Origin of the sequence: Pseudomonas sp. NPDC096950, assembly GCF_044762525.1 — a bacterium.
In the GTDB taxonomy this organism is placed as follows: domain Bacteria; phylum Pseudomonadota; class Gammaproteobacteria; order Pseudomonadales; family Pseudomonadaceae; genus Aquipseudomonas.
Genome location: NZ_JBIWEL010000019.1, coordinates 76,905 through 122,385, shown reverse-complemented (window position 1 = coordinate 122,385; position 45,481 = coordinate 76,905). Strand labels below are relative to the sequence as shown.

Below are 45,481 nucleotides of genomic sequence, written 5' to 3'. Positions count from 1 at the left end.
GTGGTTGTATTCGTTGTAGAGGATCTCGACGTGCAGCGGCAGGGTGTTGGTCACCCCGCGAATGTGCCCGGAAACCACCGATACCGCACCGAACTCACCCATCGCCCGCGCGGTACACAGCACCACGCCGTAGATCAGGCCCCATTTGATATTGGGAACGGTGACGTGCCAGAACATCTGCCAGCCATTGGCGCCGAGCAGGCGCGCGGCTTCTTCTTCCTGGGTGCCTTGTTCCTGCATCAGCGGGATCAGCTCGCGCGCCACGAACGGCACGGTGACGAAAATCGTCGCCAGCACGATGCCCGGCAGGGCGAAGACAATCTGGATGTCGTGATCCTGCAACCACGGCCCGAACAGGCCCTGGGCGCCGAACATCAGCACATAGACCAGACCGGCGATCACCGGCGACACCGAGAACGGCAGGTCGATCAGCGTCACGAGCATGCTCTTGCCGCGGAACGAGTATTTACTCACGCACCACGCCGCGCTGACGCCGAACACCACGTTCAGCGGCACCGAAATCAGCACCGCGATCACCGTGAGTTTCAGCGCCGACAAGGCGTCCGGTTCAAAGATCGCGGTGAAGAACGCACCCAAGCCGTTTTTCAAACCTTGGGACACCACGATAAACAGCGGCAGCAATAAAAACAGGGTGAAAACCAGCCAGCACAGGCCGATCAACACGCGCCGCGAAGTAGCACTGCCACGACGGGCTGCGTTGGCCGAAGAGGCGGCCGCAATAGACGATTGGGACATTTTCGCGCCTCCTTATGGGGTTTCGATGCGCCGCTGCAGCAAGTTGATCAGCAGCAACAGGACGAAGGAAACCACCAGCATCAACACGCCAATGGAGGTAGCGCCGGTGTAATCGTACTGGTCGAGCTTGACCATGATCAGCAACGGCAGGATTTCGGTTTTCATCGGCATGTTGCCGGCGATAAAAATCACCGAACCGTACTCACCGACGCCACGGGCAAACGCCAGGGCGAAACCGGTCAGCCAGGCCGGCAACAGCGCGGGCACCAGGATGTAGCGGAACACTTGCAACGGTTTGGCACCGAGGCAAGCGGCGGCTTCTTCGACTTCACGGGGGATGTCGGCCAATACCGGCTGCACCGTGCGCACCACGAACGGCAGCGTGACGAAGGTCAGCGCCAGGGTGATGCCGAGGGGGGTGTAGGCGATCTTGAAACCCATGTCCGCAGCAAATTGCCCGACCAGACCGGTCGGCGTGTACAGCGCGGTCAGCGCGATACCGGCCACGGCGGTGGGCAGGGCGAACGGCAGGTCGATCATCGCGTCGATGATCTTGCGGCCGGGGAAGGTGTAACGCACCAACACCCAGGCCAGCAGCGTGCCGATAATGCCGTTGATGATCGCGGCGTACAGCGCAGTGCCGAAGCTCAACTTCAACGCCGCCAGCACCCGGGGCGCGGTGACGATGGCGTAGAACTGATCCCAGGTGAGCTGGGCGGCATGCACGAACATCGCCGCCAGTGGAATAAGCACAATCAGGCTGAGGTACACCAAGGTGTAGCCCAGCGTCAGCCCGAAGCCGGGTATGACGGGGGAGATACGACGCGACATAAAAGTCCTTGGTTGAAAAAATCAATCAGCTAAACGCATCCATGTGGGAGCGGGCTTGCTCGCGAAGAGGGAGCATCATTCAACAATTACGTCGTTTGACACACCGCCTTCGCGAGCAAGCCCGCTCCCACATGTTCAGTGCCTAAGCTTAAGGCTCGCTGTGTGGCTTATGGCAGATTACTGCGCCTGGTAAATCTGGTCGAACACGCCACCGTCATTGAAGAATTTCGGTTGCGCAGTTTTCCAGCCGCCGAAGTCTTTGTCGATGGTCACCAGGTCCAGGGTCGGGAACTGCTTGGAATACTTCGCCGCTACGTCTTTGTCACGAGGACGGTAGAAGTTTTTCGCAGCGATTTCCTGACCGGCCGGGCTGTACAGGTGCTTGAGGTAGGCTTCGGCGATTTGCTCGTTGCCCTTCTTCTCGGCGTTCTTGTCGACCACGGCCACCGGTGGTTCGGCTAGGATCGACAGCGAAGGCACGACGATTTCGAACTTGTCGGCGCCGCCGTCTTCTTTCAGCGCCAGGAACGCTTCGTTTTCCCAGGCCAGCAACACGTCGCCCTGACCGTTGTTGACGAAGGTGATGGTCGAACCGCGAGCGCCGGTGTCCAGCACTGGCACGTGTTTGAACAGGGTCTGGATATATTCTTTGGCCTTGGCCTCGTCACCGCCATTGGCTTTCAGGCCATAGGCCCAGGCCGCGAGGAAGTTCCAGCGCGCACCGCCGGAGGTTTTCGGGTTCGGGGTGATGACCGACACGTCATTCTTGATCAGGTCGCCCCAATCCTTGATGCCTTTAGGGTTGCCCTTGCGCACCAGGAACACGATGGTCGAGGTGTAAGGGGTGCTCGCATCCGGCAGGCGTTTTTGCCAGTCAGCCGGCAGGGTCTTGCCGAGTTTGGCGATTTCGTCGATGTCACCGGCCAGGGCCAGGGTCACTACGTCGGCACGCAGACCGTCGATTACCGCACGGCCCTGTTTGCCCGAACCACCGTGGGATTGCTGGATCTTCACGTTGTCGCCAGCGTGGTCTTTCTTCCAGAAGTTGATGAATTCGGCGTTGTAGTCCTGGTACAGCTCACGGGTCGGGTCATACGACACGTTGAGCAGCTCGTAATCCTTGGCAACCGCGGAACCCGCAAAAAGGGCGCTGGCCAGCGCGGCCAAAGCGAAATGACGAATCGACGACATGGTGAAAGCTCCTGGAATTCTGTTGGTGTTGGCTTTTCTTATGGGTTTCTGGAATCGCGGTTGCCGGTTAAAAGATCGCCGCCTTCGACAGCTCCTACATCAATCCCCCGTAGGAGCTGCCGAAGGCTGCGATCTTTTGATCTTTTCAGCTCGGCTTGTTGGCCGGGTTCTGCAAGCGGAATTTCTCTTTGCGTTCGATCTGGACCACTTGCGCGTTGTGCACGGTGATTTCCACTGCGCCGAAACGCAGGTCGCGCAATGCGCTCTGGATCTCGCGCAAAATGGTTGCTTCGTCCTGGCCGTCAACGCTACGTAGGGATGCGCTCATGGTGCTGCTCCTTCGACTGAGAGGTTGCCTGGCAGTGGCGGCACTGCTTGCGGCGTGAGGGCAATAGTAGATAGGCGCGGATATTCTTAAAAAGACTATTTAAGAATGTTTATATAACCAGAAAGTATTATTTGATGGGACAAGGGGTTGCGGGGGATTTCAAGACCGATCGTTCCCACGCTCTGCGTGGGAATGCCGCCCGGGACGCTCCGCGTTCCAGGCATGCGGGGTGACGCAGAGCGTCACAGGATGCATTCCCACGCAGAGCGTAGGAACGATCAGAGCTAACCGATCACCGGAGCCCGAGCCCAATCCAGTTGCTCCGCCGGCACCGGCCGGCCAAACCAATAACCCTGCCCCAGATCGCATTCCTGTTCGAGCAGGAACCCTGCCTGCTCCACCTGCTCAATCCCTTCGGCATGCACCTGCATCCCCATGCTTTTGGCCAGCGCGATGATCACCCGCACAATCGCGCCATCGTCCTCGTCCCACGGCAGCCCGGCGACAAAACCCTGGTCGATCTTGAGTTTCTGCACCGGCAGGCGTTTAAGCCGCAGCAGCGACGAATACCCGGTGCCAAAATCGTCAATGGCCAGCCGCACGCCCAATTCACGCAAGCGATGCATCTGTTCCAGCGCCACTTCCGGATCGTCCATCACCGCGCTTTCGGTGACTTCCAGTTCCAGATACGCCGGGTCCAGGCCGGTTTCGCGCAGCACCTGCGCCACCTGCTGATACAACTCACGGCGGGCAAACAAGCGCGAAGACACATTCACCGCCACAAACGACAACACCACGCCCGCCTGCTGCCAGCGGCACATCTGCTGACAAGCCTGCTGCATGACCCAGGCATCAATCTCGGAAATCAGCCCGGTGCGTTCGGCGACGGGGATGAATTCTGCCGGCGAGATCAACCCGCGCTGCGGATGCTCCCAGCGCACCAGCGCCTCGACGCCGATCAGGCGACTGGTTTTGAGGTCATGGACCGGTTGGTAATAAACCCGAAGTTCCTGCATTTCCAGGGCGCGGCGCAGTTCGAAAGCGATCTCGACCCGCTGCTGGGCATGGGCGGTCAGTTCTTCGGTGTACAGCGCGTAACCATCGCGGCCGGCACTCTTGGCCTTGAACAGCGCCGAGTCGGCGTTGCGCAGCAGTTGCTCGGCACTCAGGGCATCGCTGGGGAACAGGCTGATGCCGATGCTGGCGTTGATGAACAACTGATGCCCGTCGATCTCGAATGGCAGCTTGAGGCCATCGATGATCCGCTGCGCCAGTGCCGCGGCCTGCACCAGTTGCGGGCAGTTTTCCGCGAGGACGGCAAACTCGTCGCCGCCCAGCCGCGCCAGGGTGATGCCCGGCACGAACAAGCCTTTGAAACGCTCGGCCACGGCCTTGAGCAGTTGATCACCGACGTTATGCCCGAGGCTGTCGTTGATCATCTTGAAATGATCCAGATCGATCATCAGCAAGGCGCAGCCGCGCTTGTGCAGTTGCGCCGAAGTCAGCGCCTGCTCGACACGATCGGTGAACAGCAGGCGATTGGGCAGGTCGGTCAGCGGATCGTGGTGGGCCAGGTGCGTCAGTTCGTGCTCGGAGTTCTTGATCGCACTGATGTCGGAAAACACTGCCACGTAATGACTGAGCCGCCCCAGATCGTCATGAATGAGCCGGATGGTCTGCCATTGCGGGTAAATCTCGCCGCTTTTACGCCGGTTCCAGATTTCTCCGCTCCACTCGCCGGCGCTGCCGAGCATGGCGAACATCGCCTGATAGAACGCCGGCGGGTGGTGGCCGGACTTGAACATGCTCGGCTGCTGACCGAGGACTTCTTCACTCTGATAACCGGTGATTTCCATAAACGCCCGGTTCACATGGACGATCAGGCCTTTGCTGTCGGTGACCAAAACCCCTTCGTGGGTGCAATCGAACACGGCGGCGGCCTGGCGTAGCCGTTCGCGGTCCTCGCTGCGCTCACGTAATTTCGCACCGATGCCCAGGCAGCGAAACAATCGGGCCCGGGCGAGGAAGATTAATCCGGCGCTGAGCAGCACCCAGACGTAACCGTTGATCAGTTGCCATCGCAACAGTTCGGTGGAGCTATCGAAGAAACTGTTCAATAAATAACCACTGAACTGGAGCCAGACTACTGAAAGCACCAGGTAAAGCAGCGCTGCACGCAAGGCATCGCGGTGTGTGGCTGACATTCGGCCGTCCATGTCCCTACAAAAGGGTTGGAATTATAGGTTAAAGAAACATCCAGCCACTCTTATCTGAAAGGGCGACTGGTTTTATCTGTGGGCTTAGTGATAATGCAACGGCTGTTTTTTTATTTATCGAGGGCCCTATAGCCTATGTGGTACGAAGGTTTTCTCGGCTTGTCGCCCTGGTCACTGGTGGCAGTCACCCTGCTGATGACCCACGTCACGATTGTTGGCGTCACGGTCTATCTGCATCGTTATTCAGCCCATCGCTCCCTGGAGCTCAATGCCGGCCTGAAACATTTCTTCCGCTTCTGGCTGTGGTTGACCACGGCGCAGAACACCCGCGAGTGGACAGCCATCCACCGCAAGCATCACGCCAAATGTGAAACCGTCGATGACCCGCACAGCCCGGTCATCAAGGGCCTGTCCACCGTTTTGCGCAAGGGCGCCGAGTTGTACCGCGAAGAAGCGGAAAACCCGGAAACCCTGCGTATCTACGGCAAGAACTGCCCCGAAGACTGGATCGAACGCAACCTCTACAGCCGTTTCCCGCTGTTAGGCGTGGCGATCATGGGCGTCATCGACCTGCTGCTGTTCGGTACCATCGGCATCACCATCTGGGCCATCCAGATGATGTGGATCCCGGTCTGGGCTGCCGGCGTGGTCAATGGCCTGGGCCATGCCATCGGCTACCGCAACTTCGAATGCCGCGATGCGGCGACCAATCTGGTGCCGTGGGGCATCCTGATCGGCGGCGAAGAACTGCATAACAACCATCACACCTACCCTAACTCGGCAAAACTGTCGGTGAAAAAGTGGGAATTCGACCTCGGTTGGGCCTGGATCCAGGTCTTCAGTTTCTTCCGTCTGGCCAAGGTCCAGCGGGTTGCGCCAATCGCCCATCGGGTCGAAGGCAAGGGCAGCCTGGACATGGACACCGCCATGGCCATCCTCAACAACCGCTTCCAGATCATGGCCCAGTACCGCAAATTGGTCATCGCGCCGCTGGTCAAGCAGGAGCTGGAAAAGGTCGATCACTCGGTCCGTCACCAGTTCCACCGCGCCAAGCGTTTGCTGTCCCGGGAAACCAGCCTGCTGGATGACAAGCACCATATCCGCATCCAGAACATGCTCGAGCACAGCCAGGCGCTGAAGGTAATTTACGAGAAACGCCTGGCCTTGCAGCAGATCTGGGTCAAGACCAGCTCAAATGGTCACGACATGCTTGCCGCCATCAAGGATTGGGTACACGAAGCCGAAGCCAGCGGGATTCAATCCCTGCGCGACTTCGCTGATCAGCTGAAAACCTACTCCCTGCGCCCAGCCGCCGCAGTCTGACTGTGGCGAGGGAGCTCGCTCCCGCTCAACCGCGCAGCAGTCGCAAAACCTGACGACGCGTTCTTTCGCTGAAAAAACGCGTCGTCAGTACCGCCCGGCGGGAGCCCCCTCCCTCGCCACGCCAGCCGGGAACTAAGCTCCAAATCCCCTATCTCAAAGACACTTCGCCATCCAGGCGGGCCGAGACCTGTTATCAATTATTTCCCACCTAAGCGTGACAGCGCCTGCTGTGGCACAAGAAATAATCGATAAAAGGCCCACGTAGTGGCCGCTTTCGAAACCTCGAGCGGCGCACGCCCTTTGAGATTTGTGCCGATGGTCACTAAAAACCTGCAAGACTCATCCCACCCGCAGTGGCCCGAGGCCGCGCAAACCCTGATGGCGCTCATGCATGCCCAAGGTGAAGTCGCACGCCTGAGCGAACGCGAACAACTCTTCAGCTCGTTGCTGGTCAGCGTCAACGCCGTACTTTGGGCCTTCAACTGGGAAACCCGTCAGGTGCTGTACGTCAGCCCCGCCTATGAACGGATTTTCGGCCGTTCCGCCGGGTTGCTGCTGGCCGACTACAACCAGTGGCGCGACAGCATTTACCCCGACGATCTGGACTACGCCGAGCGCAGCCTGGCCGAAGTGCTGGTCAAAGGTGCCGTCGAAGACCGCGAATACCGCATCATCGCCGCCGACGGCCAAGTGCGCTGGCTCAGCGACAAATGCTTCATCAACCGTCAGGCCGAACCGGGGCAACCGGTGATCATCGTCGGCATCGCCGAAGACATCACCGAAAAGAAGCAGATGGAAACCGAGCTGCAACGCCTGGCGACCACCGACGTGCTGACCCAAAGTAGCAACCGCCGACACTTCTTCGAATGCGCCCATCGCGAATTTGAACAGGCGAAGCTGCAGGGCGCGCCTCTGGCCTTCCTGCTGCTGGACATCGATGACTTCAAAGTGGTCAACGACAGCTACGGCCACCCGGCAGGCGACACCGTGCTGCAACACATCGCCGAAAGCGGCCGAGCGGCATTACGCCGGGGTGATCTGTTCGGGCGAATTGGCGGGGAAGAGTTTGCTGCGGTATTCCCGGGCTGCGCGCCGGACATGGCCATGCAAGTGGCCGAGCGCCTGCAAAGAGAGATTCAGCGGTTGAGCTTCAGCCATGATGACCAGACGTTCGGCATCACCGTCAGCCAGGGCCTGACCAGCCTCACCGCCGAGGACGAAAGCCTCGACAGTATGTTTGCCCGTGCGGATGCGGCGATGTACGAAGCCAAGCGTCAGGGCAAGAACCGGATTATCTCGGCCTGACAGACTCAACAAAAACCCCCTGTGGGAGCGGGCTTGCTCGCGAAGGCGTCGTGTCAGTCGATATCAGGGTGCCTGACACGGCGCCTTCGCGAGCAAGCTCCCACAGGGGGAGTGGTGTGAGGTCTACTTTTTGCGCAGTCGCATCAATTCCGGCAACCCGATCTTGAGCAATCGCGCGGTCCGGCTCTTGGCCAGTTCTTCAATGCCCTCATGCTCGGTCAGGCGCGCCAGTTGCGCCGCCATGTTCATCACCAGCGCTTCGCGGGAGTAAACCCCGCCACCGAGCTGGTAGACCGCTGCAATCAGCTCTCGCAACTCCAGCGGCAGGCGCCAGCGAGTTCGCAGCGCCGAACCGTAGCTCGCGCCGAACTCGGCCAGGGCATCGCCGATTTCTTCCCACTCGTCCAGTTCGCCACCGGCCTGCTTCCATTCCTGCAAGCAACGCAGCAATGCCAAGTCACCGAGGCGATGCAGCATTCCCGCGCAATAACAGCGCTCCTGGTCCAGATCCAGTAAGCGCGCCAAAGTCCGGCCATATTCGGCTGTGCGCAACGACAATTCCCAGTAACGCTCGGCATAGTCCGCCAGATGCGAATCACTAAGCCGTGCGCAGCGTTTCAGGGCCAGGCCCAGAATCAGGTTCATGCTTTGCGCGGTGCCCAAGCGATGCAGCGCCTGGGACAGGGTTTGAACCCCGACGCCATGGTGCTGGGCCGCACTGTTGGCGGCGGCGATCAGCACGGCGGTGATTTGCGGATCGTTGCGGATTTCGGCTTCCAGCAGCGTCAGATCAAGGCCATTGGGATTCAGGCTGCGTTTGACCGCCAACTGCACGTCGGTCATCAACGGCGCACCGTCAGTCGACTCCCGTCGACGCTCCAGGTACACCGACAACGTCATGCCCGGTGACAGCGCCGGCACCTCGCAGGACACTTCCTCACCGGCGTTCAGCAGTAACTCCTGCAGACGATGAGTCAGGTTTTCCATGTCCAGAGGTTTGGTCAGGTACGCCGAAGGCGCAAGGGGCAAGGCTTCGCGCACGCTGGCGCTGTCGTTGCGACTGCTCAACAAAATGAACGGCAACGGCGGATTGCGTTTGCGCTGACGAACACTGCGCAAGACGTTCAGGCCATCGATACCGGGCAATTCCCAGTCAACGATCACCAGGTCGTAAGGCACAGTCGCCAGCAGCTCCATCGCTTGCTGGCCATCAGCACACAGGTCCAGCCGTGCGTCGCAGCGCACATTCAACAACACCTGCTTGAGCAGGTCGCGGGACCATGGGTCGGCCTCGGCAATCAGCACTCGCGGAACAGCGGGTAAAACCACAGCGGTCATTCGTACCTCCAACGGCAATGCATGAACCTTAGTCAATGCTGGCCATTCGATACAGCGCGATGTGTTCCGCGGACACGAAAAAACCCGCCGAAGCGGGTTTTTTTGTCGATCAGGTCACACTTGTCGATCAGAGCTCGGAGAAGCACTCTTCGATGATCGCCAGACCTTTGTCCAGTTGCTCGTCCGGCGAAGTCAGCGGTACCAGGACGCGCAGAACGTTGCCGTAAGTGCCGCAGGACAGCAGGATCAGACCCTTGTCGCGCGCCTTGGCCACAACGGCTGCCACGGCTGGAGCGTTCGGCTTGTGGCTGTCGCCATCGACGAACAGCTCGACCGCGATCATTGCGCCCAGGGCACGGACTTCGCCGATCACAGGGTACTTGGCCTGGATGGCTTTGAGGCCAGTGACCAGACGCTCGCCGACAGCCTTGCAGCGATCCAGCAGGTGTTCTTCTTCGAACACTTCCATCACGGCCAGGGCCGCGGCGCAAGCGATCGGGCTACCGGCGTAGGTGCCGCCCAGGCCGCCTGGAGCAATGGCGTCCATGTATTCGGCTTTACCGCACACACCGGCCAACGGGAAACCGCCAGCGATGGATTTGGCGAAGGTGGTCAGGTCGGCAGCAACGCCCATCTGTTCCATGGCGAAGAAAGTGCCGGTACGGCCAGCGCCGGTTTGCACTTCGTCAGCGATCAACAGGATGCCGTGCTGGTCGCACAGAGCGCGCAGGCGCTTCATGAACTCTTTAGGCGCGACGTAGAAACCGCCTTCGCCCTGAACCGGCTCGATGATGATCGCAGCAATGTCACGCGGCTCTGCGTCGTTCTTGAAGATGCGTTCGATGCTGGCGATCGAGTCGTCGATGCTCACACCGTGCAGTTCGTTCGGGTACAGCGCGCGGAAGACGCCGCCTGGCATCAGGCCCATGCCGGCCGAGTAAGGCACGACTTTACCAGTCAGGCCCAGGGTCATCATGGTGCGACCGTGGTAGGCGCCAGTGAACGCGATAACGCCGGCACGGCCAGTGGCGGCACGGGCGATTTTCACGGCGTTCTCTACCGCTTCGGAACCGGTGGTCACCAGCAGGGTTTTCTTGGCGAAATCACCTGGCACCTTGGCGTTGATTTTTTCGCACACTTCTACGTACGGCTCGTAGGCCAGTACCTGGAAGCAAGTGTGGGTCAGCTTGTTCAGCTGTTCGGTCACGGCGGCGATGATTTTCGGGTGCACGTGGCCGGTGTTCAGCACGGCGATACCGCCGGCGAAGTCGATGAACTCGCGACCTTCAACGTCGGTCACGGTGGCGTTCTTCGCGGACTCGGCGAAGATCGGGTGAATCTGGCCAACACCGCGTGGTACAGCGGCTTCGCGGCGTTTCATCAGGGATGCGTTAGTCTTGCTCATAAAGTCCTCATTCACCGCTCATCGGGCGGCGTAGCTCAAGGAAAATGCGGCGGGGAGGCAACTACGGCAGCATGCGATGATCGACTGCCACAGCTTTCCCGGCCACAGAGAAAATTCCGTTTGAAGCGCAGAAAGGGACAGCGCTCTCGTGCCCTTTCTGCTTGAAGCAAAACGCCTGGCCGGGCTTAGATGCCCAGGCAGAGGTATTTGATTTCCAGGTAATCTTCGATGCCGTACTTGGAGCCTTCACGGCCCAGGCCCGACGCCTTGATGCCGCCGAACGGCGCGACTTCGTTGGAGATCAACCCGGTGTTGACGCCGACCATGCCGTATTCCAGGGCTTCAGCCACACGGAACACACGGCCCAAGTCACGGGCATAGAAGTACGAAGCCAAGCCGAACTCGGTGTCGTTGGACATGGCGATCACTTCGGCTTCGTCTTTGAAGCGGAACAGCGGTGCCAGTGGACCGAAGGTTTCTTCCTTGGCCACGGCTGCGTTCTTCGGCACATTGGTCAGGATGGTTGGCTCGAAGAAGTTGCCTTCCATCACCTTGCCACCGACCAGAACGGTTGCGCCTTTGCTGATCGCGTCAGCAATGTGCTCTTGAACCTTGGCCACGGCTTTTTCGTCGATCAGCGGGCCAGTGGTGGTGCCTTCTTCCAGACCGTTGCCGATCTTGAGTTTTGCCACGGCCACTTTCAGCTTCTCGGCGAACGCGTCGTAGACCGAATCCTGAATGTACAGACGGTTGGCGCAGACGCAGGTCTGGCCGTTGTTGCGGTACTTGGAAATGATCGCGCCTTCAACGGCCTTATCCAGGTCCGCGTCGTCGAACACGATGAACGGCGCGTTACCGCCCAGTTCCAGGGAGACTTTCTTGATGTCCTTGGCGCATTCAGCCATCAGCTGACGACCGATTTCGGTCGAGCCAGTGAAGGACAATTTGCGCACGATCGGGTTGCTGGTCAGCTCGCTACCGATGTCGCCGGCGCTGCCGGAAACAACGCTGAACACACCGTTCGGGATGCCGGCACGCTGGGCCAGTTCAGCCAGAGCGAATGCGGAGAATGGAGTTTGCGAAGCAGGCTTGAGCACCATGGTGCAACCGGCGGCCAGTGCTGGACCCGCCTTGCGGGTGATCATCGCGGCCGGGAAGTTCCACGGGGTGATCGCTGCGGTCACACCGATTGGCTGCTTGATCACGATCAGGCGCTTGTCTGGCTGGTGACCCGGAATCACATCACCGTAGACGCGCTTGGCTTCTTCGGCGAACCACTCGATAAAGGAAGCGGCGTAAACGATTTCGCCCTTGGCTTCGGCCAATGGCTTGCCTTGCTCGAGGGTCATCAGGCGAGCGAGGTCGTCCTGGTTTTCGATGATCAGCTCGAACCAGCGACGCAGCTTGTTCGCGCGATCCTTGGCGGTCAGTGCACGCCAGGCCGGCAGCGCTTTGTCAGCGGCTTCAATTGCACGGCGGGTTTCGGCAGCGCCCATCTTCGGCACGGTGCCCAGAATTTCGCCCGTTGCCGGGTTGTTGACCTTGATCGTCTGACCGTTGTCCGCATCGACCCAAGCGCCATCGATAAAGGCTTGCTGGCGGAACAACTGGGTGTCTTTAAGCTGCATGTCGGCTTTCCTTAACAGCACCGCGACCAGCGCGGAGCGAATTATGATTGTAGAAAGGCGCCTCAAAGGCTGCCGTCAGGGAAATCATTCACCGGGCTGAAGCACATAAATAGCGCACGGAATGGACTCGTGCGGTTCAGCACCCAGACAAGAGCGTTTGAAATCTCAAACGAATCCTAGGATCAAAGGGGGTAAAGGACAATAGCCTGTTCGAAAAAAAGAACGAAAACGGCGCATTTGCCTATTTTTTCTGATCAACGTAGCAAACGGGTGTTACAGCTTGGAAAAACACAGCCTATTCAGCAGCATGGACGCCCGCAACGCATATGAGTATCATGGCGCCCGCTTGCACCAGTAGCTCAGCTGGATAGAGTACTGCCCTCCGAAGGCAGTGGTCGTGGGTTCGAATCCCGCCTGGTGCACCATATAGTAGAAACAAGAAGGCCTCAGTCCGCAGGGACTGAGGCTTTTTTGTGGGTGGTATGTTTGCCTGACGATCAATGTTGCTTGATTCGAACAGCCGGGCGATGTATTTCGCGATTAGACATGGCCCACCCGGTAATGCCGCAAGACAAGAATTGTATGAAGAGCCCGCGCGAAAAAAAAGTTACACTAATTAACTAACCTTTTTTCCGGGACTTCGCTTATGCCCAGCCCTTCCCTGGCCTCTCTGCCCGCCGATACGCAAGCGTCACCTGCCGACAGTGACATTCTTGACAGCCTGATCGGCTACGCGCTGCGTCGTGCGCAGCTTCAGGTGTTTCAAAACCTTGTCGAGCAGCTCAACGCTTTCGATTTGCGGCCGGCGCAATTTTCCGCATTGGCGATTATCGAGCAGGCACCTGGGCTCATGCAGACCGATCTGGCCCGCAGTCTGGCCATCGATCCACCTCAGGTGGTGCCGTTGTTGAACAAGCTTGAGAAACAGGGCTTGGCCCTGCGTATTCGTTGCAAGCCAGACAAACGCTCTTATGGAATTTTTTTGAGCAAGGTCGGTGAAGCGACGCTCAAGCAGCTCAAGGAAGTAGCCGCACAAAGTGATTTGACCGCGACCCGTAATCTCAGCGATGCCGAGCGCGCGCAGTTGCTCACGTTGCTGCACAAGGTCTACAGGACACCTGCCGGTGACAGCTAATCAGTGATGGGGCGTGCGTCGTGTTCGGGTGAACGTCGGACTCTCAAGCAATAGCGCCATGCCTTGCCCCCCGCCGACACACACAGAAGCGATGCCGAAGCGCAGGCCACTTTGCTTCAGCTGTCGGCCCAGGGTCATGGCCAGCCGCAACCCGGTTGCTGCCAATGGATGCCCCATCGCAATAGCGCCCCCACAGACATTGAGGCGCCGCGGATCGAGTCCCAACTCACGCTGTACCGCCAGAACTTGGGCGCCTTGGGCCTCATTGATCTCGAACAGATCAATATCGTCCAGGCTCAGGCCCGTGCGCTCCAACAACAGACGAATGGCCTGCACCGGTCCAAGCCCCATCAACTCAGGCTCAACGCCCACCACCGCGCTCGCACGCAACATGGCAAGCAGGGGCATTTCGCGAAAATGGCTGGCTCTGGCCACCAACATGGCCGCCGCGCCATCGACCACCGCGCAGCTATTGCCCGCCGTTTGCACGCCACACGCGGAAAGGGTCGGCAATGCAGCCAATGTCTCCAGAGATGAATGGCGGATGTGGGTATCACGACTGACCTTTGCAACCTTGCGTGGCAATGCAATGGAACGTGTGCAGTACCCATCCTGCTCGAAGCGCTCGGACTGCACCGTCACCAGTTCATCGTCAAACCAGCCTTGCTCCTGGGCCGCCATGGCTCGGGCGAAACTCAGATGAGCCCACTCATCGACATCCTGACGGCTGATCGTGTACTGCTGAGCAAGCGTCTCGGCGGTTTCAATCATGTTGATGCCGATGGCCGGATCGAACAGCGCCTCCCACAAGAAGTCCTTGAACTGTACCGGCTCCCCAAGACTGAATCCGCCCCGGTGGGTATATGCCGCGATCGGGTTGCGCGACATAGACTCACTGGCAACGCACAAGACCATATCGGCGTCATCGCGATCAATCCGCTCAGCGGCCTGATGAAGTATCTCCAGGCCGGTCGCACAGATGCGCTGTACCTGCAGCGCAGGCACCGCAACGGGCACACCGCTGTAAAGACCAATGTGCCGGGGCATGAAGTACGCGTCGAAACTGCTCTGTGCCACGGATCCGGCAATCACTGCATCGACCGCCGCAGGATCCATCGCCGAGCGGGCCAGGACGGTCCGCGCGACTTTGATTCCCAGGTCCGTCGGCGACACCTTGGCCAGCGGCCCGCCAAGATCGCTCCACGGCGTACGCACAGCGCTTAAAAGAGCAACATCGTCGAAAGCTTCAAAGCTACCTTTTCGCCGCCTATGCATGGATGATCGCACTATCGCGTCCCGCATACAGATCATCCAGCCGAGCCGCCCGACGCTCCAGTGCGATGCGCTGATTGATCGAACCTTTGTCAGTAATCTCACCGCTGTCGATGGAGGGCACCTCGGCCAGCAGGTACGCCCAGTCGATACGGCTGGCGCTGCCCGTTGCTTCCTCATTGAGCCGCTTCAAAAGACTGGCCACCCAGTCACGCACCGCCTGCGATGCCACGATGTCTTCGGGCAGGGCATGACTGTCCAGCCCCGCCAGCATCCGGCACTCAGCCATGCGTGGGAAAATCAGGATGCCCAGTCGCTCGCGATCAGGTGCAGCGATCAATACGTCTTGAACGTAAGGCGCGCCGGCCAGGATAATCCGTGCACGCAACGGGCCGACGCTAATGAAAACGCCAGACGACAATTTGAAGTCTTCGGCGATCCGCCCGTCGAACATCAACCCCAGGCGCGGATTATTCGGGTCTGCAAACCTCACCGCATCCCCCGATCGATAAAAACCTTCATCATCGAACGCCGAGCCGGTTTCTGCCGGCAGGCGCCAGTAACCCGGCATCACGTGGGGCCCGCGGAAACGGACTTCGAGTTTGCCGTCGACCGGTGCAAGCTTCACTTCACAGCCAGGTGCCGGCAAGCCGATGTAACCGGCCACCGACAGCGGCCCCGTGGTGAATGTGCAGGAGGGTGCCGTTTCGGTCATCCCCAACCCCGCCATCATCCGGATACGCTCACCGCAATGGTCCTGGGCAACCTTGTCCAGACGGTTCCAGACCGCTTGGGACAATCCGGCGCCAGCGAAAAAGAACAATTTCACCCGGGCAAAGAAATGCTCACGCAACTCGGCATCTTGCTCCAGCGCCGTCACCAGGTCTTCCCACCCCTTGGGCACAGTCAGGTAAGCGGTAGGAGAGACGTCCTTGAGATTGCGCAGGGTTTCGTCAAACAGCTGAGGTGTCGGCTTGCCGTCGTCGATGTACAACGTGCCACCGTTGTACAAAACGATGCCCACGTTATGGCTGCCACCAAACGTGTGGTTCCACGGTAACCAGTCCACCAGAACCGGCGGCTCTTGCGCAAAGACCGGGAAGGTTTGCAGCAGCATCTGTTGGTTGGCAGAGAGCATCCCCTGAGTCGTGATGACACCCTTGGGATTTTTAGTCGAGCCGGAGGTAAACAGAAACTTGGCGATAGTCGCCGGGCCGATCGCCGCGAACGCCGCATCCGCTTGATTGCTGTGAGGCGCGAGCAACAGGTTGCTGAACAGATCGCAGTCGTGCCCCGCCAGTGTTCCGGTGGTAAATATCAAAGGCGTGCCCTTCGGCACGACAGCCTCGATGGCGCGACTGTACTGGCTGGCATCACTGGCAAATACCAGGCCGGGTTCAAGGGCCTGGACAATGTGCCGCAGCTTGGCGAAGTCTCGAGAAACCGTGGAGTAAGCGGGCGACACCGGGCAAAACGGAATGCCCGCGTACAGCGCCGCACACGCCAGTTGAATGTGCTCCAGGTCATTACCGGACAGGATGACCAGCGGGTGCTCGGCGGACAAACCAAACCGGAGCAGGTTTTGCGCCAGTGCGCGACTACGCTCGAGCATTTGTTGGTAGCTGATGTGCTGCCACTGACCGTCGGCCCCACGCCGCGCAACAAACGTCTGATCAGGCCGGTTGAGCGCCCAGTGAAGCAGCCGGTCCAGTACACGCGGCGGGTAATCCCCCAGGGGCTCTTCCGACTGCAAATACGTAAAGCCGCCCTGCTCGCGGGTCTGCACTCCTGCTTGACCCAGACTGACGTGACGATACCCCGAACTACCCGGACGCTGGCTGCTCGATGAAGAGACTTCGGACATGGAGCATTCCTCGATTCTTTTGATTGTAGGGAATGACAAAACCAAGGCTCTACCGTCGGCAGCCGGGCCCATGCAGCTCGGGGTGAGCCCTGGGACGACAAGCCGCCGAGGTAGCGGTGGCGGACTTACCGCTTGTAGGCCTGAAGGCCTGGCTTGATGCTCTTGTCATCGAGGAATTGCTTCAGGCCCTGTTCGCGGCCGTGTTCCGGATCACGCAGCTGCGCCTGATCAAGCTTGGCGTACAGGTAGTCTTCATTTTGCTCCCATGTCAGTTCGCGGCAACGCTTGAAACCGATCTTGGCGGCACGCAGCACTACCGGGTTCTTGTCGAGAAGATCCTGTGCCAACTCGATCACTTCGTCTCGCAGGCGCGCCAGTGGCACGCTTTTGTTGACCAGGCCCATTTGCGCAGCCTTGGGCCCCTCGAAGGTCTTGCCGGTCATGATGTAGTAGAGCGACTCGCGGTGGCCGACGGTGTCGGCCATGGCCTTGCTCACCAGGTTGCCAGGGGGAATGCCCCAGTTGATCTCGGACAAACCAAAAGTTGCTTCATCTGCACAGATAGCCAGGTCACAAGCCACCAACGGGCTGAATCCACCGCCGAAGCACCAGCCATTGACCATCGCGATGGTCGGCTTGCTGTACATGCGCAACAGTTTCCACTGCCACTCCGAGGCATCACGGCGGATGCGCTCTTGAAGGATTTCCGGACCGGCGTCCACTTCGCGGAAATATTCCTTGAGGTCCATGCCTGCGGTCCAGGCCGTGCCGGCCCCTGTCAGCACCAGAACCTTGGCGTCGGAATCCTGCTCGACGGTTTCCAGGACGTCGCGCATTTCCCTGTTCAATGTCGGGCTCATCGCGTTGCGCTTGGCGGGACGGTTCAGGGTGACCCAGGCAATGCCGTCTGCCACGTCTACCTTCACTGTCTGCCAACGGTTTTCGTACTTGCTCATTACCGGACCCTTACTCATGTTTGTTTGATGGTGCGTGGAAGAAAGACTATTCAAGAAAATTAGTTATGTCAATTAACTATTAATCTGCATAACCATGTTCGCAGCGGGTTGGCGGCACCCCGATGGCGCGTCAGTGACGAATATTTTCGTCGGCAAGAGAAAGTGCGCGAGCGCCGGCAGCAGGATCAGCGAGCCGAGCATGTTCACGATGAACATGAAGGCCAGCAGTATTCCCATGTCGGCTTGAAACTTGATTGGCGAAAACGCCCAGGTGAAGACCGCGATCGCCAGGGTGATGCCGGTCAGCAGCACGACCTTCCCGGTGAACAGCAGTGCGCTGTAATAGGCCTGGGACAAGCTGTCACCGGCGCGCATTCGGGCCAGGATCACGCTGAGAATGTAGAGCGCGTAGTCGATGCCGATACCGACACCCAAGGCAATGACCGGCAAGGTTGCTACCTTCACCCCCATACCCAGCCCGACCATCAACGCCTCACACAGGATCGACGTCAGCGCCAGCGGCACCACCGCGACCACCACCGCTCGCCAGGACTTGAATGTCACCCAACACAGCAAAATCACTGCGCCGTACACCAGCCACAGCATTTCGTGCATCGACTTTTTCACCACGATATTGGTCGCAGCCTCAATGCCCGCACTGCCCGCCGCCAACAGGAACTTCGCCTCGCCGTCCTTGTGCCTGGCAATAAACGCCTCGGTGGTGTCGACGACTCGACTAAGGGTGTCGGCCTTGTGGTCGGCCAGATACACATACAGCGACAACAGCGAACATCCCTGATTAAACAACTCTCGGGATGCACGGCCCTGGACCGTTCCCAGCGCGCTATCGTTGGGGATCAATTCATACCATTTGAAACTGCCTTCGTTGTAGCCGGAGGTGGCGATCTTGCTCAGCGTCGCCATTGAATTGGTCGACTCGACACCCGGCAATTGCTCAAGTTGTGCAGCCAGCTCATCCACCGCTGAAAGCGTCGAGTAGTGCGTGCACTGGTCCTCGCCCGTCTGGACCATGATCATGAAAATATCGGAGCTGGCGGCGTAGTTGCGGTTCATGAACGCCGCATCCTGGTTGTACCGGGAATCGGCACGCAACTCTGGAGCGCCAGGGTCCAGGTCACCTACTTTCAGCCGCCAACTGACCGCCATGCCGGCACCCGCCAATACCAGGCACACCAGCACGGCGCCTACCGCCCAGCGCCGCTGGGTGAACAAATCCAGCAAGTACCACAGCGGATGTTTGGCCTGGGCGCGCATCTCGCTGCTTTCTTCGCGCAAACTGCGAATCGCCGCCTGCCTGCCGACACCGAAATAGCTCAGCAGGATCGGTAACAGAATCAGGTTGGTAAAAATCAGCACGCCGACACCGATGCTGGCGGTCATCGCCAGATCTTGAATCACGCGAATCTGAATGACCATCAACACGGCGAAGCCCACCGCATCGCACAGCAACGCCGTCATGCCGGCCGCAAACAGGCGGCGGAAGGTATAGCGCGCCGCGACCACCCGATGCGTGCCGCGCCCGATGTCCTGCATGATCCCGTTCATCTTCTGTGCGCCGTGGCTCATGCCGATCGCGAACACCAGGAACGGCACCAGTACCGAATAAGGGTCCAGCTCGAACCCCAGTGTCGCCAGCAGACCGATTTGCCAGAGCACGGCGATCAGCGAACACATCACGACTATCACCGTGCTTCTCACACAGCGCGTGTACCAGAACAGGATGGCCACGGTGATCGCCACGGCGACGACGAAGAACAGCAAAATCTGCCCCAGGCCCTCGATAAGATCACCCAGGATCTTCGTGAACCCGGTGATATGAATCTGAATATCGTCGCTCTGATATTTGTGCCGCAACGCTTCCAGCTGGGCAGAAAACTGCCCGTAGTCCAGAGGCTTGCCGGTGTCCGGATTGATGTCCAGAAGTGGCACGAAAATCACGCTGGACTTGAAATTACCCGCCACCAACTGACCGACTTCACCCGATCGCGCCACGTTGCTGCGAATCTGCGCCAGGCTTTTCGCGGAGCCATCGTACGTGGCCGGAATGACCGTATCGCCATCCAGGCCGTCCTCCGTCACAGCCATCCAGCGCGTGCTCGGGGTCCACAAAGACTTCATGAATGGCTTGTCGACACCCGGAAACAGGTACACCTCGTCATTGATTTTCGCCAGCGTGTCGAGGTATTGCTTGTCGAAAATGCTGTCCTTGCTGGTCGAGACGGCAATGCGGATCGAGTTGCCCAGACCGCTTAAATCGTTGCGGTGCGCCAGGTAATTGCTGATATAGGGATGACCCGTGGGAATGGTTTTTTCGAAACTGGCGTTCAGGCCGATACGCGTCGCCTGCACGCCCAGCACCAGCGTCAACACCAGACAGAACAGCACTACCCAAGGGCGATGATTGAAGATGGCGCGCTCGCTCCAACTGCCGGACTGGCTGTCGAACTCTTCGAGACGCTGGACGATTTTTTGTTGTTCGATCGACTTATGGTTGTTCACTTCTAACTCCGAACCGCTGATTCTTGCTGCTCATCGGGCACTCGATAAAGCGCCTGCACATTCGCGGAAGACGCCATTGGGACCAGCAACCACGACGCTCCCCGAAGGACTGATCGCTACCGCTGCCGTTGCCGCACCACAGGTCCCCGCCACGCGCTCAAAGTGCTCACTGCCAGGCGCATTGACCAACAGCTCTCCCGCCTGGGTCGCCAACAACAACGCTCCATTGGCCAGTGGCACCGCCGCGGAAAACGAACTGTCGACCTGGGTGGAAATTCGCTGCCAGGTATCGCCCCTGTCGGCCGACCAGAACGCCGCTCCACGCAAGCCGAAGGCGACCAACTCGCCGTGTCGCGATGCTGCGATCCCGAACAGGCTGCCTTCATAGGGAAGGGATAATTTCTGGAAGCTTTGTGCGCCATCCCGACTGCGCAACAGCAGGCCTCGCTCACCGGCGATGTACAGCGCACCGTCCGCGCTCAGTAAACTGTTGAAGTGATAGGACTGAGGGTTGTCGACATGCCAGGACCACGGCTGCCAGGTTTTTCCGCCGTCACTGGTACGCAGCAACAGGTTGTAGGCGCCCGCCACAAAACCGTTACGGCTGTCACTGAACAGCACATCCAAAAACGGCTTGTCGGGGCCGTCGGCCACCAGTTGCTCTGCCTCTTTGACTCGCTGCCCGTTCTGCGGTCCGCTGCCTTGTTCGGCAGCGGCCCTATACAACTCGGCGACCTGCACGCCATCGAGCTGTTTCTCCCAGGTCTGTCCGCCGTCGACGGTGTGAAGCACCACACCTTGATGCCCCACCGCCCACCCTTGCTGGTCGTCGACAAATTGAACGGCGGTCAACGCCACGCCGACCGGCACCTTAGCCTGCTGCCAGTGATTGCCATCATCGTCCGACAGCAGCACCAAGCCGCGTTCACCGACCACTACCAGCCGCGCGCCCGCACGCGTCACACCCAACAAGACGCTCTTGGTGGCGTGCTGATTGAGCATCGCCGGCTGATCGAGCACCGCAGGCCGCGGCCCTTCTTGAGCGTTGCAGATTTCTGCCGAGCACAGCACTACCAATAGGGCGATTGCGCGGAGCAATGCCCTTGAACATTTCAAATCGATCATCGTTTTACTGCCTGGGTTGATTACCTGAAACCGGGCGACTCAGAACGAGTCGACCCGGCACTGCGGGCGTCAGCGTGAGCTTTCACCCGCCATGGCATCCGGCGTAAAAAACGACGAAGGTTGACGCGACGTACGGGCGTAATGGACAGGCGTGTCGTTGGACGACAAGCCATGTACATAGGCGCCGGTATCGATGTTGTAGGTGCCCCACATGAACTGCGTTGTGAGGGCCGGCAGGTCACCGGCCAGGTACGGCAGCGACCAGGTCTGGCGGATCAACTTGTTCTGCGCGTCATATCCGTCAACCAGGACGATCTGCCACGTGTCCTCATCAACATAGTAGGTGCGACGCGGGACCACGTGACGCTGATCAGCCTTAAGCGTGGCTTCCACCACCCAGACGCGATGCTTTTCCCACCGAACATGGTCGGGATTGAGGAAATTGGGTGTCACCAGTTCATCACTGGGCACCAGCACTGACTTGTTGGAGTTGTAAGGCACGTACAGTTCTTTTTTCCCCACCAGCTTCAAGTCATGTTTATCGGAAGGGCCGAACAGCATGAAGGCTTCGTCGAAATAACTGACGCCGGAGGCCACGAAGTTCGGCGTGTCATAGGCGATGTTGGGCAGTCGACGAACCCGACGTTGCCCCACCAGGTATTGCCAACTGGCCCGCTTGGCCGGGCTAAGGTTGTAATAGACCATCAGCCCTTCGCCGTTCTTCGACGCAGGCAATTCGGTGAGGAGCTTGCCCTGGAAATAGTTGCCATCAAATTTGTCGGCGCTGCCTTCTTGAAAATAGTACGGGTATTGATAGAAAAACGGCGTTTGGGTCGCCAGTACCTTTTTGCCACCCGAGGTCATCAACCAAGTGTCGAATGAGCTGGTGAAGGTGTCACCGCCGTTCCAGGCCAGGCGATGGTTCCACAGGACCTCTGCACCGTTCTTGGCGATCGGAAACGGGATACCGCCATACACGCCGCTGACGTCTTCGGTGGCAACATCGATCTTGCCGGTGGTGGCGTTTTTGAAGGTGTTGTCATACCCCCATTGCGGCGCAGCGGCAGTACGGTGCGTCGGGTAGATATCCAGGCGATACGCCGGATATTTCTTCAACATGATTTTCGTGCCCTCGGCCAGTTTGTCGGCGTACTGGTCGAGGTTCTTGTTGCTGATCGACAGTAATGGTTTTTCTGCGGCAAACGGGTCCGGGCGTTTGTCGCCCTGTTTGTAGTTGGCAGCGGACTGGGTGTAACCGCCGGTCCAGGCGGGAATACTGCCATCGGCATTACCGGCTTTCTCGGCGCCGAAAGGCGTGAGATCGGTTTTCAAATGAGCGGCTTCCTCCGGGGTCACGGCAGCCATGGCCATTGAAGCGCTGGTTAACGCCAGCATCAGTAAAAACCGTCGCAGGGAGTTTTTTGTGATCATTATTTGCCCCTCTAATCAAAATGTTTTCTTTACGTAGGCCGAAACGAAGTCTCGGTCTGCCAGGCTTTGTCCATAGGTGAACGTCCCCGCCTCATCCAGCAGTGGGGCCTTGGGGCCAAAGTAATTGACATAGTTGACCCCGAATTCCAGGTCCTGCAGGTACGTGGCCTTGACCCCGACGCTCCAGTCCCCGCCATGCTCTACACCGAAACCTGCCTGATTGACGGCCGAGGAACGTCCATCCAGGCCAATGCCCAGGCCGATGGGAACAGTGATGTCGATACCATCCAGCACCTGGAAGTACGCCGGTTCCATCAGCACACGAAACGCCGTGGCATCCCGGGTGGTATTGGGATCGATCTCGGCACGGTTTTCGGTGGCGCTCAGGGTGCGGTTCCAGGCCAGTTCGGCGAGCAAGTTGCCGCCATCCCAGAACGCGGTCTGGTTCAGCAGATAAATCGTCGACAGATTGATGTGAGCCGTGTGGCCCTTGGCGTACAAGGCATGGGAGTCGTTGTCGGCCTGCTGGCCCGGCGTCACCACTTGCAGGCTGCTGACCAAGGGGGCATCCCACCGCAGTGACGCTTCGGCCGCGAAATTGAAAGGGCCATAGGAGGTGGAGGCACTGGCGCCTACCGTCTTTATCTTCTCGGCATAAACCTGATTGTAGGAACCGAAAACCGGCGCGACGCCCTGCGGTGTGGTCACCACCCCTGTCAGGTTGGCGTAGACACTGCTCGGGGTCTTGTCGTTGTATTGCGCAGCGTAAAGACCAAACTCGTAATCGGTGCCGTCCGGCTTGTAGCGCAGTTGCAGGCCACCCTGCCCGGAATTGCGCGCCTTGATATCGCCACCGTTGACGCTCGGACCGGTCAGCGAATCCACGGTGCCCGCGCCATGGCCGAGAATATCGAAGGTGCTCAGGTAACTGCCGGCACCGGGAATGTTTGAACGCTCCCATTCGAATTGGTAGTACGCGCCCAACGACAGTTGCGGATTGACCTGAAATTGTGTGGAGACCTGATTGACGGGTCGCAGGATTTCCTTGAACTGGGTGCCTGGAACGCTCAACAACTTGACCACATCAATCGGGCCCTGGGCATTGGCGATACCGTTACCGCCAAAGAACAGGCTTTCCCCATAGATCAGGCTATGACGCCCCAGTCGCACCGTTGCCTGACCTTTGTCTCCGACATTACCGCGCACAAACACGAACGCGTCGAGCAACTCGGCATCTCGACCATGCAACTGCCGTGTGTCATCGAGGAAATGGCGCTGATCACTGCTGTCGGTGTCTTGGTTATAGACATCGTCATACCAAGTGGCACCGCTGACTCGCAGACCGTAGTTTTTCTGACTGACGTCCAGCTCGGAAAAAACGTCGACGCGATTCGAAACCAGGCCTCGATCAAAATTGCGATCACCCTGGCTTTGTACGTTAGGGTACAAGCCGCCGAGGGTCGGCGAATCGGTCAACTTCGAGTCCTGCTTGCCCACTCGGTAAGCCAGGCTGTACTTCAACGTGTTATCCCAGCGCACCTGCCAATCGCTATCGGTCTGTATCTGCATGGCCTGCGCCATGGAGAACGGCAGAACGGTTGAAACCACACCACACCACGCACTGACTCCCAACGCTGTATTGCGCACAACGCAGACAGAACGACGCATGTAACCACCTCACTATTTTTATTATTCAGGTCAGGCTCAAAGGGCCACGCCGCGCCGTTATCGCGTGATTATTAGCTTATGTAATCAATTTGGCGATATCGAAGGAGTTCCGCGCAGGCGTGACTATTCAAATAAAACATCGTCATCCGTCGAAAATCCATCAAACACTGGGTACCACCGAGCAGAAAAGCAGTGCGGTACGGTGTGGATGATTTATCTTTAGCTGGGCAGATTAGTTATATTTGTTAATCTTAGTGAGCAAGACACATGCCAGACGCGAGGTCGCGCTGAAAGCCCTTATCTAGAAGGCTTTAAGGGAATAACTTGGCGCCGCTGCCGTGTTCGTGGAGAGCGCAGATTCATCATTTGCTGAATTTCATAATCAATCGTGCGGAAAATAATAAAAATGAACGTCCCCGACCACACCCGTGCACCGCTCACTGGCCAGGCGCTCGTCAGCGAAGTACGGTTTTTCCCTCGTCCCGAGGAAGCGAACCCTCACTCCCAGGCAGAGCATTCGTTAGCAGGTGCACACACCAGTGAACTGGTCGGGAACTCACCGGCATTGAGTGCTGCCTGCCACCTGCTGCATCGCGTCGCGCCTACCCGGGCAACGGTGTTATTCACGGGCGAGTCCGGCGTAGGCAAGGAAATGTTCGCGCGCATGCTTCACTGCGCAAGCCCCCGTAGCAACGGCCCCTTTGTGGCAGTTAACTGTGCGGCCATCCCGGAAACACTGATGGAGTCGGAGCTGTTCGGTGTCGAAAAAGGCGCCTTCACTGGCGCAACCCAATCGCGGCCCGGCCGTTTCGAACGGGCCGATGGCGGCACATTATTTCTGGATGAAATCGGCACGCTGAGCATGGTCGCCCAAGGAAAACTACTGCGTGCGCTTCAGGAATCGGAAGTCGAACGGGTGGGTGGGCTTCGTACTTTGAAAATCGATGTCAGGCTGGTAGCCGCCACCAATGTCGATCTGCGCGAAGCCGTGCGATGCGGCGAGTTTCGCGAAGACCTGTTCTTTCGCCTGGAGGTTTTTCCGATCCATCTACCGCCCCTGCGTGAACGCAAGGAAGACATCCCGCTATTGATTAATCATTTCATGCAACGCTTCAACGCCATGCACGGCAAACACCTCAAGGGATTCACACCGAGCGCTTTGGAAATGCTGCTGGACCATGATTTTCCCGGCAACATTCGGGAATTGCAGAACTTCGTGGAACGAGGCGTCATCAACGGCTGCGACCATCAGCACATTGATTTGGCACACCTGCTGGCTCAAGGCTCGCGCAGCGCCGAAACAACCACCGTCGAATCCGGAAAGATGCCCGGCGACCTGTCCCGGGCGGAAATGTTTCAGGTCACTCTTAGGTCGCTGCTCGACAGCGCGCAACAACAAGACATGACGTTGCAGCACCTGGAAACCTTGCTTATTGACCAGACCATGGACAGTGTCAAAGGCAATGTCTCTGAAGCAGCCCGCCGACTGGGGCTGACCCGGGCGCAACTGTCCTACCGCATTTCTCGCAGGCTCGTACCCTGAACACCAGAAACGCCATTGCCCTCGCGAAGGAGGGCAATGGCGTTACAGCCTGGGCGCAACTCAGGATTGCAGCAAAGAATCGATCACCGCATTGGTGAGTTCACCGTATGGCGCACGCATGGGCAGATTGGATTCACCGCCAGCGCTCTGCACGAGCACCGACTTCGCATGGCTGAAGGTCTTGAAGCCTTGCGCACCATGGTAGGCACCGATGCCCGAGTACCCGACGCCACCAAACGGTAGATCGTCGACAAATACATGGGTCATTACATCGTTGATGACGACCGCGCCGGAGGTGGTGCGCTCCAGCACCTGCTGGTGCTCCTTGGGATTCTCGCCGAAGTAATACGCCGCCAGCGGACGTGGCAATTGATTGACGAAATCGATGGCCTCCGAGAAGGTCGAATACGTCTTGATCGGCAGGATCGGACCGAAAATCTCCTCCTGCAACACCAGCATGTCGTCCGTTACATCGACCACGAGCGTCGGCGCAATCTTGCGCAGCTGCGAGTCGGACAAGTCTTCATTCAGCGGGTTGATTTCGATCACCTTGGCACCCTTGGCGCGTGCATCGCTCAGGTACGACTGCAAGCGCTCGAAGTTGGCGGGATTGATGATCGAGGTGTACTGCTGATTATCTTTCAATGACGGATACATTTGCGCTATCGCCGACTTCGCCAGGGCCACGAAGGCCTCCAGGGCGTCTTCCGGCACCAACACGTAGTCTGGCGACAGGCAGATTTGCCCGGCACTGAACGTCTTGACCGTCAGGATGCGCTGGACGGCGGTTTGCAGCGGCGCGCTACGGGAAATAATCACCGGCGATTTTCCGCCCAGTTCCAGCGTCACGGGTACCAGGTTCTGTGCAGCGGCGCGCATGATGTGTTTGCCCACAGAGGTACTGCCGGTGAAGATCAAATGGTCGAAAGGCTGGGCGCTGAACAGCGTGCCAGTGTCCTTCCCGCCCAGTACCACGGTGATCTCCCGCTCATCGAAATGCTGCGCGATCAACTCCGCCAGCAATGCGGAAGTACGCGGGGTCAGTTCCGATGGCTTGAGCATGGCGCGGTTACCCGCCGCGATGATCCCAGCCAATGGCCCGAACGCGAGAATGATCGGGAAATTCCAAGGACTGACAACGCCAACAACGCCCAGTGGCTGATAGTGGACACGAGTCGTGGTGCCAGGAAAAGGCGAATCGAAACTCTGCGCCTGCATCCACTGAGCCAGATGCGCCTTGGTGTGCTTGAGCGTCGCGATTGAACTGCCGACATCCGCCAACAAGGTTTGCTCAATGCTGCGATTGCCAAAATCGTCGGATACGGCCTGTGCCAGGGCGCTGCTGTTTTCCACCAGCAAAGTGATGGCGCGGTCGAGCCGGTCCAGGCGTTTTTCCAGGCTGGGCGGCCCCTCATCCAAATGCGCTTTTTTCATTTGCTGAAGCGCGTGTCCAATCTGCTGCGCACTGACCGCTTCGTTGTCTTTGCCAAGAATGCCCATCGTGAACTCACTCCAAATTGTTATTGTTGTTAAGTTTTTCAACCAGGACACCCAATAGCCAGCCGGAGGCACAGCGACAGCTTTTCATGAGCATCTATGCGGTTTAGGGCTTGAACATTAGCCGGGCAAAATACTTATGTCAATTAATCAAAATGAAGAAAAACGACCTACTGGAAATCGAATCGGGCACCCGTGGCCAGGCTCAAAACATCTCTGGATACCGGCTCAGGAGTTGGAAGATGACGCCTCGAAACCATCGGTGCCCCGGGTCGTTATGCCAACGCGGATGCCACATCGACCGAAGCGCGTAGGGCGTGGCCGCTTCCGGTAACGGCAGTTTGCGCACCGGTGCCGTTTGCACCAGCGTGTCAGCCAGCCGCGTGGGAACCGTGGCAATCAAATCGGTGGACGGCAGAATCCACGGCACCGAAAGATAACCACCGAGGGTCAGCACAACGTTTCTCTTGATGCCCCGCGGTTGCAGCGTGGTGTCTTCCAAGTGCCGGTTAGTACCGGCGGCGACGGCAATGTGAGACTCGCGTCGATAATCGTCCCACGTCAGGGTATCGCCGCGAATGCGCGGATGCTGCTCGCAGACCAGCACCTGGTAATCGTGGTGAAACAGCGTTTGCTGGTAGATAAAATCCGGTGCGCTGGCCACGCTGCCGATCACTACTTCGGCCAATCCGGTTTCCAGCGCGCTGACCATGGACTCGTTCTGTACTTGATGCGAAACCAGGGTGCAGCCCGGTGCATAACGCTGGAAATAGCGAAAAATACTGGGCAGGAAAACCACTTCGCTCATATCGATCATCGCCAAGGTGAAACAGCGTCTGGCGGTTGCCGGGTCGAACACGATCGACGTCAGCACCTCGCTGTTCAGCTTGCTGATGATTTCGCTGATGGGTTGAAAAATAAGTTGCGCCTTGGGCGTCGGCTCCATGCTCGAACCGGAACGAAGGAACAGCTCATCCTGAAAGAGCTCACGCAGTTTCTTCAACGAGTGGCTCACCGCTGACTGAGAGATCCCCAACTGTTTCGCGGCAGTGCTCACGCTTTTCTCGACATAAATCCAGTGGAATACGGCCAGCAGGTTGAGGTCCAGCTGCACACCATGAGTGGTAATCATAGAGCGTATTACCTATATGAGTTTTACTAATTCTAACCCAGGATTTTAAATTGACCTATTGGCTGGCCGGTGGGGTTTGCCTCCAAGAGGAACAGGTTATGTTGGTAAAAAACTGCTGGTACGTCGTGGCTTGGGACAATGAGATTCCGGCAGATGGCTTTCTGGCCAGGACCGTTTGCGAAGTGCCGCTGGCCTTGTGGCGCGACGGCGCGGGACGGGTCGTGGCCTTCGAAGATCGCTGCTGCCATCGGGCCGCAAAGCTGTCGATGGGCCGTAAGGAAGGCGACTGCGTAAGGTGCATGTACCACGGCCTGGTGTTCGACAAGGCCGGTGAATGCGTCGCGGCCCCGGCGCAGGAAAAACTGCCACCCAACGCCCGCATCAGAACGTTTCCGATCGTCGAGTCGTACCGTTGGGTATGGATCTGGATGGGCGACCCGGCGCTGGCCGACCCGAGCCAGATCCCCGACATGCCACTGATGGCCGATCCGCAATGGCGCTATTTGGACGGGTACATCCACTACGACGCCAATTACCTGCTGATCACCGACAACCTGCTGGACTTCTCCCACCTGCCATTTCTGCACCCCACCACCTTGGGTGGTTCGCCAGGTTATGCATCGGTATTGCCCACGGTTGAGCGCAAGGAGCGCAGCCTGTTGCTGACAAAATGGGTACTGGATACCGATCCGCCCGCCTACTCCGCCAAATTTGGCGGCTACCCGGAAGAGGCGAGTGTCGATCGCTGGATGGTCTACGAATTCAGCGTACCCGGCATTCTGGTCATGGATGCGGGAATGATGCTGGCGGGAACCGGCGCGAAAGAGGGCGTACGCGAAAACGCCGTGGAATTCCGCGGTTTCCAGGCGCTGACCCCTGAAAGCGAAGGTTCGACCCATTACTTCTTCGCCCATGCGCACAACTTTCTGATCGATCAGCCGCAAGTGACCGAAGCCATCCATAAAGGTGTGATTGCAGCCTTCGAAGAAGACCGCGACATGATCATGGGCCAGCAGGAAAACCTGCAACTTGATCCGGACTTCAAGATGGTTCCCCTGTCGGTCGACTCCGCTCTCGGTCAATTCCGATGGCTGATCAACAAGTTCCTGAAACTGGAAGCCGCCCAGTAATTCGCGATTCCCTGCACGGTATTGCATCCCCAACAACGTACCGCCCGCGACACACAGCGGGTGGCGGAGTCACGTGGTCATGATTGAAGTAAAAGTGCTCGCCAGAACCTCTGAGGCACTGGACATCTGCAGTTTCGAACTCGCGCCACTCGACACGCAGCCCCTGCCTGCGTTCAGTGCGGGAGCCCATATCGACGTACACCTGAGCAACGGTGTCGTTCGTCAATATTCGCTGTGCAACGCCTCGGATGAACGTCACCGCTACGTCATCAGCGTCCTGCGCGAGCCGAACTCCCGTGGCGGCTCCAGACAGTTGCACGAACAGATCAACGTCGGTGACCGGCTCAACATCAGCGCCCCGCGCAACCTGTTCGAACTGGAACCGAACGGCAAGAAGTACCTGCTGTTTGCGGGAGGTATCGGGATCACCCCCATTCTGTGCATGGCTCAACAACTGGCACGGGAAGGGGCCGATTTCGAGCTGCATTACTGCTCGCGTTCCGAATCTCGTGCGGCGTATGTCGACTGGCTGAAAAACTCGACGTTTGCCAACAGGGTTCACCTGCACTTCGACGATGGTCCCGTGCAACTCAAGCTGGATGCGAATGCCGTGATGGCTCACCCCGAGGTGGGGACACACCTTTACGTGTGCGGGCCCGGAGGGTTCATGGATTACGTCCTCGATACCGCACGCTCTTGCGGCTGGCCACAAACCCAGGTGCATCGCGAATACTTTGCCGCGCCCATCGTGGCGCATGGCGCAGATGAAACATTTGAAGTTGAAATCGCCAGCAGTGGCGACGTCTACCAGATCCCTCCCGACAAGAGTGTTTTCGAGGTGCTGGATGCGGCGGGCGTAGAGATCCCGCTCTCCTGCGCACAAGGTGTCTGCGGCAGCTGCGTCACCGGTGTACTGGCCGGTGAGCCGGACCACCGCGACCAGTTCCTCAACGCCGACGAGCGCTTGCGTAACGACAAATTCACCCCGTGCTGTTCCAGAGCCAAGTCGCCACGACTGGTGCTTGACCTCTGACGCTTTAAAACCGAGCACCACCAAGGCTGCGCGAGCACTTCGGCGCGCAGCCCAGTCCATCACCCCAGTGATAACTTAAGGATGAAGAAAATGGTTACGCTCAATGCAAAATCCGTTAGGCGCTTCGGCGCGGCGCTGGCCCTCCAGCTGCTCATCGCGCCCTTCATGACTCCCATGGCTTGCGCGGCCACACACGGCAAAGTGCTGGTGGTGCTGTCCAGCGCCGCGCAGCTGGAACTGCGCAATGGTGTGAATTATCCAGCCGGGTATTACCTGGACGAGCTGGAAGTCCCCCTGCACAAACTGATCGACGCCGGCTTCACGCCCGTGTTTGCCAACCCCAAAGGGAACGCAGTCAGTTTCGACCCGGCTTCGAACGACAAACTGTTTTTTGAAGGCGACGACTCCGCACGTGCGAGTGCCGTCAAATACCTGGCCGGCATTGCCGATCTCCAGCACCCGAAGACTCTCTCGACCGTTCTCAAGGATGGCACCAAGGAGTACGTGGGCGTCTTTATCCCGGGCGGTTTTTCACCGATGCAGGACCTGATCCAGGACCCGACGCTTGGCAAAATCCTGCAGACCTTCCACACCTCTGGCCGGCCAACCGGCGTCATTTGCCACGGCCCGGTTGCCCTGCTGTCGACCTTGCCTGATCCAGCGGCCTTCACCAAAGCCATGGCGGCCAGCGACTGGGCTGCCGCCTCAAAACTGGCAGCCGGATGGACCTACGCCGGCTATCGCCTGACGGTATTCTCGTCCACCGAGGAGCGCGCAGTCGAAGGCAAGGGTAATCAACTGGGTGGCGAGGTTCGCTTTTACGCCGCAGACGCGCTGGCGCAGGCCGGCGCGCATGTCGACAGAGTGGGTGTCTGGGGAGTCAACGTCATCGAAGACCGCGAAGTGGTGAGTGGCCAGCAACCATTCTCATCGCAGGCCTTTGGTGATGCGTTTGTCGCCAGACTCAAGTCCGCCCCCATACGTTGACAGCGTTGCAAGGCACCCGTCGACAAGAATGAAAAAACCCGCCGAAGCGGGTTTTTTCATTCTGTGGTCCAGTCAAACTCGTCGTACTCATCATCCCCATCCTCGTCCAACACGTCTTCATCAAGGACAGGATCATCAAGCTCTTCTTGCGCCTGATTCAGCAGAAACTCCTTCCGCGTCTCAGTAACGGCCTGTCGGATCTCGGCGCTTTTGAGCAGTTGGGCGATGCGATCGATTTTTTGGGTCACGGCTTCCTCCAACGCATCGGCAATGCCCCGATAGTGCGCGCTTTCGGGGGGCGTTGCCAAATTGGCGGAGGCTCTTTGACTCAGTTTTTCTTCAAAGCCTTGAGTCGGGTGGTGAGGTTTTCGTTAGGGAAACGCTTGTGCAATGTCTTCAACAGTTCATCGGCGGCGTGGGTTTGACCGGTGTTTTGCAGGCGAATCACTTCATGTAGTTGATCATCGAGGGTTTTCGCAGGAGCAGCCGCGCGTTTGCTGACTTTTGCTTCATCAGCCATTTCCGCGTTGATCGATTCGCTTTGGGCGGGCGCGGCGAAATCGGCCATTGGTGCTGCGGGTGCAGGCGCAGATAAAGCGCCGGCGGGGGCGGACAATGATCGCGCAATCGGTGCCGGGGCTTCTTTTTTTGCCGCGAAGGATGATGTTTTAGGCGCAGGGGCGGAGTCGAACTGCGGCTCTTGTTCAGGCGTACGCTGCACCAGCGCCAACATCAACGCCACGCCGACGAGGCTGGCAAACGCGACCTGCCAACGGGGTTTCTGGCAGGCCTGGACCCAACGCTGCCAAACACTCGGTTTGCGTACAGGGGTTTCCCGATGTGCAGCGGACAGGATGATGGCGTCGAGATGCGCCGGTGGGCCATCGTTGCTGTGTTCACGATAGTGCTTCAACACTTCGTCTTCTTTTTCAGGACGGGCGTCAGTCATGTCAGTACCTCCTCGGCCAGCAGCCGACGCAGTTTTTGCTGGGCGTAGCGCAAGCGGCTTTTGACGGTTTCCAGCGGTGTTTCGGTGAGGGTGGCGATTTGTGGCAGGTCGAGATCGCCGTGGGCGCGCAGCAGGAAGACTTCGCGCTGGTCGGCGGGCAGGGTTTGCAGGGCGGTTTCGAGGCGCTGGGTGTCGCGGCTCAGGCTCAGCAACTGCTCGGGGTCGGCGGCGTTGTCGATCACGGCGTGGGCCTGTTCGTCGTAGCTGTCGTGCAAGGGGTTATGGATGCCATGTTTGCGCCAGTGATCGATCAGTCGGTTGCGGGCAATCTGGTAGAGCCAGGTACGAAAGTTCGCCCGGCCTTGTGGCTGACTGGTGCTGCGGATCAGGCTCAGCCAGGTGTCCTGGTAGACCTCTTCCGCCAGTTCAGCTTTGCCGCTGAGACCGAGAAGGAATCGATAAAGGCCCTGGCGATGGCGGGCGTACAAGATCTCGAACGCCGGCCCGTCGCCCGAGCGATAACGCGCCAGCAGCGATTCGTCGCTGCTGGCGTCGGTGCTCATTTCAGGAGCAGTCATATCAGCGATGATCCCTTTCACTCGATGCGGTTTGCGGTGGCTTGCTGATTGGATGCCGTGGAGGTTCGCAGGCTTTGGGCCAATTCGACCAGTTGCACGAACTCCGCACGAAGGCCGAAGCGGTCATCGCCCCGGGCGCCACGGGCCAGGGCTTCGGTGTCTTTCAAGCTGAAATCACCGGTGTAGCGGCCGTCCTTCAACTGCTGGGAAAACGCTGCCACTGCCGCGGCAAAGCGCAGGTCATCGCTGGCAGGCGCTGAACTCGAAACAATCGGCCGCTCAATCAAACGACTATTCCCACCTTCCGGCAGTTGATATCGCACACGTAGCATGGCCATTTCCCCGGATTTCCCGGAAGAGGCTGATGAAGAATCACCATACCGCAACGGCTCCAACCAACCCTTCTCGCCCTTCGGCACAATTTCATACAACGCCGTCACCGTATGCCCCGCGCCAATTTCCCCAGCATCCACCTTGTCATTACTAAAATCCTCACGCTTCAACGCGCGATTTTCATACCCCAACAGCCGATATTCACTGACCTGCGCCGGGTTGAACTCCACTTGCAGCTTCACATTCTTCGCCACCACGTCGAGGGTCGAGCCGAGTTGATCCACCAACACCTTGCGCGCCTCACGCAGGTTGTCGATGTAGGCGTAGTTACCGTCGCCGGCATCGGCCAGTTGTTCCATCAGGTGTTCATTGTAGTTATCCACACCAAAACCCAGGGTGGTCAGGGAAATGCCGGTCTTGCGTTTATCCACCGCCATTTGCTTGAGGCTGTCGAAGTCGCTGATGCCGACGTTGAAGTCACCGTCGGTGGCCAGCAGGATGCGGTTGATACCTTTGGGGATAAACGCCTGTTGCGCCATTTGATAAGCCAGCTCGATGCCCGATGCCCCGGCGGTAGAACCACCCGCAGTCAATTGGTCGATGGCTGTACGAATCTTCGCTTTTTCCCGTCCGGAAGTCGGCTCCAGCACCACGCGGGATTCGCCGGCATAAACCACCAGTGATACCCGATCCTGTTCGCGCAGTTGATCGACCAACAACTTCAACGTGCTTTTGACCAAGGGCAGGCCTTCGCGGCGATCCATCGAGCCGGATACGTCCACCAGAAACACCAGATTCGCCGGAGCCAATGACGCCACCGCGCGGTCCGAGGCCTTGATACCGATGCGCAGCAAACGGGTGTGCGGATTCCACGGCGACGGTGCCAGTTCGGTGGTCACGCCGAACGGCGAGCCATCGGTGGGCAAGGCGTAATCGTAGGGAAAGTAATTGACCATTTCCTCCAGCCGCACCGCGCCTTCGGGTGGCAAACGTCCCTGATTCAGCAAGCGACGGACGTTGGCGTAGGCGCCGGTATCGACGTCGGCGCTGAAGGTCGAAACCGGCGCTTCGGCCACGCTGTGGATCGGGTTGTCCGCCAACGCCTGATATTGCTCGCGCTGCTCATCCCGATAACCGGGCGGAGCAGCTTCAGACATCGGCGCAAAGCTCGCCACTGGCGCCACCCGCACGCTGCGCTTGGCCATCACGGCATCCGCCATCACCGCCTCACGCGGCACCACGGCTTCAGTTTTCAACTCACCTTGAGCCGGTGCCGGTGAAGATGACGGCGGCGCCACGACTTCGGATTCAGGCTTGGACGAAACACCGCAACCAGCAACGGCCAGCAGCAGCCCAATGGCGAAACCATGGGCGGCCGGGCGGAGAAAATGCAGAGGGAGGGACATGGGGGCTGACCTCAGGAGGAAAATGATCCATTCATCCTCTGAGACGGACAGCCCGCCAGGTTCGGGTTAAACCGCTGTGAAATAAATCTTCAGCGGTGATAACGCCGCACCACGCTGCTGTTGCGCAGCACGTGGTCTTTGATCTTTTCCAGCAACTGCGCGCGGGTCAGGCCGGCCGGCAAGGCGTCCGGGGCCAGGTCCAAGGCGTAAATCTGGATGATGTAGTGGTGCGCGCTGTCACCGGTTGGCGGGCAAGGACCGACGTAGGTCGTGGTGCCTTTGACGTTGGTGCCGCCGACGCCTTCGAGGGCGCCTTTCGCGCCGACACCGGCCGGAATCTGGTGGGTCGTCGCCTTGATGCCGTAATGCACCCAGTGATCGACGCCCTGGCCTTTAGCACCGTCAGGGTCTTGCATGACGATGGCGTAGCTGAGGGTGCCTGCCGGGCCGGCGTTCCAGTTCAGGGCCGGGGACTGGTTGTGTCCGCCGCAATTGGGTGCATCGCTGGCAGCCGCCGACGTAAACAGTCGATCGTCCGTGACACCGGGGATATTGAGGGTAAAACGCTCCTGGGCCTGCACGGGCAATTGCACGCAAAGGGCGACTGCAACGGCCGCCAGCCAAGGGTTCAGAGAGGTCAATCGGGTCATTACCGGAGCACCTTGTGCGGGTTGGGCCGTCGTCGGCTGGCAGACTATAGCCGGACCGTTCGCGCGGTGGCAGTGGCAATTGAGCTGAACCTCGGGATAAGGGCCAAACTCAATAGAGAAACACCTGCCTGGAGAGCGCTCATGGCCCTGCACCGCGTTGCCCGTTTCGCCGATGTGCCGGAAAACCGGGGCCTTGAGGTCCGGATCGCCGACACCAAAATTGTCCTGCTGCGGGTTGGTGATCAATTGCGCGCCTTCCAGGGCGAATGTCCCCACGCCGGGGCGCCGCTGGCCGAGGGCGCGCTGTGTCACGGGCGGCTGATCTGCCCATGGCACAAGGCTGCTTACCGAATCGAAGACGGGGCGCTGTGTGAACCGCCGTCCCTGGACGGTCTCAAGCGCTTTCCGCTGGAAATGCGCGAAGACGAAGTCTGGGTCGACGATCAGCCGATGTCCGACCCGCACACGCCGCCAGCGGACGATGAACGCACCTTTGTGATCGTCGGCGCAGGGGCCGCAGGCACCGCAGCGGCGGCGGCATTGCGCGAGAAAGGTTTCGGCGGTCGCATCCAACTGATCGACCGCGAAGCTGACGCCGGTTACGACCGCACCGTGCTGAGCAAATTCGTGATCGCCGGGGAGATGCCGCCGGAAGAAATCCCGCCCCTGCGCGACGAAACGTTTTATCGCAAACAACGCATAGACCGCATCCACGGCGAAGTGGCGAGCCTCAATGCGCAGGACAAAACCTTAACACTGGCCGACGGACAAACCCTGAGCTACGACGCCGCGTTGCTGGCGACTGGCGGCATACCCAAGCCTCTGGAACTGCCGGGCGCCGACCTGCCGCAAGTGTTCCTGCTGCGTTCGAAGGATCAGGCGCAGCGCATTCTCGACGCGGCCAAACCCGGTCAGCGGGCGGTGATCATCGGTGACAGTTTTATTGCCCTGGAATCGGCTTCGTCCCTGCGCACTTATGGGTTGGAGGTGACCGTACTCGCCCGCCACGCCGTACCCTTCGCCGCCCAATTTGGCGAGGCCGTCGGCAAGGCGATACGCGCCCTGCATGAGGCCCATGGCGTGGTCTTTCACACCCAGGGCGAAGCCGCGTCCATCGAGGGAACCGGCAAAGTCGAAGCGGTGCTTCTGGATAACGGGCAACGCTTACCGGCGGATCTGGTGCTGGTCGGCATTGGCGTGAGCCCGGCCACTGCGGTGTTTGCCGACCTGCCCAAAGAGAAAGACCAATCGCTGAAAGTCGACGGCGGGATGCGTTTGGCCGAAGGCCTGTGGGCCGTCGGCGATATCGCCACCTTCCCGCTCAACGGCCAGCTGCAACGGATCGAGCACTGGCGTCTGGCGCAACAACAGGCGCGGATCGCTGCAACCAACATGCTCGGCGGCGACGAGCATTATCTCGACGTGCCGTATTTCTGGACCTGGCACTTCGGTAAAAACTACGACTACCTGGGTCATGCCGAAAGTTGGGATGAGGTGGAGTACAAGGGTGATCCTGACCATCCACCGTTTATTGGCCTGTTCGGCAAGCACGGGGTGGTGGTGGCTGCGGTGGCCTGCGAAGAAGAGCGGGCGATGGCGATGCTGGCCGAGCGGATGAAACAGCCGCTGCCGGTGGATGAGGCGTGGCGGCTGGTTCGGGATCTGAATTGACGCCTGACTTTGTGGCGAGGGCGCTTGCTCCCTCGCCACAGGTGCGTGCAGGTCAAAAGAATTAGAGATGGATCACCGGCTCACGATTGTCGTCATCCTCAGCTGGCAAACGAATCACCAACGGATGCTCCAGCGGTGCCAGCCGCGTCACTGGCGACGCCGGATCAATCGGAAAGTAATGCGTCACCACATGGCTCACATCACCCTCCTGATTGTTGTGAATCGTCATCGAGCCCGGTGTGCGCAGTTTCTCCAGACGATCCCCGCTCAACTTGAAGCTTTTGCTCAACCCATGATCATCCACCACCGGTGCCGGCAAACGACGCTGGGCGAAGCTTTTGCTTTTGCGATGTTGATAACGCGCCCAGGAAATCAGGATCACCGCGTTCAACACCGCCACCCACAAATAAATCTGCAAGGTGCCAAGGGCATCGAACACTGACGCATCGATGCGTGGGCCGTCGTGGGTATCGATCAATGGCCATAAGCCGCGCACCAGCAGATAGAGCAGACCGATCCAGGCCAACACCGTGAAGAAGGCATCGATCACGACCAGAAAGGGCCGCTGCCGGGTTCTGATGATTTTCATTTGATGACCTCTTCCTCTTCATCATGCAGCGGTTTGATACCCCGATCCGGGCTGACCCAACGCGCGCGTTTCTGATGTTGGCCGAACAGCACTTTGGGGAAACTGACCAGGGTGGTGAGCAAACTGATGAACCAGAACACCAGCGGATACCAGACGACCCAGAACATGGTCTTGCCCAGGCCTTTCTCGTAGCGTCGATCGATCACGATGCTGACCGCAAATTGCACCAGGCAGACCACCGCCAGCAGCAATCCTGTAAACGCCGGTGGCAGCAAATGATCCACCGCAATCGCGGAGGGCATTTCGACAAACTTGCCCACGCCCCAAAAGATCACCGACAGCAGGAAAGTGAAGGCCCAACCGGTGGACAAGCAATATTCGAACAGCAGCGGCCACAGGTAGCGGTGGCGGTACTGCCAGATGCCGCGAATGTTCTTGAACAGCACTTCGGCGCCGCCCTGGGCCCAGCGCAGGCGCTGCTTCCACAGGCCACCGAGGGTTTCCGGCATCAGGATCCAACACAACGCGCGGGGCTCGTAGAAGATGCTCCAGTGATCCAGTTGCAGTTTCCAACTGATGTCGATGTCTTCGGTGATCATGTCCGGGCTCCAGTAGCCGACCCGGTTCAGCGCCGAACGACGGAATGCCACGATCACCCCGGACACGGTAAAGATCCGCCCGAATACCCGCTGGGTACGTTTGATCAAACCAATGATCGACGAGAACTCACCGACCTGAACCCGGCCCACCAGCGTCGAACGGGTGCGAATGCGCGGGTTGCCGGTCACGGCGCCGAGGCGTGCGTTATCCAGCATTGGCGCGACCAGATACGCCGCCGTGTTCGGCGCCAACAGCGCATCACCGTCGATGCACACCAGGTACTCACTGCGCGCCGCAATGGCGCCCATGCGCAGGGCCACGGCTTTGCCTTGGTTTTCCGCCAGATGCAGCACTCTCAGACGCGAGTCTTGCGCCGCCAGCGCATCGAGCACGGCGGCGGTGTTGTCCTTGGAGCCGTCGTTGATCGCGATCACTTCGATGTTCGGGTAATGCTGGGCCAGCGCCGCGTGAATGGTGTCGGCGGCGTTGTCGCCTTCGTTGTAGCAAGGGATCAGGATCGAAATCAGCGGCTCGCCGGCCAATGGCGGCGGCAAGGTGTCGTCCTTCCACGGCCAGTGGCGTTCCCAGTGCAGCCAGAAATACAGGCCACCGGCGATCCACAGCCCGGACATGAACAGCGGATAAAAGAACACGAAGTCCATCAGGAATTGCCCGGTCACCAGGAAAATCAGCCCCAGGGGTATCCCGAGGACGATTGCCAGTACCAGCACGGCCAAAAGTCTATCCAGCATGTTATGGATTCCACTTGTTGGAGAGCGCGGGCCGCACGGTGTTCAGGTCCGGCTGGTTCTCGAGGAAATTGTCCGGGTAGTAGCCAAAACTGGTGGCGCCCTGACGCTTGAGGCGGCCCATCCAGTCGCTCAGCTGCGCGCCGTCGATGTCGGCATCGGTTTGTTTGGTCCAGTCCTTGGCCTGCAATTCGAACACCGTGCGGTTGAGCGCACCGGGACGTGCCTTGACCGTAGCCACCAACGCTTCGAGCCAGGGCCCGGATTGCGCGTGGCTTTGTTTTTCCATCAGCGGCATCGCCATCGGCGCCGTCCAGTCGTAGGTGGCGAGGAAGTCGTCGAGGTTCTGCGCAAACCAGGCTTCGCTCTGGGGATTGAGCATCGGCTCGGCAAAGATATTGCGCGCGGTCAGCACCTGCGGACCACGAATGGCGCGGACCTTGGCGGTGAGCTCGTTGGTGAAATCGATCAGGTAGCGGCTCTTGAACCGCGTCCAGCGTTGCAGCGTGGCCGGGTCATCCCGCAGCGCTGCAATCGAACCCGGCAAGCCGTTGGCCGCATACACTTTGAGCGCTTCGGGGCCAGCGTCTTCAAAGTCCGAAAGCACCGCGTCGTCGTGATAGAGGACGCCGTCCACCGAGGTCAGGCGCGCCACGTCTTCGTAGATTTCACCGATGATGCGCCGCACGTTCGGGTCGAACGGCGACAGGCGTTTGTACTGGTCCGGATCCACCGACGTGGTGCCGGTTTGCGGGTCCCAGCGCATCACGCGGGGCAGTTTCGAATCCAGGGCAAAACTCAGCACCGGCATCCAGGCGAAGACTTTGACGTGAGCGCGAGTTCGCAGCTGCCAGGCCACGCGGTCGAAGATGTCGGCGCGCACCGGCAAGTGGCGGTTGGGGAAGTACAACGAGTGCACCAGGCCATCGCCTTTCGGGTCGGCGAAGGCTTGCAGGAACACCGTGTTAGCGCCCATGTCGGCCATGCGCTGGATCAGTTTGCCGAGGTTGATTTCCTGCTGGGCCGGGTCGGCGTCGTAGACGTTATCCAGGTCCACATGCACCACGCGCATCGGCGATTCGGCTTGTACCGAAACGATGCTGTTGGCGAAGTGCTCGCCGTCCGGGTCCGACGCCACCAGGAAGCGCGGGCTGCTCATCAGGTTGTCGAGGGCATCGAGGCCGTCGTCCAGGGTCAGGGCCATTTGGTAGCCCTGCTCGCTGACCACTTGCAGCGACGTGCCATCCGCCGCGCCGTAGGGCCAGACCCAGATGCGCGGTTTGTAACCGGTGACTTTACGGATTTTCTCGGTGATGGTCGCGACGTCGCTGCGCATCCGCGCCTGAAACTCGGCCTCGGTTTCGTAGCGACCGTTGACCGCGTCATAGCGGCGGGTCGCGGCGGCTGGTTGCAGGTTGCCTTGCGGGTTGGCCAATACACCTTTGTGGCTGGCATCGGTGTGGGCGGCGATTTCCACCAGCCCCGATTTAGAGATCTCGCGAATCTGATCCCAGGTCAGGAAGTCCGAACGCTGGCGCGGCGTGCCGGCGAAATCCACCGGTTGGTTCAGCGGCGTGTCGATCCACACCCCGACCGGCGCCAGCAAGGCGTGCCAGTTGTAGGCTCGCAGCACCGGCAGGACGCGGGTGTAGAAGCTTGAATAACCGTCGTCGAAACTCAGCAGAATCGCCTTGGGCGGCAGCTGCGGACCGCCATTACGCGCGGCGATGATCTGGTCGACGGTGACCGGTTTGTAGTTGTTCTCCCTTAACCAGGCAAGCTGCTCGATCATGCGCTCGGTGCGCACCGCCACTACCGCTTGGTCGGGGTCGCGGTCTTCAACGTCGTGGTAGGCGATCCCGAGTACGTGGTTTTTCGGCCACGGCTTTTCGTTAGCCTGAACGGGGCGCTCGGACGGCGGCGTAAACGCCGGGGCTTGCTGGGCGCAGGCGCTGACCAGCAGCGCTCCCAGCAGAAGGATGAAACGCGAGATAAAAGGCATCTTCAAACTCTTCTAGAAGCGGTAAGTGAGGTCGACGAGCAGGCGCAGATCGGTTTCGCGGTCGCCGTCATAGGGCCGGTTGATCACGGTCAACAAACCGCCCACCTCGAACACGTCATTCCAGCTATAGCGCTGGCCGTAGCCCAGCAGGCCGATGCCGCCCGTGCCGTGGTCGCGCTGGCTATACGTGCCCGCGCCGACCTGGAATTGCTGGCTCCAGGAAGTTTCGTAGCGGCGATAAAGCACGTGGTTGACGTTCACCGTTGGCAGCACGCTGAAGTCGGATTTCGGGTTGAAGTACGGCACATCCTCGGACGCAGAGTTGTGGCTGGTGCCGACTTCCAGACCGAGATCGACTTGCACTTTCGGCGCGGTGTAGACGCCCTCGCGCCCGGTGAGCAAGGCTTCGACGCGGTTGTTGCCGTCGCTGAAATGCGACGGACTGACCGCCAGTTTCCATTCGCGGCTTTCATTGGCGCGCCAGCGGATGAAACCGCTGCCGCCGTTGGCCGTGACGTCGCTGTTCAGTGCGCGCAGTGGCGTGTCGGCCGAGAGGTAAGCGAGGCTGCCGCCGTACTGCCAGTGATCGTCGATGTCCCGGGCAATCGCCAGGCGTGCGCCCTGCTTGTTGCCGTAACCGAAGTTGTGGTTGGAGACTTCCGCTTCCAGGGTCATGTCGCGAGTGCGGCGCTCGACTCCGAGCCGCTGCGTGCGATCACGACCGGTGCCTTCCTGGAAATCACCGGTGGCGTAACCGACACCGGCGAATACCCGCCAGTCTTCATCGATGGGCGGGCTGTAGAGCACGGTTTCGATGCCGAAATCCTTGCTGCCGGACACCGCACCGGCGCCGCTGTCGCCACCGCCGTAACTTTTGCCGCCGTAGCTCTGCACCCGCAACTCGGCCATGTCATGCACCTCGCGCTGGCGCTGCAAACGCTGGACCTGACGGTTGTCCGGGAAACGCGCGGCCACATCGTCGGTCAGCGCGTCCATCTGCCGCCATTCCTGCAAGTCCATGGCGGTGTGAGCCTGGGCGACTTCCAGCCCCAAGTCCCGGGGGACCATGCTTTCGGTTTCCTTGAGCTGCAATTCCGCGCGGCGCGGCCAGTCCCGCGCCAGGTACAAATCAGCCTGGGCCAGGCGCAAACCGATGTTGCCCGGCGCCTGATCGACCAACGTCTGCAAGCGCTGCTCGCCGGACGGCAGATCGGCCCCGTAGGTCCCGGCCTGGGCGGCGAGTTGTTGCGCGTCCATCCATTCATCGTTGGGGTTGCCTACCGGCAAGCCCTTGAGTTCGACCCGTGGCTTCTGGGTTTTCGCCAGGTCCTCGGCGACTGTGCGCGCTTCGTCAGCCTTGTCGCTTTCGAGCAGCGCGTAATAGAGCGCGGTGCTGTCTTCGAGGCGATCGCCGACATCGGCGTCCGGCGCGACCAGCACTTGGCGATAGAGATCAGTGGCGATTTCTGGCTGGCGCTGATCCAGGTAAGACGACGCCACCCAACGCAGGGCGTAGGTCGGAATCTTCACGCCTTCGCCGTTGAGTTTCTGGTATTCGCTGATCACATCAGCGGTACGCGCACGGGCCTTGAGCGCGCCCATGCGGTCGATGCGCCAACGGGTGACGTCATCGTGGGCCGCCGGGTCCGGGGTCCAGGTGGCGAGCAGTTTGTCGTAGTCGGCCAACGCTCGATCGGCGATCACATAGCGTTCTTTTTCGCTGCGGGTGGCCAGTTCCGCCAGACGCACGCGCTCGGCGGCGAGGTCGCCTTCGATGCGCCGCAACTGCACCGGATCAATCAGCCCCGGCCGCTGATGGGCCAGGCGCAGGGCTGGCTCCGGCAGGCGTGCGCGTTGCAGGGCGAACACGTATTCCCGGGCGACTTCGGGTTTGCTGCCAGCGCGGATAAAGGCCTGGTCGTATTCGAACAACGCGTCGTAATTATTCCCGGCGCGGGTCAAGGCATAGGCCAGCGCCAGACGCCGGGATGGATCGTCCGGTTTGGCGGCCACCAAAGCTTTTGTACGAGTTACGGCTTCGTCAGGTTTGCCCGCGTCAGCCTGGGTCATGGCCAGAGCGAGTTGCAGGTCCGGGTTCTGTGGCTCCAGCGCCAGGGCCTTGTTGTAAACCTCGGTCGCCGCATCCCAGCGCTTGAGGTTGCGATAGGCCCGCGCCGTGGCGGTCAACGCCTGGACCGGCAGCACGCGGTTGCGCCCCTGGGTTTCATAGACCTGCACCACTTCGGCATCCAGGCCGGCCCAACTGGCGATCTGCAAATGATCGCTGACCTGACCGGTGGTGGCTTGGTTCACCGGCACCTGACGCAGCACGGTCAACGCTGGCGCGTAGTTGCCCGCCCGAGCATCGCGGACCATTTGGTCGTAAGGCGTGTCGGCAAACGCCAGCGCCGGCCAGAGCAACTGGCTGCACAGCGCAACGCGAAACAACGGGCGTAAGCCACGATGAATAAAGGGACCTGCAAAACGCGGCATTCGTCAGCATCCTTACATGGCCAGCCGGGTCGCAATGCCCCTCGCCCACTCGTAACGGAAAGCTGGATCACAGGACCCAGCCAGCTTGTCGGGGCGCAGTCTTGCACGCGAGTTTGGTCAGCCATTCAGAACGCAATATTTATTCAGATTCGTGACATTACTTGGCCTTGTTCAAATCCCGGACAGCAAAACGCCCGGCGTCTGAGGCCGGGCGTCGCGGTGTAACCCTTGGTTTTACTGGACTTGCCCAGCGCCGCCGAGTTTGCCCATCACGAAGCCGACAAACTGCTCGACGGTCATTTTCTGGCCGTTGAATTCCACCTGATTGTTGGCGTAATGCAGTTTGGTGACGACGTCTGCGCCTTCCAGCTTGGCCAATTGCGTGCCCACGGCCATGCTGCTGAACATGTCGCTGGTGGCGGTTGCCTGTTCGACGATGGTCTTGGCGTCGGTCTGGCCATCCGCTTGGGCCTGAATGCTCAGCAGGTCAACCAGCATTGGCTTGGACACTTTGATGTTGATGTCCAGCAAAGCGATCAACTGACGGACCAACTGGTCTGGCGGCAGGTCCATGGACGCCGGTTTGGTCAGGTCCAGCACCAGGTTGGCGCGGCTTTCACCGTTGGCCGAGTTGAACGACAGGTTCTCCAGGGCGAACTGTGGACCGGCGGCCAACAGTTTTTCCAGACCGGCCTTCACCTGTTTCTCTTCTTCTGGCGTCAGGTTCAGCTCGGGGGCTGGCTCACCGGCGGCAGCGGCTTTGGCGGCGGCTTGCTCGTAGGGTTGCAGCTTGGTCTGGTAAATCTCCATCAGCGCCATGGTCGACGGGATGTCGAGGTTCTTCAGGCTCATGGCCATCTGGGCCGAACCGACGGTTTTGCCGTTGAACGACACTTCACCGACCTTGTAATCCGCACGCCCGGAAGCGCTGGTGCCGGATTCTTCGGTCTGGTTCTTCATTTCGAATTTGTTGACGCCGACGATCGACTGCTTCGGACCGAAGGTGGTCTTGCTGCTGGTCAGTTCGACGGTGTTTTCGCCGGTGTAGTAGCCGTAGGTGCTTTTGACCAGGTTGCTGGCCAGGGTCAGGCCGTTCAGCTCGACCGACACCGGCGCCTGATCTTCAGACACGGTGGTCAGCTTGAGGCTGTCCATGTAGCCGTCGGCCTTGACCTTCTGGGCCTGGGCGCTGGCGGCGATGTCCATGTTCAAACCGGAGAACTTCAGGCTGGACTTGTCATCCAGCGCCACTTCCAGCGGCAGCAATTCGAAAGCGCCGTTGGTGGAGTTGTCGTAACCGATGTTGACCACGCCTTTGACCGGCGACTGGCCGTTGGCGGCCGCGAACCATTTTTCCGTGGTCGGGGTCTTTTCCAGCTCGAAGTGGTTGGTGGCCATGACCGGCAGCCATTTCAACGACGCCAGGCGCGAGAACGGCAGCGGGCCATGTTCGACGCGATCGACGAAAAGCAATTCGACTGGCGCTTCACCGAACATCTCGCCTTCGCCCTTGAGGCGGTAGTGGGCGGTGCTGCTGAACACGCCACGCTCCACGGACACCAGTTCCAGGGACGCTGTGCCGTTGGAGCCGACCAGCGCGGCTTGCAGTTCTTTATTGGCGTCTACGACGGAGGCGTTGAGCACGCCTTCCAGTTTAGTGCCGGTGTACCAGGCGCCGCCGGCGCTGATTGCACCGATGGCAACGACAATTCCAAGAAGCACGCCTGCTGATTTATTCATGAATTACCCGATCAATGTCCGTTGTTGAAAATGTGGTCGTCTTCCCTGAACCCATGACGGGTCGTGGTCACGACTGCGCAAAAGTGCGATGGAGATTAGCATTTGCG

Annotated in this window: 35 protein-coding genes and 1 tRNA gene; 9 read left to right on the top strand and 27 right to left on the bottom strand. The window is 59.5% G+C overall.

From position 1 onward, the window contains the following. The 5 genes from cysW to dibA form a co-directional block, all read right to left on the bottom strand. A partial coding sequence (cysW, locus tag ACIQY3_RS24910; RefSeq protein ID WP_403024931.1) for a sulfate ABC transporter permease subunit CysW occupies positions 1–756 on the bottom strand: 756 nt, incomplete at its 3' end. 12 nt (positions 757–768) lie between these two features. Next, a complete protein-coding gene (cysT, locus tag ACIQY3_RS24905) occupies positions 769–1,587 on the bottom strand; it encodes a sulfate ABC transporter permease subunit CysT (protein ID WP_123402746.1) in 819 nt (272 codons plus the stop codon). A 177-nt stretch (positions 1,588–1,764) separates the two neighbouring features. After that, positions 1,765–2,778, bottom strand: a complete 1,014-nt coding sequence (locus ACIQY3_RS24900; protein WP_054050215.1) for a sulfate ABC transporter substrate-binding protein — start codon at positions 2,776–2,778, stop codon at positions 1,765–1,767. Between the two features lie 145 nt (positions 2,779–2,923). Beyond that, entirely contained in the window at positions 2,924–3,106 is a 183-nt protein-coding gene (gene oscA, locus ACIQY3_RS24895; protein ID WP_059404116.1) for a sulfur starvation response protein OscA, read from the bottom strand. Between the two features lie 284 nt (positions 3,107–3,390). Continuing rightward, positions 3,391–5,310, bottom strand: a complete 1,920-nt coding sequence (dibA, locus tag ACIQY3_RS24890) for a phosphodiesterase DibA (RefSeq protein ID WP_403024927.1) — start codon at positions 5,308–5,310, stop codon at positions 3,391–3,393. A 147-nt stretch (positions 5,311–5,457) separates the two neighbouring features. On the opposite strand from dibA, the gene desA reads away from it, so the two are divergent. After that, the gene (gene desA / locus ACIQY3_RS24885; protein ID WP_403024925.1) at positions 5,458–6,645 is read left to right on the top strand and encodes a delta-9 fatty acid desaturase DesA; all 1,188 of its coding nucleotides are present in this window, start codon (positions 5,458–5,460) and stop codon (positions 6,643–6,645) included. A gap of 315 nt (positions 6,646–6,960) precedes the next feature. Then, on the top strand, positions 6,961–7,950 hold the full coding sequence (locus ACIQY3_RS24880) for a GGDEF domain-containing protein (protein WP_403024922.1): 990 nt from the start codon (positions 6,961–6,963) through the stop codon (positions 7,948–7,950). A 123-nt stretch (positions 7,951–8,073) separates the two neighbouring features. Here ACIQY3_RS24880 and ACIQY3_RS24875 read toward each other — a convergent pair whose 3' ends face one another. The 3 genes from ACIQY3_RS24875 to gabD all read right to left on the bottom strand — a co-directional run bounded on the left by ACIQY3_RS24875 (position 8,074) and on the right by gabD (position 12,321). Next, entirely contained in the window at positions 8,074–9,288 is a 1,215-nt protein-coding gene (locus ACIQY3_RS24875; protein WP_403024919.1) for an HDOD domain-containing protein, read from the bottom strand. A gap of 127 nt (positions 9,289–9,415) precedes the next feature. Further along, positions 9,416–10,693, bottom strand: a complete 1,278-nt coding sequence (gene gabT, locus ACIQY3_RS24870; RefSeq protein ID WP_054050227.1) for a 4-aminobutyrate--2-oxoglutarate transaminase — start codon at positions 10,691–10,693, stop codon at positions 9,416–9,418. A 185-nt stretch (positions 10,694–10,878) separates the two neighbouring features. Further along, on the bottom strand, positions 10,879–12,321 hold the full coding sequence (gene gabD, locus ACIQY3_RS24865; RefSeq protein ID WP_403024915.1) for an NADP-dependent succinate-semialdehyde dehydrogenase: 1,443 nt from the start codon (positions 12,319–12,321) through the stop codon (positions 10,879–10,881). Between the two features lie 348 nt (positions 12,322–12,669). Between gabD and ACIQY3_RS24860 the strand changes: the two genes are divergently transcribed. Beyond that, positions 12,670–12,746, top strand: a tRNA-Arg gene (locus ACIQY3_RS24860). A gap of 221 nt (positions 12,747–12,967) precedes the next feature. After that, positions 12,968–13,456, top strand: coding sequence for a MarR family winged helix-turn-helix transcriptional regulator (locus tag ACIQY3_RS24855; RefSeq protein ID WP_403024913.1), 489 nt, complete (start codon positions 12,968–12,970; stop codon positions 13,454–13,456). On the opposite strand, the gene ACIQY3_RS24850 is transcribed toward ACIQY3_RS24855, so the two are convergent. The 7 genes from ACIQY3_RS24850 to ACIQY3_RS24820 all read right to left on the bottom strand — a co-directional run bounded on the left by ACIQY3_RS24850 (position 13,457) and on the right by ACIQY3_RS24820 (position 24,292). Continuing rightward, complete coding sequence (locus ACIQY3_RS24850) at positions 13,457–14,758, bottom strand: thiolase family protein (protein ID WP_403024911.1); 1,302 nt, start codon at positions 14,756–14,758, stop codon at positions 13,457–13,459. Beyond that, the gene (locus ACIQY3_RS24845) at positions 14,724–16,592 is read right to left on the bottom strand and encodes a feruloyl-CoA synthase (RefSeq protein ID WP_403024909.1); all 1,869 of its coding nucleotides are present in this window, start codon (positions 16,590–16,592) and stop codon (positions 14,724–14,726) included. The genes ACIQY3_RS24850 and ACIQY3_RS24845 overlap by 35 nt, the downstream gene beginning before the upstream one ends. 125 nt (positions 16,593–16,717) lie before the next feature. Continuing rightward, positions 16,718–17,548 (bottom strand): p-hydroxycinnamoyl CoA hydratase/lyase, encoded by an 831-nt coding sequence (locus tag ACIQY3_RS24840; RefSeq protein WP_403024906.1) that lies wholly within the window; start codon positions 17,546–17,548, stop codon positions 16,718–16,720. Between the two features lie 72 nt (positions 17,549–17,620). Beyond that, positions 17,621–20,068, bottom strand: coding sequence for an RND family transporter (locus ACIQY3_RS24835; protein ID WP_403024903.1), 2,448 nt, complete (start codon positions 20,066–20,068; stop codon positions 17,621–17,623). 30 nt (positions 20,069–20,098) lie between these two features. Further along, positions 20,099–21,193, bottom strand: coding sequence for a WD40/YVTN/BNR-like repeat-containing protein (locus ACIQY3_RS24830; protein ID WP_403024900.1), 1,095 nt, complete (start codon positions 21,191–21,193; stop codon positions 20,099–20,101). Between the two features lie 69 nt (positions 21,194–21,262). Next, on the bottom strand, positions 21,263–22,624 hold the full coding sequence (locus ACIQY3_RS24825; protein WP_403024897.1) for a DUF1329 domain-containing protein: 1,362 nt from the start codon (positions 22,622–22,624) through the stop codon (positions 21,263–21,265). 15 nt (positions 22,625–22,639) lie between these two features. Further along, a complete protein-coding gene (locus ACIQY3_RS24820; protein WP_403024892.1) occupies positions 22,640–24,292 on the bottom strand; it encodes a DUF1302 domain-containing protein in 1,653 nt (550 codons plus the stop codon). A gap of 406 nt (positions 24,293–24,698) precedes the next feature. On the opposite strand from ACIQY3_RS24820, the gene ACIQY3_RS24815 reads away from it, so the two are divergent. After that, the gene (locus ACIQY3_RS24815; RefSeq protein ID WP_403024890.1) at positions 24,699–25,835 is read left to right on the top strand and encodes a sigma-54 interaction domain-containing protein; all 1,137 of its coding nucleotides are present in this window, start codon (positions 24,699–24,701) and stop codon (positions 25,833–25,835) included. 60 nt (positions 25,836–25,895) lie between these two features. Here the strand turns inward: ACIQY3_RS24815 and ACIQY3_RS24810 are convergent, their stop codons facing one another. Together ACIQY3_RS24810 and ACIQY3_RS24805 are read right to left on the bottom strand one after the other, a co-directional pair. After that, positions 25,896–27,335: a coniferyl aldehyde dehydrogenase gene (locus ACIQY3_RS24810; protein WP_403024887.1), complete on the bottom strand. Its 1,440-nt coding sequence runs from the start codon at positions 27,333–27,335 to the stop codon at positions 25,896–25,898. Positions 27,336–27,537: 202 nt separating this feature from the next. Beyond that, a complete protein-coding gene (locus ACIQY3_RS24805) occupies positions 27,538–28,464 on the bottom strand; it encodes a LysR family transcriptional regulator (RefSeq protein WP_403024885.1) in 927 nt (308 codons plus the stop codon). Positions 28,465–28,562: 98 nt separating this feature from the next. Between ACIQY3_RS24805 and ACIQY3_RS24800 the strand changes: the two genes are divergently transcribed. The 3 genes from ACIQY3_RS24800 (at position 28,563) to ACIQY3_RS24790 (ending at position 31,614) form a co-directional block, all read left to right on the top strand. Continuing rightward, positions 28,563–29,594: a Rieske 2Fe-2S domain-containing protein gene (locus ACIQY3_RS24800; RefSeq protein WP_403024881.1), complete on the top strand. Its 1,032-nt coding sequence runs from the start codon at positions 28,563–28,565 to the stop codon at positions 29,592–29,594. Positions 29,595–29,673: 79 nt separating this feature from the next. After that, positions 29,674–30,627, top strand: a complete 954-nt coding sequence (locus ACIQY3_RS24795; RefSeq protein ID WP_403024878.1) for a PDR/VanB family oxidoreductase — start codon at positions 29,674–29,676, stop codon at positions 30,625–30,627. Between the two features lie 90 nt (positions 30,628–30,717). Further along, positions 30,718–31,614: a type 1 glutamine amidotransferase domain-containing protein gene (locus ACIQY3_RS24790; RefSeq protein ID WP_403024875.1), complete on the top strand. Its 897-nt coding sequence runs from the start codon at positions 30,718–30,720 to the stop codon at positions 31,612–31,614. A gap of 56 nt (positions 31,615–31,670) precedes the next feature. On the opposite strand, the gene ACIQY3_RS24785 is transcribed toward ACIQY3_RS24790, so the two are convergent. From ACIQY3_RS24785 to ACIQY3_RS24765, 5 genes are all read right to left on the bottom strand, one after another. Then, entirely contained in the window at positions 31,671–31,922 is a 252-nt protein-coding gene (locus ACIQY3_RS24785) for a hypothetical protein (protein ID WP_403024872.1), read from the bottom strand. A 20-nt stretch (positions 31,923–31,942) separates the two neighbouring features. After that, the gene (locus ACIQY3_RS24780) at positions 31,943–32,563 is read right to left on the bottom strand and encodes a hypothetical protein (protein WP_403024869.1); all 621 of its coding nucleotides are present in this window, start codon (positions 32,561–32,563) and stop codon (positions 31,943–31,945) included. Next, positions 32,560–33,141 (bottom strand): RNA polymerase sigma factor, encoded by a 582-nt coding sequence (locus ACIQY3_RS24775; RefSeq protein ID WP_123516100.1) that lies wholly within the window; start codon positions 33,139–33,141, stop codon positions 32,560–32,562. The genes ACIQY3_RS24780 and ACIQY3_RS24775 overlap by 4 nt, the downstream gene beginning before the upstream one ends. 17 nt (positions 33,142–33,158) lie before the next feature. Continuing rightward, a complete protein-coding gene (locus ACIQY3_RS24770; RefSeq protein ID WP_403024865.1) occupies positions 33,159–34,880 on the bottom strand; it encodes a von Willebrand factor type A domain-containing protein in 1,722 nt (573 codons plus the stop codon). 89 nt (positions 34,881–34,969) lie between these two features. Beyond that, the gene (locus ACIQY3_RS24765) at positions 34,970–35,530 is read right to left on the bottom strand and encodes a YbhB/YbcL family Raf kinase inhibitor-like protein (protein WP_403024862.1); all 561 of its coding nucleotides are present in this window, start codon (positions 35,528–35,530) and stop codon (positions 34,970–34,972) included. 141 nt (positions 35,531–35,671) lie between these two features. On the opposite strand from ACIQY3_RS24765, the gene ACIQY3_RS24760 reads away from it, so the two are divergent. After that, on the top strand, positions 35,672–37,201 hold the full coding sequence (locus ACIQY3_RS24760) for an FAD-dependent oxidoreductase (RefSeq protein WP_403024859.1): 1,530 nt from the start codon (positions 35,672–35,674) through the stop codon (positions 37,199–37,201). A 61-nt stretch (positions 37,202–37,262) separates the two neighbouring features. Here the strand turns inward: ACIQY3_RS24760 and pgaD are convergent, their stop codons facing one another. From pgaD to ACIQY3_RS24735, 5 genes are all read right to left on the bottom strand, one after another. Continuing rightward, complete coding sequence (gene pgaD, locus ACIQY3_RS24755; RefSeq protein ID WP_403024856.1) at positions 37,263–37,790, bottom strand: poly-beta-1,6-N-acetyl-D-glucosamine biosynthesis protein PgaD; 528 nt, start codon at positions 37,788–37,790, stop codon at positions 37,263–37,265. Beyond that, a complete protein-coding gene (gene pgaC / locus ACIQY3_RS24750; protein WP_403024853.1) occupies positions 37,787–39,142 on the bottom strand; it encodes a poly-beta-1,6-N-acetyl-D-glucosamine synthase in 1,356 nt (451 codons plus the stop codon). Before pgaC ends, pgaD begins: the two co-directional genes overlap by 4 nt. A gap of 1 nt (position 39,143) precedes the next feature. Beyond that, positions 39,144–41,141 (bottom strand): poly-beta-1,6-N-acetyl-D-glucosamine N-deacetylase PgaB, encoded by a 1,998-nt coding sequence (gene pgaB / locus ACIQY3_RS24745; RefSeq protein WP_403024850.1) that lies wholly within the window; start codon positions 41,139–41,141, stop codon positions 39,144–39,146. Between the two features lie 12 nt (positions 41,142–41,153). Continuing rightward, positions 41,154–43,634 carry a poly-beta-1,6 N-acetyl-D-glucosamine export porin PgaA gene (gene pgaA, locus ACIQY3_RS24740; RefSeq protein ID WP_403024847.1) on the bottom strand — a complete coding sequence of 827 codons (2,481 nt, stop codon included), beginning with the start codon at positions 43,632–43,634 and terminating at the stop codon, positions 41,154–41,156. Positions 43,635–43,868: 234 nt separating this feature from the next. Then, the gene (locus ACIQY3_RS24735; RefSeq protein WP_403024844.1) at positions 43,869–45,374 is read right to left on the bottom strand and encodes a YdgA family protein; all 1,506 of its coding nucleotides are present in this window, start codon (positions 45,372–45,374) and stop codon (positions 43,869–43,871) included. Between the last annotated feature and the right edge of the window lie 107 nt (positions 45,375–45,481).

Bases quoted from the DNA above. Each gene is read 5' to 3' on its own strand.
- pgaD (WP_403024856.1), bottom strand. From the start codon at position 37,790: ATGAAAATCATCAGAACCCGGCAGCGGCCCTTTCTGGTCGTGATCGAT.
- pgaC (WP_403024853.1), bottom strand. From the start codon at position 39,142: ATGCTGGATAGACTTTTGGCCGTGCTGGTACTGGCAATCGTCCTCGGG.
- oscA (WP_059404116.1), bottom strand. From the start codon at position 3,106: ATGAGCGCATCCCTACGTAGCGTTGACGGCCAGGACGAAGCAACCATT.
- ACIQY3_RS24760 (WP_403024859.1), top strand. From the start codon at position 35,672: ATGGCCCTGCACCGCGTTGCCCGTTTCGCCGATGTGCCGGAAAACCGG.
- dibA (WP_403024927.1), bottom strand. From the start codon at position 5,310: ATGTCAGCCACACACCGCGATGCCTTGCGTGCAGCGCTGCTTTACCTG.
- ACIQY3_RS24850 (WP_403024911.1), bottom strand. From the start codon at position 14,758: ATGCGGGACGCGATAGTGCGATCATCCATGCATAGGCGGCGAAAAGGT.
- ACIQY3_RS24900 (WP_054050215.1), bottom strand. From the start codon at position 2,778: ATGTCGTCGATTCGTCATTTCGCTTTGGCCGCGCTGGCCAGCGCCCTT.
- ACIQY3_RS24795 (WP_403024878.1), top strand. From the start codon at position 29,674: ATGATTGAAGTAAAAGTGCTCGCCAGAACCTCTGAGGCACTGGACATC.
- ACIQY3_RS24805 (WP_403024885.1), bottom strand. From the start codon at position 28,464: ATGATTACCACTCATGGTGTGCAGCTGGACCTCAACCTGCTGGCCGTA.
- cysT (WP_123402746.1), bottom strand. From the start codon at position 1,587: ATGTCGCGTCGTATCTCCCCCGTCATACCCGGCTTCGGGCTGACGCTG.
- ACIQY3_RS24830 (WP_403024900.1), bottom strand. From the start codon at position 21,193: ATGATCGATTTGAAATGTTCAAGGGCATTGCTCCGCGCAATCGCCCTA.
- ACIQY3_RS24735 (WP_403024844.1), bottom strand. From the start codon at position 45,374: ATGAATAAATCAGCAGGCGTGCTTCTTGGAATTGTCGTTGCCATCGGT.
- ACIQY3_RS24775 (WP_123516100.1), bottom strand. From the start codon at position 33,141: ATGACTGCTCCTGAAATGAGCACCGACGCCAGCAGCGACGAATCGCTG.
- ACIQY3_RS24820 (WP_403024892.1), bottom strand. From the start codon at position 24,292: ATGCGTCGTTCTGTCTGCGTTGTGCGCAATACAGCGTTGGGAGTCAGT.
- ACIQY3_RS24855 (WP_403024913.1), top strand. From the start codon at position 12,968: ATGCCCAGCCCTTCCCTGGCCTCTCTGCCCGCCGATACGCAAGCGTCA.
- ACIQY3_RS24845 (WP_403024909.1), bottom strand. From the start codon at position 16,592: ATGTCCGAAGTCTCTTCATCGAGCAGCCAGCGTCCGGGTAGTTCGGGG.
- ACIQY3_RS24810 (WP_403024887.1), bottom strand. From the start codon at position 27,335: ATGGGCATTCTTGGCAAAGACAACGAAGCGGTCAGTGCGCAGCAGATT.
- ACIQY3_RS24825 (WP_403024897.1), bottom strand. From the start codon at position 22,624: ATGATCACAAAAAACTCCCTGCGACGGTTTTTACTGATGCTGGCGTTA.
- ACIQY3_RS24840 (WP_403024906.1), bottom strand. From the start codon at position 17,548: ATGAGCAAGTACGAAAACCGTTGGCAGACAGTGAAGGTAGACGTGGCA.
- ACIQY3_RS24790 (WP_403024875.1), top strand. From the start codon at position 30,718: ATGGTTACGCTCAATGCAAAATCCGTTAGGCGCTTCGGCGCGGCGCTG.
- pgaB (WP_403024850.1), bottom strand. From the start codon at position 41,141: ATGCCTTTTATCTCGCGTTTCATCCTTCTGCTGGGAGCGCTGCTGGTC.
- ACIQY3_RS24780 (WP_403024869.1), bottom strand. From the start codon at position 32,563: ATGACTGACGCCCGTCCTGAAAAAGAAGACGAAGTGTTGAAGCACTAT.
- ACIQY3_RS24770 (WP_403024865.1), bottom strand. From the start codon at position 34,880: ATGTCCCTCCCTCTGCATTTTCTCCGCCCGGCCGCCCATGGTTTCGCC.
- ACIQY3_RS24815 (WP_403024890.1), top strand. From the start codon at position 24,699: ATGAACGTCCCCGACCACACCCGTGCACCGCTCACTGGCCAGGCGCTC.
- gabD (WP_403024915.1), bottom strand. From the start codon at position 12,321: ATGCAGCTTAAAGACACCCAGTTGTTCCGCCAGCAAGCCTTTATCGAT.
- ACIQY3_RS24875 (WP_403024919.1), bottom strand. From the start codon at position 9,288: ATGACCGCTGTGGTTTTACCCGCTGTTCCGCGAGTGCTGATTGCCGAG.
- ACIQY3_RS24765 (WP_403024862.1), bottom strand. From the start codon at position 35,530: ATGACCCGATTGACCTCTCTGAACCCTTGGCTGGCGGCCGTTGCAGTC.
- ACIQY3_RS24880 (WP_403024922.1), top strand. From the start codon at position 6,961: ATGGTCACTAAAAACCTGCAAGACTCATCCCACCCGCAGTGGCCCGAG.
- desA (WP_403024925.1), top strand. From the start codon at position 5,458: ATGTGGTACGAAGGTTTTCTCGGCTTGTCGCCCTGGTCACTGGTGGCA.
- pgaA (WP_403024847.1), bottom strand. From the start codon at position 43,634: ATGCCGCGTTTTGCAGGTCCCTTTATTCATCGTGGCTTACGCCCGTTG.
- gabT (WP_054050227.1), bottom strand. From the start codon at position 10,693: ATGAGCAAGACTAACGCATCCCTGATGAAACGCCGCGAAGCCGCTGTA.
- ACIQY3_RS24800 (WP_403024881.1), top strand. From the start codon at position 28,563: ATGTTGGTAAAAAACTGCTGGTACGTCGTGGCTTGGGACAATGAGATT.